Annotated in this window: 45 protein-coding genes (2 of these 45 cut by a window edge); 16 read left to right on the forward strand and 29 right to left on the reverse strand. The window is 61.3% G+C overall.

All coding sequences use genetic code 11. The features are described from left to right. The 6 genes in view from HMPREF1531_RS11830 to HMPREF1531_RS11855 are tightly spaced (at most 42 nt apart) and all read right to left on the reverse strand, a layout consistent with a single transcriptional unit that may run on beyond the window. Positions 1–330: the beginning of a SufS family cysteine desulfurase gene (locus HMPREF1531_RS11830; protein ID WP_036899451.1), read on the reverse strand. Its footprint begins 924 nt before the window's first position; only the first 330 of its 1,254 coding nucleotides appear in the window; it begins with the start codon at positions 328–330; its stop codon lies off the left edge, out of view. Then, complete coding sequence (sufC, locus tag HMPREF1531_RS11835; protein WP_016670194.1) at positions 327–1,088, reverse strand: Fe-S cluster assembly ATPase SufC; 762 nt, start codon at positions 1,086–1,088, stop codon at positions 327–329. The genes HMPREF1531_RS11830 and sufC overlap by 4 nt, the downstream gene beginning before the upstream one ends. Before the next feature lie 6 nt (positions 1,089–1,094). Continuing rightward, on the reverse strand, positions 1,095–1,439 hold the full coding sequence (locus HMPREF1531_RS11840) for a non-heme iron oxygenase ferredoxin subunit (RefSeq protein ID WP_016670195.1): 345 nt from the start codon (positions 1,437–1,439) through the stop codon (positions 1,095–1,097). Beyond that, the gene (locus HMPREF1531_RS11845; protein ID WP_016670196.1) at positions 1,439–2,596 is read right to left on the reverse strand and encodes a SufB/SufD family protein; all 1,158 of its coding nucleotides are present in this window, start codon (positions 2,594–2,596) and stop codon (positions 1,439–1,441) included. Before HMPREF1531_RS11845 ends, HMPREF1531_RS11840 begins: the two co-directional genes overlap by 1 nt. Before the next feature lie 42 nt (positions 2,597–2,638). After that, the gene (sufB, locus tag HMPREF1531_RS11850) at positions 2,639–4,069 is read right to left on the reverse strand and encodes a Fe-S cluster assembly protein SufB (RefSeq protein WP_016670197.1); all 1,431 of its coding nucleotides are present in this window, start codon (positions 4,067–4,069) and stop codon (positions 2,639–2,641) included. Continuing rightward, positions 4,066–4,782 carry a helix-turn-helix transcriptional regulator gene (locus tag HMPREF1531_RS11855; RefSeq protein WP_036899453.1) on the reverse strand — a complete coding sequence of 239 codons (717 nt, stop codon included), beginning with the start codon at positions 4,780–4,782 and terminating at the stop codon, positions 4,066–4,068. Before HMPREF1531_RS11855 ends, sufB begins: the two co-directional genes overlap by 4 nt. 227 nt (positions 4,783–5,009) lie before the next feature. On the opposite strand from HMPREF1531_RS11855, the gene HMPREF1531_RS13115 reads away from it, so the two are divergent. Genes HMPREF1531_RS13115 through pgl form a run of 6 tightly spaced genes read left to right on the forward strand, consistent with a single transcriptional unit; the run spans position 5,010 to position 10,857 of the window. Continuing rightward, positions 5,010–5,213 carry a hypothetical protein gene (locus HMPREF1531_RS13115; RefSeq protein ID WP_016670199.1) on the forward strand — a complete coding sequence of 68 codons (204 nt, stop codon included), beginning with the start codon at positions 5,010–5,012 and terminating at the stop codon, positions 5,211–5,213. Positions 5,214–5,239: 26 nt separating this feature from the next. Then, positions 5,240–6,508, forward strand: coding sequence for an FGGY family carbohydrate kinase (locus HMPREF1531_RS11860; RefSeq protein ID WP_232210285.1), 1,269 nt, complete (start codon positions 5,240–5,242; stop codon positions 6,506–6,508). 39 nt (positions 6,509–6,547) lie between these two features. Continuing rightward, entirely contained in the window at positions 6,548–7,645 is a 1,098-nt protein-coding gene (tal, locus tag HMPREF1531_RS11865; protein ID WP_016670201.1) for a transaldolase, read from the forward strand. A gap of 31 nt (positions 7,646–7,676) precedes the next feature. Beyond that, positions 7,677–9,206 (forward strand): glucose-6-phosphate dehydrogenase, encoded by a 1,530-nt coding sequence (zwf, locus tag HMPREF1531_RS11870; protein ID WP_016670202.1) that lies wholly within the window; start codon positions 7,677–7,679, stop codon positions 9,204–9,206. Between the two features lie 9 nt (positions 9,207–9,215). Then, complete coding sequence (locus HMPREF1531_RS11875; RefSeq protein ID WP_016670203.1) at positions 9,216–10,112, forward strand: glucose-6-phosphate dehydrogenase assembly protein OpcA; 897 nt, start codon at positions 9,216–9,218, stop codon at positions 10,110–10,112. Positions 10,113–10,116: 4 nt separating this feature from the next. Beyond that, the gene (gene pgl / locus HMPREF1531_RS11880; RefSeq protein ID WP_016670204.1) at positions 10,117–10,857 is read left to right on the forward strand and encodes a 6-phosphogluconolactonase; all 741 of its coding nucleotides are present in this window, start codon (positions 10,117–10,119) and stop codon (positions 10,855–10,857) included. 35 nt (positions 10,858–10,892) lie between these two features. Here the strand turns inward: pgl and HMPREF1531_RS11885 are convergent, their stop codons facing one another. From HMPREF1531_RS11885 to HMPREF1531_RS11930, 10 genes are all read right to left on the reverse strand, one after another. Beyond that, entirely contained in the window at positions 10,893–11,249 is a 357-nt protein-coding gene (locus tag HMPREF1531_RS11885; protein ID WP_036899567.1) for an RNA polymerase-binding protein RbpA, read from the reverse strand. Between the two features lie 31 nt (positions 11,250–11,280). After that, positions 11,281–11,556, reverse strand: a complete 276-nt coding sequence (gene secG / locus HMPREF1531_RS11890; RefSeq protein WP_016670206.1) for a preprotein translocase subunit SecG — start codon at positions 11,554–11,556, stop codon at positions 11,281–11,283. A gap of 151 nt (positions 11,557–11,707) precedes the next feature. Next, positions 11,708–12,487, reverse strand: coding sequence for a triose-phosphate isomerase (gene tpiA, locus HMPREF1531_RS11895; RefSeq protein WP_016670207.1), 780 nt, complete (start codon positions 12,485–12,487; stop codon positions 11,708–11,710). 2 nt (positions 12,488–12,489) lie between these two features. Further along, positions 12,490–13,701 carry a phosphoglycerate kinase gene (locus tag HMPREF1531_RS11900; RefSeq protein WP_036899457.1) on the reverse strand — a complete coding sequence of 404 codons (1,212 nt, stop codon included), beginning with the start codon at positions 13,699–13,701 and terminating at the stop codon, positions 12,490–12,492. An 89-nt stretch (positions 13,702–13,790) separates the two neighbouring features. Further along, positions 13,791–14,795, reverse strand: coding sequence for a type I glyceraldehyde-3-phosphate dehydrogenase (gene gap, locus HMPREF1531_RS11905; RefSeq protein ID WP_016670209.1), 1,005 nt, complete (start codon positions 14,793–14,795; stop codon positions 13,791–13,793). Positions 14,796–14,955: 160 nt separating this feature from the next. Next, the gene (whiA, locus tag HMPREF1531_RS11910; protein WP_036899573.1) at positions 14,956–15,933 is read right to left on the reverse strand and encodes a DNA-binding protein WhiA; all 978 of its coding nucleotides are present in this window, start codon (positions 15,931–15,933) and stop codon (positions 14,956–14,958) included. A gap of 118 nt (positions 15,934–16,051) precedes the next feature. Further along, positions 16,052–16,990, reverse strand: a complete 939-nt coding sequence (locus tag HMPREF1531_RS11915) for a gluconeogenesis factor YvcK family protein (protein WP_016670211.1) — start codon at positions 16,988–16,990, stop codon at positions 16,052–16,054. Positions 16,991–16,995: 5 nt separating this feature from the next. Then, on the reverse strand, positions 16,996–17,835 hold the full coding sequence (gene rapZ / locus HMPREF1531_RS11920; protein ID WP_016670212.1) for an RNase adapter RapZ: 840 nt from the start codon (positions 17,833–17,835) through the stop codon (positions 16,996–16,998). A 96-nt stretch (positions 17,836–17,931) separates the two neighbouring features. After that, positions 17,932–19,911 carry an excinuclease ABC subunit UvrC gene (gene uvrC, locus HMPREF1531_RS11925; RefSeq protein WP_036899580.1) on the reverse strand — a complete coding sequence of 660 codons (1,980 nt, stop codon included), beginning with the start codon at positions 19,909–19,911 and terminating at the stop codon, positions 17,932–17,934. Positions 19,912–20,113: 202 nt separating this feature from the next. Continuing rightward, entirely contained in the window at positions 20,114–21,529 is a 1,416-nt protein-coding gene (locus HMPREF1531_RS11930) for an APC family permease (RefSeq protein WP_016670214.1), read from the reverse strand. A gap of 175 nt (positions 21,530–21,704) precedes the next feature. Here HMPREF1531_RS11930 and HMPREF1531_RS11935 point away from each other — a divergent pair, with 175 nt between their 5' ends. Next, positions 21,705–22,982 carry a M16 family metallopeptidase gene (locus HMPREF1531_RS11935; protein ID WP_016670215.1) on the forward strand — a complete coding sequence of 426 codons (1,278 nt, stop codon included), beginning with the start codon at positions 21,705–21,707 and terminating at the stop codon, positions 22,980–22,982. Between the two features lie 2 nt (positions 22,983–22,984). Then, a complete protein-coding gene (locus HMPREF1531_RS11940) occupies positions 22,985–24,346 on the forward strand; it encodes a M16 family metallopeptidase (protein ID WP_016670216.1) in 1,362 nt (453 codons plus the stop codon). A gap of 59 nt (positions 24,347–24,405) precedes the next feature. On the opposite strand, the gene HMPREF1531_RS11945 is transcribed toward HMPREF1531_RS11940, so the two are convergent. From HMPREF1531_RS11945 to HMPREF1531_RS11955, 3 genes are read right to left on the reverse strand one after another with little or no spacing between them, the layout of a single operon-like run. Continuing rightward, positions 24,406–27,297 (reverse strand): UPF0182 family membrane protein, encoded by a 2,892-nt coding sequence (locus HMPREF1531_RS11945; protein ID WP_016670217.1) that lies wholly within the window; start codon positions 27,295–27,297, stop codon positions 24,406–24,408. A gap of 23 nt (positions 27,298–27,320) precedes the next feature. Next, the gene (locus HMPREF1531_RS11950; RefSeq protein ID WP_016670218.1) at positions 27,321–27,869 is read right to left on the reverse strand and encodes a PPA1309 family protein; all 549 of its coding nucleotides are present in this window, start codon (positions 27,867–27,869) and stop codon (positions 27,321–27,323) included. Continuing rightward, positions 27,863–28,897 (reverse strand): PDZ domain-containing protein, encoded by a 1,035-nt coding sequence (locus HMPREF1531_RS11955; RefSeq protein ID WP_016670219.1) that lies wholly within the window; start codon positions 28,895–28,897, stop codon positions 27,863–27,865. The genes HMPREF1531_RS11950 and HMPREF1531_RS11955 overlap by 7 nt, the downstream gene beginning before the upstream one ends. A gap of 266 nt (positions 28,898–29,163) precedes the next feature. On the opposite strand from HMPREF1531_RS11955, the gene HMPREF1531_RS11960 reads away from it, so the two are divergent. Then, complete coding sequence (locus tag HMPREF1531_RS11960) at positions 29,164–30,510, forward strand: zinc-dependent metalloprotease (protein WP_016670221.1); 1,347 nt, start codon at positions 29,164–29,166, stop codon at positions 30,508–30,510. 5 nt (positions 30,511–30,515) lie between these two features. Here the strand turns inward: HMPREF1531_RS11960 and HMPREF1531_RS14215 are convergent, their stop codons facing one another. After that, complete coding sequence (locus HMPREF1531_RS14215) at positions 30,516–30,758, reverse strand: M48 metallopeptidase family protein (protein ID WP_232210277.1); 243 nt, start codon at positions 30,756–30,758, stop codon at positions 30,516–30,518. Then, a complete protein-coding gene (locus HMPREF1531_RS14220; RefSeq protein ID WP_016670222.1) occupies positions 30,652–31,107 on the reverse strand; it encodes a hypothetical protein in 456 nt (151 codons plus the stop codon). Before HMPREF1531_RS14220 ends, HMPREF1531_RS14215 begins: the two co-directional genes overlap by 107 nt. A gap of 361 nt (positions 31,108–31,468) precedes the next feature. On the opposite strand from HMPREF1531_RS14220, the gene HMPREF1531_RS11970 reads away from it, so the two are divergent. After that, positions 31,469–31,630: a DUF5679 domain-containing protein gene (locus HMPREF1531_RS11970; RefSeq protein ID WP_232210286.1), complete on the forward strand. Its 162-nt coding sequence runs from the start codon at positions 31,469–31,471 to the stop codon at positions 31,628–31,630. A 166-nt stretch (positions 31,631–31,796) separates the two neighbouring features. Here the strand turns inward: HMPREF1531_RS11970 and HMPREF1531_RS11975 are convergent, their stop codons facing one another. Continuing rightward, positions 31,797–33,593 carry an ATP-dependent DNA helicase UvrD2 gene (locus HMPREF1531_RS11975; protein WP_232210278.1) on the reverse strand — a complete coding sequence of 599 codons (1,797 nt, stop codon included), beginning with the start codon at positions 33,591–33,593 and terminating at the stop codon, positions 31,797–31,799. Positions 33,594–33,698: 105 nt separating this feature from the next. On the opposite strand from HMPREF1531_RS11975, the gene HMPREF1531_RS11980 reads away from it, so the two are divergent. Genes HMPREF1531_RS11980 through recD form a run of 3 tightly spaced genes read left to right on the forward strand, consistent with a single transcriptional unit; the run spans position 33,699 to position 41,940 of the window. Further along, complete coding sequence (locus tag HMPREF1531_RS11980; protein ID WP_016670225.1) at positions 33,699–36,860, forward strand: exodeoxyribonuclease V subunit gamma; 3,162 nt, start codon at positions 33,699–33,701, stop codon at positions 36,858–36,860. Beyond that, positions 36,857–40,135 (forward strand): UvrD-helicase domain-containing protein, encoded by a 3,279-nt coding sequence (locus HMPREF1531_RS11985; RefSeq protein ID WP_036899466.1) that lies wholly within the window; start codon positions 36,857–36,859, stop codon positions 40,133–40,135. The genes HMPREF1531_RS11980 and HMPREF1531_RS11985 overlap by 4 nt, the downstream gene beginning before the upstream one ends. Continuing rightward, a complete protein-coding gene (gene recD, locus HMPREF1531_RS11990) occupies positions 40,132–41,940 on the forward strand; it encodes an exodeoxyribonuclease V subunit alpha (RefSeq protein ID WP_016670227.1) in 1,809 nt (602 codons plus the stop codon). The genes HMPREF1531_RS11985 and recD overlap by 4 nt, the downstream gene beginning before the upstream one ends. Positions 41,941–41,950: 10 nt before the next feature. Here recD and nudC read toward each other — a convergent pair whose 3' ends face one another. The 3 genes from nudC to HMPREF1531_RS12005 are packed head-to-tail and all read right to left on the reverse strand — an operon-like array spanning position 41,951 to position 49,256. Further along, positions 41,951–42,874 (reverse strand): NAD(+) diphosphatase, encoded by a 924-nt coding sequence (gene nudC / locus HMPREF1531_RS11995; RefSeq protein WP_016670228.1) that lies wholly within the window; start codon positions 42,872–42,874, stop codon positions 41,951–41,953. Continuing rightward, positions 42,871–46,167, reverse strand: coding sequence for an ATP-dependent DNA helicase (locus HMPREF1531_RS12000; RefSeq protein ID WP_016670229.1), 3,297 nt, complete (start codon positions 46,165–46,167; stop codon positions 42,871–42,873). The genes nudC and HMPREF1531_RS12000 overlap by 4 nt, the downstream gene beginning before the upstream one ends. Then, positions 46,164–49,256 (reverse strand): ATP-dependent DNA helicase, encoded by a 3,093-nt coding sequence (locus HMPREF1531_RS12005; protein WP_016670230.1) that lies wholly within the window; start codon positions 49,254–49,256, stop codon positions 46,164–46,166. Before HMPREF1531_RS12005 ends, HMPREF1531_RS12000 begins: the two co-directional genes overlap by 4 nt. Positions 49,257–49,470: 214 nt before the next feature. Between HMPREF1531_RS12005 and HMPREF1531_RS12010 the strand changes: the two genes are divergently transcribed. Together HMPREF1531_RS12010 and HMPREF1531_RS12015 are read left to right on the forward strand one after the other, a co-directional pair. Continuing rightward, on the forward strand, positions 49,471–49,677 hold the full coding sequence (locus HMPREF1531_RS12010; protein ID WP_016670231.1) for a cold-shock protein: 207 nt from the start codon (positions 49,471–49,473) through the stop codon (positions 49,675–49,677). Positions 49,678–49,820: 143 nt separating this feature from the next. Continuing rightward, complete coding sequence (locus HMPREF1531_RS12015; RefSeq protein ID WP_016670232.1) at positions 49,821–50,060, forward strand: DUF3107 domain-containing protein; 240 nt, start codon at positions 49,821–49,823, stop codon at positions 50,058–50,060. On the opposite strand, the gene HMPREF1531_RS12020 is transcribed toward HMPREF1531_RS12015, so the two are convergent. Then, positions 50,052–50,705, reverse strand: a complete 654-nt coding sequence (locus HMPREF1531_RS12020; RefSeq protein WP_016670233.1) for a ferritin-like fold-containing protein — start codon at positions 50,703–50,705, stop codon at positions 50,052–50,054. The genes HMPREF1531_RS12015 and HMPREF1531_RS12020 overlap by 9 nt on opposite strands. 177 nt (positions 50,706–50,882) lie before the next feature. Between HMPREF1531_RS12020 and HMPREF1531_RS12025 the strand changes: the two genes are divergently transcribed. Next, the gene (locus HMPREF1531_RS12025) at positions 50,883–52,331 is read left to right on the forward strand and encodes a DEAD/DEAH box helicase (RefSeq protein ID WP_016670235.1); all 1,449 of its coding nucleotides are present in this window, start codon (positions 50,883–50,885) and stop codon (positions 52,329–52,331) included. A 523-nt stretch (positions 52,332–52,854) separates the two neighbouring features. Here HMPREF1531_RS12025 and trpS read toward each other — a convergent pair. From trpS to HMPREF1531_RS12040, 3 genes are all read right to left on the reverse strand, one after another. Then, entirely contained in the window at positions 52,855–53,964 is a 1,110-nt protein-coding gene (gene trpS / locus HMPREF1531_RS12030) for a tryptophan--tRNA ligase (RefSeq protein WP_016670236.1), read from the reverse strand. Positions 53,965–54,037: 73 nt separating this feature from the next. Then, entirely contained in the window at positions 54,038–54,880 is an 843-nt protein-coding gene (locus tag HMPREF1531_RS12035) for a PHP domain-containing protein (protein WP_016670237.1), read from the reverse strand. 1 nt (position 54,881) lies between these two features. Continuing rightward, positions 54,882–57,671: the 3' portion of an NAD-glutamate dehydrogenase gene (locus HMPREF1531_RS12040; protein WP_016670238.1), read on the reverse strand. Its footprint extends 1,713 nt past the window's final position; the window shows 2,790 of its 4,503 coding nt (coding positions 1,714–4,503); its start codon lies off the right edge, out of view; the stop codon is at positions 54,882–54,884.

Genomic DNA, 57,671 nt, shown 5'->3' on the forward strand with positions numbered 1-57,671 from the left:
AGCAAGGCGTGCACCTAAGGTGTTGGCAGCCAGGTTGAGTGCCTCAGAAGCGTTCTTGGTGAACACGATCTCCTCGGCACCCGCGGCATTAATGAAGCCCGCGACCTTCCCTCGGGCTTCTTCGAAGGCCTCAGTGGCCTCGGCTCCCAAGGTATGCATGGCCCTGGCAACATTCGCATTGTGGTGAAGGTAGTGCTCCTCGACGGCGCCGACCACGCAACGGGGCTTCTGCGAGGTATTCGCCGAGTCGAGGTACACCAACCGGTGTCCACTGACTTCCCGGTCAAGGACCGGGAAGTCGGCACGCACCATGTTGACGTCATACATCAGGAACGCGCTGCCTTCAGGTACTTGTCGTAGCCATCGATCTCGAGTTCCTCGGAAAGTTCCTTGCCCCCGGAAGCAACCACATGTCCATCGACGAAGACGTGAACGTGGGTCGGCTCGGTGTAGCGCAGGATACGGGTGTAATGGGTGATCAGCAGCACACCGCGATCGCCTTGAGCCGCGTAGCGATTGATGCCCTCGGCAACCATCCGCACCGCGTCGATGTCGAGACCAGAATCGATCTCATCGAGGATCGCAACCTTCGGGTTCAGCACATCAAGCTGGACGATTTCACCACGCTTCTTCTCACCACCAGAAAAGCCCTCGTTGACCGAACGACCGGAGAAGCTGGGGTCGAGTTCCATCGTTTCCAAGGCCGAGGCGATCACCTTGGGCCAGGTGCGCACCTTGGGCGCCTCACCGTCCAGCGCGGTCTTGGCGGTGCGCAAGAAATTTGAGGTGGACACACCCGGCACCTCAACTGGATACTGCATAGCCAGGAATAGACCAGCTTTCGCTCGCTCGTCGACGCTCAACTCAGTGAGCTCCACGCCGTCGATCATCACTGAACCGGAGGTGATCATGTACTTGGGGTGCCCAGCAACGGCATAGGCCAGTGTCGACTTGCCCGACCCATTGGGGCCCATGATGGCATGGATCTCACCGGTCCTTATGGTGAGGTTGACACCCTTGAGAATCTCTTTGGGGCCGTGTTCGGTTTCGACATCGACGTGTAGGCCGGTGATGACGAGTTCTGCCATGGTGGTTCAGTTCTCCTGGTTGTTGATCGGGTTGTCGATGTCGACGAGGATTCGCTCGCCGTCGATGACTGTGGGATAAACGGGAACCGGCTCGGTGGCCGGGAGATTCAAGGCCTGACCGGTGCGTAGGTCGAAGCGGGATCCGTGCAGGTGACACTCGATGCGGCACTGTTCTACCTCGACGTCCCCCTCGGACAACCGCACCTTGCCGTGTGAGCACTCGTCGGTAATGGCGAAGACCTCCTCGCCGATGCGCACCAAAGCCACCTCAATTTCAGATCCGGGTATCTCGATACCCAACGCCTCGCCCTCGACCAGTTCGTCCAAGGTTGCGACCTCGACGGCTGTCATCAGGACTCCTCACTCAGCAGTGATTCGCGGGCCACGCCCTCAATGGATTCGAGCTGGTGGTTCAAGGCCTCGACGAGCCGGGCCTCAATCTCGGGGACTTGGATGCGTCCGATGATGTCGAGGAAGAATCCCTCGACGATCAACCGACGCGCCTGCTCCTCGGGCACCCCACGGGAACGCAGATAGAACAGCTGCTCGTCATCGAAACGCCCGGTTGACGAGGAGTGCCCTGCGCCGCGAATCTCCCCGGTCTCGATCTCCAGATTCGGCACCGAATCGGCTTGACAACCCTCGGTGAGTACCAAGTTCCGGTTGGTCTCATAGGTCTCGATGTCAAGGGCGGTCTTGCGGATCAGCACATCACCAATCCACACCGAGTGTGCTCCTTTGCCCTGCAGCGCACCCCGGTAGTCAACATGGGAGACAGTGTGCGGATCAACATGGTCGACGAACAGCCGGTGTTCGACGTGTTGGCCGGCACGCACGAAGTACATGCCCAGTTGGTTCAACTCGCCACCTGGCCCGTCATACTCGGCGCGCTCCACCAGACGTACATCGCCCTGGCCGACGGTGGCCTGGATGGTGCGCACTTGGGCATCCTTGCCGACCTTCACCGAAACCTGACCGCCATGCACGGACCCGGCATCCCAGTCCTGGACGCTGACCAGGTCGACTCGGCTGGCCTGGGCGGCAGCAAGTTCCACCTTTGTGGCGATCCGGCCCGAACCAGTGTGCCGCAGGATGATCTTGGCCACGGCCTGTTCCCCCACCGACACCAGCAAATGCCCGCGAGCCAGCGAACCGTCGCCGGTCATCTCAATGGTGATCGGCTCAATGAGCTCGGCTTTCCGGGGAACCTCAACAACCGTCACCGCCTCGGGCTCGAGTGCGGCCCACGCGGCAACTCGGTCCACCGGCGGGTCGAAGGCCAACTCGACGGCCTCGGCGGGATTCACCTGCCGCACCACCACCTCGGTGGGTGCGGTGACCCTCACAGGCAACGTAACCGCCCCGCCAGTGGTAATCAGGTCACGGAACCTCTTGACGGGACTGAACCGCCAAACCTCTTCGCGGCCGGTGGGCTCAGCGTGGTCGGCCAATTCCCAGGACGGCACCGGGTGCAAATGGGAGTTAAACTTCTGATCGTTGGTGCTCAACGTATCTCCTGAATTCTCGTTGGTGACAGGGGACGGTCGGGATCAGCCGACCGCGCCCTCCATCTGCAGTTCGATCAGTCGGTTGAGCTCCAAGGCATATTCCATTGGCAGCTCACGGGCGATTGGTTCAACGAATCCACGCACCACCATGGCAGCGGCCTCGTCCTCGGACAAGCCACGCTGCATGAGATAGAACAGCTGGTCCTCAGAGATCTTCGATACGGTGGCCTCATGGGCCATCGACACGTCCTCCTCCCTGACATCGACATAGGGGTATGTGTCGGTGCGGGAGATGTTGTCGACGAGCAGGGCGTCACACTTTACCGAGGAAGCCGAGTGGAAAGCTCCCGGCTGAACCTCGACCAAGCCACGGTAGGCTGAACGCCCACCCGAGCGCGACACCGACTTCGACACGATGGTTGAGGAAGTATGGGGAGCACAGTGCACCATCTTCGAGCCGGTGTCCTGGTGTTGTCCCTCACCAGCAAAGGCTACCGATAAGGTCTCCCCCTTGGCTCGCTCACCCATGAGCCATACCCCTGGGTATTTCATGGTGGCCTTGGCGCCGATGTTGCCGTCAACCCATTCCATGGTCCCCCCGGCCTCGACGATCGCCCGTTTGGTGACCAAGTTATACACATTGGTCGACCAGTTCTGGATAGTCGAGTAACGCACCCGGGCGTTCTTCTTCACCACGATCTCGACAACCGCAGCGTGCAGCGAATCTGATTTGTAAATCGGGGCAGTGCAGCCCTCGACGTAGTGGACGTAGGAACCCTCGTCGGCGATGATCAGCGTCCGCTCGAACTGGCCCATGTTCTCGGTATTGATCCGGAAGTAGGCTTGCAGCGGGATCGAAACCTGGGCGCCCTTGGGTACGTAGATGAACGACCCACCCGACCATACCGCCGAGTTCAGTGCGGCGAATTTGTTGTCCCCGGATGGGACGACGGTGCCGTAGTACTCGCGGAACAGCTCAGGGTACTGCTTTAACGCGGTGTCGGTGTCCAAGAAGATAACCCCTTGACGCTCCAACTCCTCGTTGATCTTGTGATAGACCACCTCAGACTCGTACTGGGCGGCAACCCCGGAAATCAGGCGGGCTTTCTCGGCCTCTGGGATGCCGAGCCGGTCGTAGGTGTCGCGGATCTCTTGCGGCACGTCGTCCCAATCGGCTGCGGGCTTGTCGGTGGGACGCACGTAGTACTTGATCTGATCGAAATCGATGTCAGACAGATCGGCACCCCACGTGGGCATCGGTTTGCGTTCGAAGAGTCCGAGGGCCTTGAGCCGGTGCTCCAGCATCCACTCGGGTTCATTCTTGATAGCGGAGATGTCGCGCACGACATCCTCGTCAAGGCCACGGCGGGCCGAGGCGCCTGCCACGTCCTCGTCATGCCACCCGTAGCGGTACTGAGACAAAGCTTCGATTTGCTCTTCCTGGGTGGGTTGGTTCTCGACCATCGAGGTCATGCGCTCACCTTTCGATCTGCGCCTACAGTTATCGGGTCGCCCACCACGGTGGTGCCACCCAGATGTACACGGCAGGCCACATCGCCCGAAGCGATGGTGGCCAACCGGGACACGTCGATGCCGAGAAGTCTGGAAAAAACATGAGTCTCGGCCTCGCACAGTTGAGGAAATTGCTCAGCGACATTGGCCACCGGGCAATGGTGCTGGCATAGCTCCCCACCCTCGTCGGTGGATGCGAAATAGCCAGCTGCGTTGAGGGCATCGGCCAGCAATTGGGCCGGGTCGGCGCCGGGGTCCTCGGCCCGACGACGCCGGAAGTCGGCTTCAAGAGCGGCGAACCGCTTGTTGGCCAGCCGATCAAGGGCTTCGGGCCCGGCGGCAGCGACGAGCTCAGAAATCGCGCTGAGGGCAAGGTCGTCATAGGCCTGACCAAAGGAACGGCGTCCCTCGCTGGTCAGCAGATAGTGTCGCGCGGGCCGCCCACGCCCACGAGGACCACCCTCCTCGCGGGAGGTGATCTGGTTCGATTCGTCAAGAATAGCGAGGTGACGACGCACCCCGGCTGTGGTAAGACCAAGTTCGGAAGCTAACTGGGCGGCCGTCATTGAGCCGTGCTCCAGCAACAGATCGAGAACCTTCTGCCGCGTGGAGGCATCGGTCGCGACGGCCTCGGCACCAGAGCTCCGCGCGTTCGAACGACCTGAAGAATTCACAACACCAATGTTGTCTAATTCTGTCGACGTTGCCAAGCGGCAAGCCCTGAGGAGACCCTAACAATGTGGCACCTCGGTGGTCTGACCATAGAGTACACGGGGACCGCCCCGTACCGGACATCAATCAGCATGGCCATCAATCAACCGCACACCATCTCACCACGGCGCACGAACCGAGCACGCCCCAGATCAGAAGCCGGAAGGACGATGACCGATAGGATCGGACCATGCCAACCGACTACGAGATTCCTGTTGGCCGGGCTCACACTCCCTTGGTGCTGGGTCTCGATGTGGGCTCCACGGCATCGCGCGGAATGCTGTTCGACATCACCGGTCACCCGCTTCGCCCCCGGATCAAGGTTCCGCATCGCTTCACCACTGCTCCCGATGGCACACGGTCATTGATCCCGACCAGATCGTCGCCGAACTGACCTCGATCATCGATCAACTGGTTACCATCGCCGGAGGCCTGGAAATCATCGGTGTAGCCATGGATACCTTCGCGTCATCGTTGGTGGGCGTCTCCGTGACCGGCCGTGCAATCACCACCTGCTACAACTACAATGACAACCGCTGCGTAGGTGAGGTGGCCGAACTACGGGCCACACACGACGAGGATGACATTCAAGATCGCACCGGATGCCGGTTCCACGCATCCTATCTGCCCGCCCGGCTGCGCTGGCTGGCCCGCACCGAACCGAAGACCTTCAGACAGGTTGCACGCTGGATGTCTCTCGGCGAGTACGTACACCTGCATTTGCTCGGCCATTCCTGTGTCGGCACATCCACTGCCGCCTGGTCAGGGCTGTTGAACCGCCGCCTCGGAGTCTGGGATGAGGTGGCGCTCGGACTCGCCGGGATCGATGACGACGTCCTTTCACCAATCGCTAGTCCGGGCGTTGCCTTGCACCCGCTGAAGAAGTCCCGGGCCCACCGAATGTTCCCAGCCCTGCGCAAGGCCCACTGGTTCGCCCCCATCGGTGACGGTTATGCAGCAACCCGGGGAATCGGAGAAGGCACGAATTCACTGGTGATCTCCTTGGCTACTTCCGGTGCGATGAGGCTGCTGGTCCCCGATCCGGTGGGAGCTGCTGCTGTCGACCTGCCCCGGGGGCTGTGGGCCTATCGGGTGGATGACAACTACAGCCTCGTCGGTGGCGCGGTCAATGACGTCGGACGGGCCACCGAGTGGATGAACCGGGAGCTCAGGCTGCCGGAGTCCAATGTCGTCGCGGCCACCTTGCTGGAACCACCCTCCATGATCACTCCCTTGGTGCTCCCGTTTTTCACCGGGGAGCGCTCGGTGGGTTGGCGCGGAGATTTACGCGCCACCCTGCACCACCTCGATTTCTCCACCTCCAGCATTGAGCTCTACCGCGGTGTGCTGGAGGGGATTGTATGGAGCTTCCAGCGCATCACCGACCAGATGTCCACCATCACCGAGGTCTCCTCGGCACGCGTCGGCGGACGGGTAATGGTCGAGGCCCCGGGCATCCTCACGGTGCTCGCCGACGGGCTGACCCTGGATGTCACCCCGGTGGACATCAAACGTTCCACCCTGCAAGGGCTGGCCTTCATCGCCTTGGACGTATTATCTCCCGGCACCGAGCGGGTCACCGTTCCCAGCGGCGAGATGCTGCACCATGACCCGCAGCGGGCAGCCTTCTACGATCAGCGTCAAATGCTGCTGGACGATCTGTATCGGCAAGTCGTCGGGTCTGGATAAAGTGGAGTGATCAGGATTCAACAACAGGAGCTTCCCGCCATGAACCCGAATCTGAAGGCACTTCACGACGCCAACGTGTCCATCTGGTTGGACGATCTATCGCGCGAACGCATCCGCAGCGGTGAGTTGGCGGAGTTCATCACCAAGAAGTCGGTCACCGGTGTCACCACCAACCCAACCATCTTCGCTGCCGCCTTCCAGGATCTATCTCAGTACGGCACTGAGCTCGCTGCGTTGAAGGGATCCTCGATCGAGACCGCAATTGCCAAGCTGATGAGCCACGACGTCGCGCAAGCCTGCCGCGTCCTCCGAGAGATCTATGACACCTCCAACGGCTACGACGGCCGAGTCTCGATCGAGGTCTCCCCCATGCTGGCCAATGAGACCCAAGCCACCATTGAGCAGGCGGCCCAACTGGTCACCCAAGTCAGTGAGCCCAATGTGCTCATCAAAATTCCGGCAACCAAGGCGGGTCTGCCCGCCATCACGGCAACCATCGGAGTCGGCATCTCGGTCAACGTGACCCTCATCTTCTCCGTCAAACGTTACCGGGAGGTGATGGATGCCTACCTGAGCGGTCTCGAACAGGCAGATGCCGCTGGAATCGATCTGTCCACCATCCATTCGGTCGCATCCTTCTTCGTCTCCCGGGTCGACTCCGAGATAGACTCCCGGCTCACCACGATCGGTACTCCCGAGGCGCTGAGGATGTGCGGGAAGGCTGCCGTCGCCAATGCACGGCTGGCATACGCGGCCTTTCGGGAAGTCTTCTCCTGCGAACGGTTCAAGACCTTGGAGGTCAAGGGCGCCAACCTGCAACGCCCGCTGTGGGCATCCACCGGGGTCAAGAATCCCAACTATTCCGACACCCTGTACGTCGCCGAGTTGATCGCCGACCACTGTGTCAACACGATGCCTGCCAAAACCCTTGATGCCTTTGCCGATCATGGCGTGGTGGATGGCGATACCATCACCGGCAATCTCGACGATGCACGCGCGGTGATCGCTGCCATTGAGGCCCAGGGAATAGCTCTAGAACCAGTGTACGAGAAGCTCGAGGCCGAGGGCGTCGACAAATTCATCGCATCGTGGGAGGAACTCGTCGCCGGGGTTACCTCCGCCCTGGCCAGAGCCTGACCACGAGATCCGGAAGGGTGAGTATCTCACAGTGAACGATGCCTCATGGAACAATCCACTGCGTGACGACGGTGATCGCCGATTGCCCCGGATCGCAGGCCCCAGCGTGCTGGTGCTCTTCGGAGTGACCGGCGACCTGTCGCGAAAGAAACTTCTGCCTGCCATCTATGACCTGGCCAACCATGGGGCTCTTCCCCCGGGATTCGGACTAATCGGTTTCGGTCGTCGTGACTGGTCCACCGAACAGTTCATCGCCGAGATCGCCCCCTCGATACGGGAGAACGCCCGGACCCCCTTCCGAGAAGAGGTCTGGAGACAGCTCACCAACGGGGTGCGTTTCGTCCAAGGCGCCTTCGACGACACCGATTCTTTCCGTCGGCTGCGGGAAACCCTTGATGACTTCGATGCCGAACACGGCATTGGGGGCAATCATGCCTTCTATCTGTCGATCCCGCCGAAGAATTTTGAGCAGGTCATCGGTCAACTCAACACACATGGGATGACTGACCAGTCCCGAGGATGGAAGCGGGCAATCATTGAGAAACCCTTCGGCCACGATCTTGCCTCTTCCCAAGTGCTCAACGACGTGGTTTCCGCTGCCTTCCCGGCAGAATCGGTGTTCCGCATCGACCATTATCTGGGCAAGGAGACCGTGCAGAACATGCTGGCCTTCCGATTCGCCAACATGATGTATGAGCCCATCTGGAACCGGAACTTCGTCTCCGATGTGCAGATCACTATGGCCGAGGACATCGGCATCGGTGGACGTGCCGGTTACTACGATGGTGTCGGCGCTGCGCGCGATGTCATCCAGAACCACTTATTCCAACTGATGGCCCTGGCCGCCATGGAAGAACCTAACTCCTTCTCTCCCACCGACCTGCGCCGGGAGAAGGAGAAGGTGCTCGAAGCCTCCGCGGTTGTCGGCGACCTACGGAGCCACTCCGCCAATGGTCAGTACGCCGCCGGGTACCAAGGCGGACGCGAAGTCATCGGTTTCCTCCAGGAGGAGGGCATCAATCCCACCTCGGTCACTGAGACTTATGCGGCCATCAGGGTGGATATCGATTCCCGGCGCTGGGCCGGAGTTCCGTTCTTCCTACGCACCGCGAAAAGGGCACCGCGCCGTATCACCGAGATCGCACTCAACTTCCACCGCACCCCGCACATGCCGTTCTCCCAGCCCGATATCGAGCAGCTCGGGGTCAACTCACTGGTGCTGCGCATCCAACCTAACGAGGGTATCCAGATGGTCTTCGGCGCCAAGGTGCCCGGAACCCAGATGGAAATCCGTCAGGTGGGGATGGACTTCTCCTACACTGGTTCTTTCACCGAATCCTCCCCGGAGGCCTACGAAAGACTCATCCTCGACGTCCTGCTGGGCGATCCTCCGTTGTTCCCCCAGCAGCGCGAGGTGGAATTATCCTGGCAGATCCTTGATCCGGTGCTCGATTTATGGGCCTGCTCTGGCACTCCAGAACAGTATCCTGCCGGCACTTGGGGTCCCGCCAACTCCGATGCCATGTTGGCTCGCGACGGATATGCCTGGCGTCGTCCCTGAGGAGTGTGCATGATGAGACTCGAAAACACCGATGCCCGGCAGATCAATCAGGCCCTCAACGAGATGCGTGACCAAGGACGCGGGGCAAGCGGCCAAGTGCTGACCCTAGTGATCAACATTGATGCCTATGACACCGATGAGGCAATGCATATGGCTGAACAGGCCGCCGAGCAGCATCCTTCGCGTATCCTCGTGGCCCGTCGTGGCGGAACCAATACCCATCCGCTGAACGCAGCCATCAAGGCGACCTCCTCCACTGAGGTGATCACCTTGGATTTCTCGGGACAAATGGACCGACACGTATCTTCAGTGTTGCTCCCGCTGCTGCTGCCCGAGCTACCCGTCGTCGTATGGTGGCCGACCAGAGCTCCCAACGAACTGTATGCCGACGAACTATGCACCCTGACCAACCGCCTGATCGTAGACTCGGCACGGGCAACCCATCCCACCACGATGCTGGCAAATTTGGCACGGGACCACCGACCGTGCACCACTGACCTCGCATGGGCTCGACTGACCCGGTGGCGTGCCTTGCTCGTCGCAGCACTCGATCAGGCCCGCTCGAAGGTCCTATCGGCCTCAGTGACGGCACCCGCCGATTCGACCCCCTCAGATCTAATGGCGGCCTGGTTAGAACTCAAACTAAGCATCGCCGTCGAACGTCCCGAGCCCGATTCAGGGTATCCCGGTCTGCAATCGGTAGAACTGCTAACCGAGGCCGGGCCCGTCGTGGTGCGCAGGATCTCACGCACCGATGCGGTACTGTCGTTGCCCGGGCAACCCGAGCGCGAAGTGGCGCTGGCCCGCCGCACAATGAAAGCGCTGATCACCGAGGAACTGACCCGGTTGTCTGGGGACACAGCCTTCGATGAGCTGATGGACCACATCGCCAAACGAGAAGGGTGAAACCATGGCCCTGCAACGGATCCACAGATACCGGGACCTCGGCGAGCTGGCCACCGGAATGGCCGGACGTCTCGCCCGCAGGATCGTCGAGTTGCAGGCGATCAAGGACCGGGTGCACATCGCCTTGCCCGGGGGAACCACAGCTCACGCCGTCTTCGAAGCCCTAGCCGGGCTGGCACCAGCCGTCCAACTCGATCCTTCCAAGCTGGAGCTCTGGTGGACCTCAGAACGCTACGTTCCGACCACCGATTTGAATCGCAATTCAACCCAAGCCCTGGCGATCCTGGCCAGAACAATCCAACTTGTCTCGGCCCAAGTACATCCGATGCCCTCCACCAAGGGAACCACCGATCCCAGCGAGGCAGCCTGGGCCTATGCCAAAGATCTCGGCGAGGTTGACTTCGACATCTGTTTGCTGGGGCTCGGCGTCGATGGCCACGTCGCATCTATCTATCCCGGCCATCCATCCATGCGTTCCCAAGCCGAGAAAGGGATGCGGGTCATCGGGGTGAGCGAGGCACCGCTACCACCTGCCGAACGGATCTCGGTCACCCTAAGTACAATCAACCGTTCGGACGAGGTCTGGCTGATGGCCGCAGGCCCTTCCAAGGCCGCCGCCGCAGCCCGAGGAATCAACCATGATGACCGAATCCCTGCAGGCTTGGTACACGGATTGAGCGCCACCTACTGGTTCCTGGACAGAGCCGCAGCGGCTGAGCTTCCTTATCACCACTGTGAATTCTGATTCGGGCCGACACATTCTGCCAAACGCATGAAGCGTCAGTAGATGACCTCTCCCGTCGCTCGCCTATGACGCAACTGGTTGAGTGCCTCGTCGAGGATGGCAACAGCTTCGTCGTCGCTACGGCGTTCCTTCACATAGGCCAAGTGGGTCTTGTACGGGATGTTCTTGGGAGGTGGCGGCGGATTGTGCTGATCGGTGTTGGCCGGAAGCCCGCACCTGGTGCATTCCCACTCCTCGGGAATATCAGCATCCGCTGCGAAGGCCGGACGCGTTTCGTGACCATTGGCGCACCAAAAACTAATGCGCAGACGAGGCGCGGAATCGCCACGCTCAGCCTCACCCATGGGGCCCGCACCGACGCGGCTACCCCTGATGGCATTGCCACCAACCATAGTCATGCTCTCTTCTCGACCAAACGATGAATCAGGCCTGGATCCGGAACAGGAACAGCAAACCGATGATGGTGGCCAACCACAGGACCCCGACCACGATGGTGATCCGGTCAAGATTCCGCTCAGCAACCGACGTACCGCTCATGCCCGTGGTCATGCCCCCACCGAAGAGATCAGACAGCCCACCGCCGCGTCCCTTGTGCAACAGGATGAACCCGATGAGGATCACATTGAGAAAGACCAAGATGACCGACAAGGTCATCGCGGGCCAGGCAAGCAGCGGTACGAAAGTCACGCCCCGAAGCATAACCCACGCACTCACCTGCCCAAAGATGAACAGTTCTGTTGCCGAAACGGTACTGACCGCTTCCCCAGGAACGCCGCGGAGGTGGTGTCCCGAGCGAGGAAACACCACCTCCGTGAGGAACCCAGCCAGCGGCTCGTTCCTGTGCAGGATGTCAGTTCTTGTAGAACAGGGCAATCCGTGCGAATTCCTCGGCTTTCAGCGAGGCTCCCCCAACCAAGGCACCGTCAACATCGGGCTGAGCCATGATGTCGGTGACATTGCCAGACTTCACTGAACCACCGTACTGGATGCGCACCACATCGGCGATCTTTTCATCGTACAGTTCAGCAACGGCAGCGCGGATGGCCCCACAAACTTCCTGAGCATCTGCCGGAGTAGCCACCTCACCGGTGCCGATTGCCCAGACCGGCTCGTAGGCGATGACCAAGGACGCCACCTGCTCGGCAGAAATCCCGGCCAGAGCACCACGGACTTGAGCTACGGTGAAAGCGACTTGCTCGCCAGCCTTGCGCACGTCGAGCCCCTCGCCCACGCAGATGATCGGGGTTAGCCCGGCTTCCAGAGCCTTTCTAGCCTTGGCATTGACGATCTCGTCCGTCTCACCGTGGTACTGGCGACGTTCGGAGTGGCCAACGACCACATAGCTAACGCCCAGCTTGATGAGCATCGCTGCGGAGATGTCACCGGTGAATGCCCCATTGCTGTGCTGGGAAAGATCCTGAGCACCGTAAGCGAGCTTGAGCCTGTCCCCCTCAATGAGGGTTTGCACCGAGCGCAGATCGGTGAAGGGAGGGATGACGACGACCTCGCAGGCCGATGCATCGTGCTTTTCATCGGTCAGGGTCCAAGCTAGCTTCTGGACCAGGCCGACTGCCTCAATGTGGTCCAGATTCATTTTCCAGTTACCAGCCATGATGGGAGTGCGTGCCATGATCAGTTCTCCTCTTCCAAGACGGCCAGACCCGGCAGTTGCTTGCCCTCCAGGTATTCCAGCGATGCGCCACCGCCGGTGGAGATCCAACCGAACTGGGAGTCTGCGTATCCCAAGTCCCGCACGACGGCAGCAGAGTCACCACCACCGATGACGGTCAGTCCGGGCACCTCGGTAAGTGCCTTAGCGACCGCGGCGGTCCCATTCGCGAAGGCCGGGATCTCGGCTACGCCCATCGGGCCGTTCCAGAAGACGGTCCGGGCGTTGCGAATAGTCTCGGCATAGAGCTTCTCGGTCTCAGGGCCGATATCCAGACCCTCTTTGTCAGCAGGGATGGCATCGGCCGCGACGGTCTCGACCTCCCCGACGACGGTGCGGGCCTCGAAATCCATGCCGGCCGCGATGCGAACATCGACCGGAAGCAGAATCTTCTTGCCGGCAGCCTCGGCGTCGGCAAGATATTTGGCGCACACATCCACTTGGGATGCATCGAGGATTGATTTGCCCACCCCGTAGCCCTTCGATTGCAGGAAGGTATAGGCCATTCCCCCACCGATGATCAGCGTGTCGGCCACCTTCAGTAGGTTGTCGATGACGGCCAGTTTGTCGGCTACCTTCGCTCCACCAAGGACCACGACGAAGGGACGCTCCGGATCAGTAGTGATCTTGGAGAGCACTTCGACTTCCTTGGCTACCAGCTCACCCGCGGCAGAGGGTAACTTCTGCGCAATATCGTAGACCGAGGCCTGCTTGCGGTGCACCACGCCGAACCCGTCGGAGACGTAGATATCACCGAGTTCGGCGTACTTGGCCGCAAGCGCCTCACGCTCGGCGGCATCCTTCGACTCCTCGGCAGGCTCATACCGCACGTTCTCCACCAAGGCGATCTGTCCGTCGGTCAGGGAACGAGAGACTTCGATGGCAGAAGGACCAACGACATCGGTGGCGAGCTTGACCTCGGTGCCGAGCAACTCGCCGAGCCGTTTGGCCACCGGAGCCAAAGAATACTTGGGGTTGACCTGGCCCTTGGGACGCCCGAGGTGAGCTAGCACGGTGATGCGGGCACCGGCCTCACGCAGCTTTCCCAAGGTGGGCAGGGCGGCCTTGATGCGGCCGTCGTCGGTGATGGTGTCGCCGTCGAGCGGGACATTGAAATCGCAGCGGATGACCACGCGCTTGCCGCGCAAGCTAATGAGGTCGTTCATGGAACGCACTGTTGTGCCTTTCTGGTTTCAGGGTACGGTGAAGGGCACGCCAGTCTCGACCGACGTGCCCTTTCGTACTGCATGTGTTGCCCGACAGATCAGAGCTTAGAGCCGACCATGCCAGCCAGGTCGACCAAGCGGTTGGAGTAGCCCCACTCGTTGTCATACCAAGACAGGATCTTGACCAAATTGCCGATGACCTTGGTGTAAGAGGCATCGAAGATTGAGGAGTGCGGATCGCCCTGGATGTCGGAGACGACAATCGGATCCTCGGTGTAGGCCAGAACACCCTTGAGCTCACCCTCGGCGGCCTCCTTGACGGCTGCATTGATCGCCTCAACGGTGACCTCCTTGGTGGCAACGAAGGAGAGGTCAGTGACCGAGCCGGTGGGAACCGGGACGCGCAACGCGAAACCGTCAAACTTTCCCTTCAACTCTGGCAAGACCAAGGCCACGGCTTGGGCAGCACCGGTCTTGGTCGGGATGATGTTGAGGGCCGCGGAACGTGCGCGACGCAGATCAGAGTGCGGACCATCCATCAGGTTCTGGTCTGCGGTGTAAGCATGAACGGTAGTCATCAGACCACGATCAATGCCGAAATTGTCTTGCAAGACCTTGGCCACCGGGGCCAGGCAGTTGGTGGTGCAGGAAGCATTGGAGATGATGTTGTGCTTGGCCGGATCGTAGTCACCCTCGTTGACGCCCATGACGACGGTGATGTCCTCGTTCTTGGCGGGAGCCGAGATGATGACCTTCTTGGCGCCGGCCTTGATGTGGGCAGAGGCCGCCTCGGCATTGGTGAAGCGACCGGTCGATTCGATGACGATGTCGACACCCAGCTCACCCCACGGCAAGGCTGCAGGATCGCGCTCGGCAAGAACCTTGATCTTGTGACCGTCGGCGGTGATCGACTCGTCGTCGTAGGTCACCTCACCCGGGAAACGACCCAGCACGGAGTCGTACTTCATCAGGGTGGCAAGGGTCTTGTTGTCGGTGAGGTCATTGGCGGCGACGATTTCAATGTCCGCGCCCTGCTCCTTGGCAGCGCGGAAGAAGTTGCGGCCGATACGGCCGAAACCGTTGATACCAACCTTGACGGTCATATGGTGTGCCTCCTTGGCGGACCCGCTGCGCTTCCGATAACGCAGCTCGTGACTTTCGGGCGCTAGTAATTCTACTAGGCTGCGGGACGCGGGTCCATGAATCGTCCGGTCGTGCTTCACCCAGGGCAACTGTTGCCGCAGCAGACGGGAAAGCGGTTACTCAGTCGAGCATGTCGGGGGTAAGCACCGATTCAGTGCCGTTAATTCCCCGCTCCGCAGCGACCTTATCGGCCATGGCCAGCAGGCGACGGATACGCCCGGCGATGGCGTCCTTGGTGAGCGGCGGGACATGAAGCTGGCCAAGTTCTTCCAAAGAGGCTTGCTTGTTCTCCAGGCGTAGTACCCCGGCCGAGCGCAAATGGTCAGGAACCTCCTCGCCGAGAATCTCCAGAGCTTTCTCCACCCGGGCTCCGGCCGCCACTGCAGCGCGCGCAGAGCGACGCAGATTCGCATCGTCGAAATTGGCCAGCCGGTTCGCCGATGCACGCACTTCACGGCGCATCCGGCGGTCTTCCCAGACCAGCACCGATTCGTGGGCACCCATCCGGGTCAGCATCGCGGAGATCGCATCGCCATCCCGCACGACCACACGATCGGCCTGCCGTACCTCACGCGCCTTTGCCTGCACATCAAGGCGACGGGCCGCGCCGACAAGAGCCAAGGCAGCTTCCGAAGATGGGCAGGTAACCTCCAAGGCCATCGAACGCCCGGGTTCGGTCAGCGAGCCACGAGCCAGGAAGGCCCCACGCCACACGGCCACCTGTTCAGCGGTCCCGGCCCCCACTACTTGAGGAGGAAGACCTCGCGCAGGGCGTCCGTGAGTGTCAATCAGCCCGGTGCGCCGGGCCAACGCCTGACCGTGCCGCACCATGCGTAGCAGGTAGGTCGTAGCACGCCGGATACCGGATCCGTTAACCACGATAAGTTCGGACTCGTAACCGTAGAGATCGGTGATTGTCTGACGCAGCCGACGTGCGGCTGCCCCAGTATCGAGTTCGGCTTCAATGACGATCTTCCCCCCGATGAGGTGAAGTCCCCCACAAAACTTCAGCATGGCGGCGATCTCCACTGCCCGGGTTTCCGGTTTCACAACCCGAACAGTGGCTAGCTCCGCCTTGACCTGTTGTGTCAGTGCCACCCAGGAATCATCGCACATCCCGCGGGGTGCTTCGCGAATCGTGGTCACGACACCTTGTCACAGCCAGGGTAGCTATTCACACCCCGGCATCATTCCACCTGATGGTCGCCGGATCGATTCACGCAGCTCCGACAATGAGGTCGTCGTAGACGGCTGCGAGTCGCAGGGGATCGTGGCGGGCACTACCATCCCTGTGGCGCACAGCGGTCACCAGCAGTTCGGCGCCCAGCATCTGGGCATAGCGCGCCAGGATCGGGTCGCCTGCAGCGAAGGATGCATCGGCGATGATCACATCCAGCCGCAAGCCGGGTGCATGGTCGGCGAGAATTTCCAGATGACGCGACGGCGACACACCGGCGGTCTCATGGGAGGCATCGACATTCATGGTGAGTACCCGGCGCCCGGGAGATGTGATGATCGCCTCGGCCAGTTCAGGAACCAGCAGGTGCGGCAGCACCGAGGTGAACCAGGACCCCGGCCCCAACACGATGTAGTCCGAGGTCATCACCGATTCAATGGCCTCGGCGCAGGCGATCGGGTGGGAGGGAACGAGCCTGATGCCGGTGACCAGGCCCTGCGACACGGCCACAGCATGCTGACCCGCGATGATGATCGACTCGTCCGGGGTTACCGGATCGACGCCCACGACATCGGCCTCGATGGTCAGCGGCACCAGCGACATCGGCAGCACCCGCCCCCTGGCATGGAGCAACTGGCCGACCATGTCCAGACCCGGGACCGTCCCGTGGGATTGCCAGACCCCTTCGATGAGCAGATTCCCTATGGCATGGCCGTCAAGCGGGCCGTTGGAGTCGAAGCGGGACTGCAGAATAGAGGCCCAGGTGCGTCCCGTGGTGTCGTCGCCGCAAAGTGCCGCCAAGGCCATCCGCAAATCACCGGGAGGGATCCCGCCGAGTTCCCTGCGCAGCCGCCCGGATGATCCCCCGTCATCAGCCACGGTGACGACTGCGGTCAGCCGGTCGGTGACCCTGCGCAGTGCCTGGAGGGAGGTGAACAATCCGTGTCCCCCACCCAAGGCAGTCACCGCGGGCAGCATCTCACTCACTCCTTGCCGAGATCCCGGTGCAATATGGACACTTGAAAACCGTTTTCCCTCAGGATGCGGGTCATGGCTTCGGTCATCGCCGTGGAACGGTGTTTGCCACCAGTGCACCCGATCGCGATGGTTGCATTGCGCTTGCCTTCCCGAGCGTAGCCGACTGCAACGACCTCAAGCAGGGATTCAAGCCCACTAAGGAATTCTGCCGCCCCCGGCTGGGATAGCACATAAGAGCTAACCGCCTCCGAGAGTCCTGTCTGAGGACGAAGTGCCGGAACCCAGTACGGGTTGGGCAGGAAGCGGACGTCGAAGACCATGTCAGCATCCAGCGGCACCCCGTTCTTGAAACCAAAACTCATCAGCTGGAAGCGGGTGGAAGTGAAATCACCGACCCCGTAGACATGATCAATGCGTGCCTTGAGTTGGTGCACATTGAGATTCGAGGTGTCGATCACCAGGTCAGCGTAGGCACGCAACACGCTCATCATACGCCGTTCCTTGTCGATCGCCTCGACGATGGACCCGTCCCCCTGCAGCGGCAAGGGGCGTCTGGTTGATTCCTGGCGACGGACGATGGCCTCGTCGGAGGCTTCGAGGAAACAGATTTCCCAGGCAATGCCGTGGGATTCCAGTTGCGCCTGGACCCGGGGCCACTGATCGAACATTTCCCGGGTGCGCACATCAAGGCCGACTGCCAGCAGGTACTGACCGTTTCTCCTGGTGGTCTCTACCAAATCCAGCAGCATCGACGGGGGTAGATTGTCGACGACAAACCACCCCAAATCCTCCATGGCATGCATTGCGGTCCGGCGCCCGGCACCAGACATGCCGGAAATGATCACCACACGCTCAGGGCGGGTTTGCGACGGAAGGTCAGTGTGTGTTGCAGGCACGCATCCATCATCACACGTCACCGCGCTGCCCATCGGAGGCGCGCGTTACAGTTCGGTGATCTCGCCGGTGGCCACATTGACCGCCACCTGGCCACTGTCGCTGGATAGTGCCCGCACCACAGCGGTGGCAGTCGTCGTCCCAAATCCGGGAAGTGCCGCGATCTCCTCGACTGTTGCGGCCCGCAATTTGCGCAACGAGCCAAAGGCCTTGACCAAGGTCTTACGCCGCACCTCACCTAGCCCGGGCACATCGTCGAGCACCGATTCGAGCATAGCCTTCGACCGCCGCGAGCGATGGTGGGTGATGGCGAAGCGATGCGACTCATCACGCACCCGCTGCAGCAGGTAGAGCCCCTCGGATGCGCGAGGCAGGATCACCGGGTAATCCTGATCGGGTATCCACAGCTCTTCCAGACGTTTGGCCAGCCCGACGAGGGTGATTTCAGAATCCAAACCCATCTCCACCAGCACCTGTTGGGCCGCGTTGACCTGGGGCAGCCCGCCGTCAACGACGATAAGCGCCGGCGCATAGGCGAACTTCCGGGGTGCTCCCGTGGTGGGGTCGATGAGCGGGGGCCCATCCTCCTCTTGTTCGGCATTCATCGATTCCCGGTCATCAACCAGTCGCCGAAGACGGCGACGCAGCACCTCGTCCATGGCTGCAGTATCGTTTGATCCTTCAAAGGATTTGATGACAAATTTCCGATACTCGGATTTGCGGGCCATCCCATCCTCGAAGACGACCATTGCTCCCACCACCTGGGTTCCTTGCAGGTGCGAGATGTCATATCCCTCAATGCGCAGCGGGGCGCTCGGCAGTTCGAGGGCTTCCTGTAGTTCTTCGAGAGCGCGGGAACGGGTGCCGAGATCAGCGGCCCGTTTCGTCTTGTGCAGAGCCAAGGACTGAGCCGCGTTAGCCGCGGCCGTGGCGAGCAAAGTATGTTTATCGCCTCGTTGGGGAACGTGAATGTTCACTCGTCCACCACGCTGCTCGGCCAGCAGTTGGGCCAAAGTATCCCCCGAAGCAGGCGCCACCTCGACGAGGATTTCGGGGGGAACGGTACTTCCCGCGTCCGTGGTAAAACCCAGTTCGTCGGAGTAGAGGGAGAACAGGAAATCCTCGATGAGTTCGCCGACCCCTGACTCGTCGGCCCGATCAGCGACCCATCCCCGCTCGCCGACGACACGCCCGCCCCGGACGTGGAATATCTGGAAGGCCACCTCTAGCGGATCAAGAGCCGCAGCCAGCACATCGGCGTCCACCCCACCGGACAGCACGACGGCATTCTTCTCGGTGGCTAGCTTCAAGGCTTCCAAGGAGTCCCGCAATACCGCAGCCTTCTCATAGTGCTGACCAGCAGCCGCGGCCAGCATCTGGTCGGTGAGTTTGCGTTCCAAGCCCTTGGTGCGTCCCGCCCAGAAGCTGACGAAGTCGTCCACGATCTCACGGTGTTCCGTGGCGCTGACCCATCCCACGCACGGAGCACTGCATTTGCCGATGTGACCCAGCAGACAGGGCCGTCCGGAAGATGTGGCGTTGCGGAAAACCCCGTCAGAGCAGGATCGCATGGGGAAGATTCTCAGCAGGGAATCGACCGATTCACGTACTGCCCACGCCTGACCGAAGGGTCCGAAATACTTGTTGTGCCTGTGCTTGCGCCCTCGCCCGACGAAGACCCGCGGGAACTCGTCGCCATACGTGATGCACAGCCACGGATAGGACTTGTCATCCCGGTATTTGATGTTGAACCGCGGATCGAATTGCTTGATCCATGTGTACTCGAGCTGCAGCGCCTCAGCCTCAGTGCGCACCACCGTCCACTCGACCTTCACCGCGGTGCGCAGCATCGTCTGGGTGCGAAAGTGCAGGGAGGAAGGATCAGCGAAATAGGAGTTCAGTCGGTTGCGCAGGTTCTTCGCCTTACCGACGTAAATGACGTGGCCGAACTGGTCGGAGTACCGGTAGACCCCCGGATTGGTGGGAACCGATCCGGGTGCGGGGCGGTATGAGGCGGGATCGGCCATGGCACCAAGACTATCGTGAGGATCCTCCAGCACCGCTGCACAGGTTGCCGTGATCCCCAACCCGGGCGCCATCCACCAGGAGTTCACCACGGCCTTGCTTGTCTATCCCAACGCCCACGACGTTCCATTCCTTGATCCAGTGCGGAAGGCGGAAAGAGACCCACTGAACGAGTCTTCAGAAGGTCCGTCCGAACTCTCCGGCTCAGTGGATCGGTGGCTCCAGCCCGTCCTCCATATGTTCCACGTCATCGAAGTGCATCTCAAGACCGCGGCGAGCGCCGAAGGCCTTCTCGACGATCCACAGCACGAAACCGATGCCAATGAGCACCAACGCGACGACAAACTGCTCCACATCGCGACCGGTCCACGGCCCCACCAGGTAACCGGTCAGTACAGCCGAAATGCACGGAAGGAAGCCGGGTGCCTTGAAGTGTTCGTGATTTACCTTGTCCTTGCGCAGCACGAGCACCGAGATGTTGACGACAGTGAACACGATGAGTAATAGCAGCGCGGTGGTACCACCCAGCGAAGAAACCTGACCGACGAAAGAGATGAGTATCCCAGCAAGGATCGTGGTGAGGATGATCGCGGTCCACGGGGTGCGACGCACCGGATGTACCTTGCCGAACCAGGCCGGAAGAACCTTCTCGCGGGCCATTCCATAGAGCAACCGGGATGCCATCATCATGTTCAGCAGGGCCGTGTTGGCCACCGCGAACATCGAGATGAACGGGAACACCACATCGAAAGGCAGATCAGGTGCGCCCACCTTGATCACTTGGAGTAGCGGAACTGCTCCTTGAGCGGCAAGTTCGCCCGGGGGCACCAGGGCCACGGCAGTGAGCGACACCAGCATGTAGATCAACCCCGCAATCCCCATGCCAGTCAGCATCATCTTCGGGAACACCCGAGTTGGATCGCGGGTTTCTTCGGCCATGTTCACCGAATCCTCGAAACCGACCATCGCAAAGAAGGCCACCGAAGTTGCCGCAGTCACCGCCAAGAAAACCGACTTGTCTCCCCCAGTCTCAAAAACCGTCACCCGGGAGAAATCCGCCAGTCCCTTGGTCATGGCGATCGCCCCAACCAAGATAACGATGAGCAGACCAGAGAGCTCGATGAGGGTGAGCACCACGTTGGTCTTCACACTGTGGCCCACACCCCACAGATTCACGATCATCACCAAAATGATGAAACCGATTGCCACCAACGTAGTGAGCAGCTCATTCGACTCGATGTGGAAACCCTTCATCAGGTTCGCCGCGAAGGCCCGCGAGGCCGTGGAAGCCGAGGTGATGCCCGATGCCATCACGATGAAGGTCACCATGAAGGTGAGCAGGTGAATGCCGAACCCCTTGTGCGTGTACAGTGCGGCGCCCGCGGCCCTCGGATATTTCGTCACCAACTCCAGATAGGAGAAAGCCGTCATGAAGGCCACGACGAAAGCAATGAGGAAGGGCAACCAGACCACCCCGCCTACCTGGCGGGCAATGGTGCCGGTGAGCGCATAGATGCCGGTGCCCAAGATGTCTCCCATAATGAACAACAGGAGCACACCGGGGCTCATGACCCTGGCAAGGGAAGACTCCGAAGTCTCGTGATCAGCAGTTTGACTCATTGACTCTCCTGGGGCAGATGGCATCAGCGTCTGGCTTGTTTTGACCTCGAGAATCATCACACACCCAAGGACGAGATCGGTCCGAGTCCATCCATTCGGTACCCCGGCCGATGGCACTCGGCGCGCCCCGAGGCACCACGAGCACCGCAAGGTTCATCTGAGTACCATTCCCCTCATGCCCTTCGATGACCAGGACGTCCACTACGAGGTCTTCGACCAACGTCTGCCCAACGGATTGCGCGTGGTAGTCAATCCCGACCCGATCGCGCCGGGAGTCGCGGTCAACTTATGGTATCGCGTAGGTTCCTCTGAAGAACCACTCGGCGCGACGGGGTTCGCTCACCTATTCGAACACCTGATGTTCGCCGGCTCCGCCAACGTTGCCTCCGGAGAGCACTTGGCAGCTATCCAGGCAGTCGGAGGATCAGCCAACGCCACCACATCCTTTGACCGGACCAACTACTTCGAAACCGTCGGCCCGCACGCTCTGGAACTGGCCCTATGGCTGGAGGCCGATAGGATGTCCACTTTAACCGTCGATGCCGCGAATTTGGAGACCCAGCGCGACGTAGTCAAAGAGGAAAAACGCCAGCGCTACGACAACATCCCCTATGGTGACCAATTCGAACTGCTGCTCGACCTCAACTTCGGCGCTGATCACCCCTACGGTCACCCGGCGATCGGGTCAATGACCGATCTGGATGCCGCCACCCTGAACGACGTGCAAAACTTCTACCGCCGCTGGTACCAGCCCTCGGGGGCAGTACTCACTCTGTCGGGGCCGATCACTATCAGCCAAGCCATGGAACTCGCCGAGCGCTACTTCGGTTCCCTACCCAATACGCCGGTGCCCGAGTCGGCCCAAGCCCCACCTCTGACCCCGCACACCGGCCATCCAGAGCTGGTGGTACACCGTGAGGTACCACGCCCGATGCTTCACCTGTGCTGGCGCACCCCAGCACTCACGCACCCCGACCGGCTGGCCGTCGATCTGTTGTTGTCGGTACTCGGCGAAGGGCAAGCCTCCCGGCTGCACCGCACGATGGTCCGTGACCAAGAACTCGCCGAAGGCCTCGGCACCTACGATCTGGGCCTGGCCAAACAGGCATCACTCGCGATGATCACATCCCGCCCCCGGGAGGACGTCAACCTCGACCAACTCATCCCACCGGTGTTCGAGACCCTCGCCGCGATCGCCGACGGCAACCTTGATGACCGGGAACTGGAACGCGCCAAGGCTGGTTACGAGCGGGAATGGCTGGCCGGGCTGGCCCCCGTCGAGGAACGAGCCGACCAACTTGGCTTCTACACCACCCATTTCGACGACCCCACACGGATCAACTCCGAATTTGCTGAGATCCAGGCGGTGACCGCCGACGACATCAGCGCTGTCGCCCGCCGCTGGTTCGACCCCGCAGCCGCCGCTACACTGCGCTACGAGATCCAGGAGTGACAATGGGAAACACACCCCGACCCGGAATCGGTACCCCGCATGGCTGGTTTTTCCCTGATGCCCACGAATTTCCGCTCGACAACGGTGCTCATGTATGGATCCATGATCTACCCGGCCAGCACGTAGTGTCGGTAGCGGTGGTTCTCGACTTGCCTGCCAGTTGCGAACCGTCACGAATGGAGGGGCTGGGCATGATCGTTGCCCGTACCTCTGATGAAGGAACCCTCCAGTATCCCGGGCATCAGCTGGCCGAAGCGGTCGAATCCTTGGGCGCAGTCTACGGAGCCAGCGCCCGGATGTCGTCCACCATCGTTCAGATGGAGGTGCCCTCGGCCAAGCTGGCACCAGCGCTGGATCTGCTCGCCGAGATCATCTGGAACCCCGCCCACGAAGCCTGCGACATCGAACGTCACCTGGCATTGCGGACAGCCGAAATCGACCAAGCCCGGATTCACCCCGGCTCACTGGTTCAGCTGGGATTACAGCGTGCGCTGCTCGCCTCGGCCACACGCATCGGTCGCCCCCTAGGCGGGCTGCCGGAAACCGTCAGGGCAATCACCCGCGAGGAGGTCATTCGTTACCACCAGCGATGGTGGCGACCAGATGGGGCGACGATCATCGTCGCAGGAAGCCTGCCACCCAACATCGACGACCTTGTGGCCGCATCCTTTGCTGGATGGGAACCGGGCGGACGGCGGGCGTTGCACCAGTTGACCCAGCCTGCCACGCCCCGACCCCACGCGATCGTCATTGACCGGCCAGAAGCCGTCCAAGCAGACATCCGCATCGGGGCTCCCGGGCCCGACCGTCACGACCCGGACTGGGCCGCCCTAGAAGTCGCGGCCTGTGCCATGGGCGGCTCCTTCTCCTCCCGGCTCAACACCGTACTGCGCGAGGAGAAGGGCTACACCTACGGCGCCCATGCCTCCTTTCACCCCTACCGGAACCGCGGCTCCTTCGTCATACAGACCTCCTGCCGCACTGAGGTCACCGCTGACGTCGTCACCGAGGCACTACGGATCGCCGATCTCACAGCGGCTCCACTCACCAGTACGGAGATCATCGACGCCCGTAACTATCTTTTGGGGATCGCCCCACTGCACTTCGCGACCGCAGGCGCTATCGCCGGTCAATCTGCAGACATGGCCTCGGCGGGCTTACCGACGCTGTGGCTCAACTCGCACCAGCAGCGGGTGGCCGCTGTGGATGCTGATGCGGCCACCGAGTCATTCACCAAGATAATCGACTCGGGCCAATTGACCACGGTGATCTGCGGGGACGCCGAGCAACTCGTACCCGCACTCACTGCCAAAGGGTTGGCTCCGGTGGTGTGGTCCTCGGAAAAGCTATTCGAGCTTCCCTGAACCCGGGTGTCTCTGCCGGAACCAAGCAAGCCAACCATGTCACCGAGCGCATCCGGGAATCAGCCGTTGCGCAGTGCCTTGTCCGCATCGTCCAGGTGATGACGTGCGGTTTCCACTTGAGCTTGATAGCCGGCCAGGTCACCATTACGCAGCGCTTCATCGGCGGCTCGAAAAGCATCTCCCGCCTTAGCCAAAGACAGTTTCGCGGCTTCCTCGCCGGTGGCTGGTGGAGCGTCGGGAGTTGTCGTACCGTCAATCTCCTGCTCGCCGGTTGTCGCCCCAGCATTGCCGCCGAAGACCATGTCCAGCGCCTCCTGCAGGGTCCCCCCGATGCCGATCTTGTCACCAAAGCGCACCACGATGAATCGCAACACCGGATAGGAGCCTTGGGTCTCGCCCTGAGTGTAGATGGGCTCCACATAAATCAGACCGCCACCCAACGGCAAAGTGAGCAGATTGCCATAGACCGGTTTCGCAGCCCCTTGGGAAGTGAACGGCAGTAGCGACTGCTGCACCAAGTTGTCGGTCTGGATTGCGTTGAAGGTCTGGTTTGGTCCTGGCACCTGGTGGGTGTCTGAGAGTCTCAGCACCCGGATCTTCCCGTAGTCTTCCGAGGATGCGTCGGCCACCACCGACATGTAGGCACCAAGATTCTCCCGCTCGTTCGGGACAAACACCGCAGTCTGGGAGAAGACCGGCTGCTCGTCACCAGGCCACTTGATCGACAGGTAATAGGCAGGTTCCTTGGTGGACTTGAAACGCGGGTCCATCGGAACGTTCCACAGATCCGACTGCTGGTACCAGGCGTCCGGGTTCGTCATGTGATAGCGCCCCAGGATCTGACGCTGCACCTTGAACAGATCTTGGGGATAGCGCAGATGCTGCATCAAATCTGCACTGATCTCGTCGACAGAATGCAGCATCCCCGGGTATACCTTCTGCCAAGTCTGCAGGATTGGGTCCTCGGTGTCCCACGCATACATGGTCACCGAACCATCGTAGGCATCAACTACCGCCTTCACCGAGTTGCGCATGTAGTTGACTTGAGAACTCTCCTGACCGACCTGTGTCCAAGTCGAGGTGGAGTCCCCGGTGGCCGAGGCCAGGTCAATGCGCTGCGAATTTGGGTAGGAGTTCGATGTGGTATAGCCGTCGATGATCCACACCACCCGGCCGTCGACGACCGCAGGATAAGGCTCCTTGTCGGTGGTCAGCCACGGGGCAACCTTGGCCACTCGATCCATCGGGGTGCGCTCGTAGAGAATGCGGGACTGAGAGTTCACCCGGTTCGACAAGAGCAGGTTCACGTCCCCGTAGCGGGCGGCGAACATGGCGCGAACCAATGGATTCGACACTGCAACCCCGCCATTGCCGGTATAGGTGGTGTAAGTTTCTCCCCCGCCATCCTCATTACCACCAGGGGTGTCCAATTCGATCGGGTTGGCCCCATCCTCGTTGCCGACGATGGCATAGTCCGAGGTTTTCTCCCCGAAATAGACCCGGGCCTCAGTCTGGTTGATCGCGCCACGCGGAGGAATATCTGAAACGATCCACTCCGGCTCTCCCGAACCCTGGCGACGGTTTCCATAGGCCCCAACCATCGCATAACCGTGGGTGTAGACGGTGTGTACGTTGTTCCAGGTCCGGTTCTCCTCGGGTAATCCCTCAGTGGCGATCTCACGGACCGCAACGATGGCGTCGGTCTCCTGACCCCCGATGGTGTATCGGTCGACATCAAGCACATCGGGGAAAGAATAATAGCCACGCACCTGCTGCAGTTGCTCAAAAGTTGGGGAGATTACCTGTGGATCCATCAACCGGATACCCGGCAACGCTTCGGCATCGGCAACCAACTGCCCGGAGGTAGCCGTCGTGGTCGCTTCATAGTCGGAGATTTCGACATTCTCCACATCGTAGGCTGCACGGGTGGCTGCGATCTGATTGCGGATGTACTCACGTTCCCGGTCCGGCTCGTTGGGACGTACGTCGAACTGCTGCACCACGCCCGGATAACCAACCTGGATAATGAGCGCGGTAGCCACAGCCAGCGCCACTGTGACGACCGGGATTCGCCACACCTGGATACGGGCATTGAGGAAGAAACCCAAGGCACACAGCAGGCAGACCACCGACATGATGATGCCCGCGGTGATTCTCGACCTGGCGTCGGTGTAGCCGATACCAGTGAACAGAGAGTCGTTGTCAGAGAACGAATAGGCGTAGCGGTTGAGCCACACATTTGCCGCGAGCACGAGGAGGATGAACCCGATCAGCACCGATATGTGAGCTTGGGCGCGCCGGGTGAAGGGATTAGACAGCTTAACCTCCGGAGCCTGCCCTTCACTTGTGGGTGTCACCTGCACCACCGAAGTCCGCATCGAGCCCATGATGAAGTGCACGGCAGCGGCGACGATCAAAGCCACCACCGAAATGAACTGCAGCAGGCCCGCCACCATCCGCCACCAAGGCAACTCGAAGACGAAGAAGGAGGCATCGAACCCGAACTGAGCATCACTGACACCGAAAGAAGTGGCATTCGACCAAGCTAAAAAGGTATCGACCGCAGGCAGGGCGTTGACTCCGCCAATCACCGCCAGCACCAATGTGGGGACAGCGATCGTCAACCGGGAACCGGAATCCATCACCTTGCGGTAACGATCCAAGGTGCTGGAGCCACTGCGGGTGATTCCCCTGGGCCGGGCCCGGAAAGCAAGCCACATATTCAGCCACACGACCACTCCAGTCAGCAGAGCCGCAGCGCAGAAAATGCCCACTTGGGCGGTGAGTCTGATGGTGAACACCTGCTGAGCCTCCACCGAGCGATACCACAGCAGATCTGTCCAGATCGCGGAAAAACCGAAGAAGGCGACAATCGCGACCGCAAGTACCGCGACCGTGGGCGCCAAGGCACCACGTCGACGTTGTGTGGTCGCAGAATCCGATGTACTCATCTGATCCTCCCGGTCAGCTTTGATCAATAGGATGCGGTGGCCAAGGTCTGGCTCAACACATGGGTGAGAGTCGGCACCATCTCGGCACCGACCAGCAAGTCGCTGGGCTCGGAACGCAGCCGGGCCACAGAATGAATCGTCGTCGTACCGTCGGCCAACCGCAGGCACCCGGCAACCACCCGGACATCCACCCGCTCGGGATGATGCGCCACGAAATCGGCTGCCTTGTCTGGGAAAGTGGGGATCTCCGATTCGAAACGCGGCGGCAGGAAGGATCTCTCGGTGACCAGCGCGCACCCCGGGACGCTCCACGGCCAGACGATGTGGTTGAGAGCGGTCAGCAGGTCAGTCCCTGGATGGAAATCCTCTTGCTCTACCGAGGATAACGCATCGGGAACGGTGATCGTCAGTTGCTCGGCCAAGGATGGCTCCGCGGCTATCAACTCTGCAGTCGGCACCAAACCGAATAGTCGCGCCGGTTGGTCCCATCCCGATCGGGAGACGAAACTCTCGATCTCCACAAGGGCTGCCAACAGCGCATCATTCCCGTCATGCTCATTGTCACTCAGCATCGCGGCACCTGGTCACTCGTCGGATCCTTGGCAATCAGAGCCATAACCTCAGTCGCCTCTGACACAGTGGACACCTTGACCACCGGAACCTTGACGTTCAGCCCTCCGAGATCGCCACAATTCCCGACAGGCACCAGCACCGCCTGAGCCCCGGCCCTAGCAGAGGCGACCACCACCTGTCGCACATTGGTCACCTGTCCCACCTCGCCGGATGGCTGTACGGTGCCGATGGCCGCAACCCGGCGGTCCCCAGCCAAGGTGCCGTCGGTCACCTTGTCGTAGACAGCGAGGGCTACCGGAAGCCCCGCCGAGGCCCCAGCAAGTGCCGGGTCCAGGTTGACCTCCACCTCCAGGTCATACTGGTAGGAATTGCCCACCTCGACGCCGAGCCTTGACTGGGCCGGGTCATCTTGGGCGGCGACCGTGACCACCTGTACCTCCAGGGGAACCCCCGCCCGGAGCAGGTTAATCCGCAGCGTGGTACCGGGGGACATCTGGGATATGATCGTCATGACGTCGTTGCGAGTGGCCACCACCGAGGAGTTGATCGCGGTGATCAGGTCTCCGGTCTGCAGTTTTCCGTAGGCCGGTCCAGAGCTTGCCACCGAGGTGACTGCGGGCAAAGGCCGCACATCACGACCCGCAGCCACCAGCCCGGCGACAATGGCATTGCCCTGAGCACCTTCCAGACCGGTAGTGATATTCGCTTGCTGGCCAGACGTGGGACGACTGAAGGCGTAGACCGATTCACGCACCACCACCGTCGAACTCGGATCGAGCAGCGCACCCAAGCCATGGAACAGGTTCACGTTCCTGTCCTGGGGGCTCACCTCGGCCAGCGGCAGGTCGATGCTGCCAGTGGTCGTGACCGCTGGCGCGCCGGTGATCCTAATCCTGGGGGTTGACTCTGAGTAGCCGAGCATGTCAACGGTTGACCCGGGCGAGATGGTCACATAGGGAACCGGCATCACGGCAAGACAGATCAGCCCAAACAGCAGCGCACCCGCTGAGACCACGAAGGAACGCATGGTTTGCGAGGCGGGTATGAGGTTTCGTGTCCGGGGGATGGTGGACCCCAATGACTGGCTGCCTGCCCGTAATCGCACAGACGAACGAGACCCCTGCCCCGCTTCGCTATGGGCGGCCGAGGGGTTGTTCGTTCCGACAGGTCTATCCATCGTCACCAACACTAGCGGCTACCCGGACTCGAACCGCCCGAGTTAGGTGGCGTCGTGCACGAAACTTGCATTGCTGGGCAACAATGGAAAGGCAACGATGGAATTGGTGGTGCGAGATGAACGATGAGCGGGACCCCAACGACCCGATGGCCCGTTGGTTCGCCCAGTTCGGGGGCGACGGTAAAAACTTCGACCTGCAGCAGATGCTGGACCAGTTACGCAGCGCCTTGGGGTCGGTTGGTGCCACACAACTGCCCACCGTCGACTGGTCCCAGACCACTTCTTTGGCTCACGCAGCCCTACTGGCCAAGGCATCCGACCCCGATCCAACGATTGCGGACGATCGCGCAGTGGCCGACGCACACCGTCTGGCCTCTGCATGGCTCGACGAATTCGTCGCCTTCGAACCGCTCTCCACCCCGCCTGCCGCTTGGTCTCGGTCGACATGGATAGAACAAACTTCCGCCGGGTGGCAGTCAATCGCCGAGCCCATCGTCAACCGTATCGCCGACGCCATGGCCGATTCCTTCGGCGCTCAGTTCCAGATGGGTGAAGGAACCCCGGTGGAATTCGAGCAGTTCGGTTCGATGCTCACCCCGATTCTCCGGGCCTCTGCCGCCCAGATGTACTCCGTTCAGGTGTCCAAGGCGATCAGCATCATCGCCACCCAATTGCTTTCCGGGGCTGAGTTAGGGCTGCAATTACTGTCGAAGCCTCAAGTCGTCATGCTGCCCGCTAACATTGCAGCCTTTGGCGAGGATCTCGGGGTCAGCGAGCAAGAGTTGCTGCTCTACCTGACCTTGCGTGAGGAAGCACGCCAGCGGCTCTTCGCTCAGGTGCCGTGGCTAGGCCCACAACTGATCTCCCTGCTGGCGCAGTACACCAGTCAGATCACCATCGATCTGTCAGACATCACCGATTCGGTGGATGTCGACGACCTCCAAGGCTTGGAGCCAGAGCAACTATCGGCTCTCAGCGAGGATCTCCAGGAGCAGCTCTTCGCTCCCGCATGCACCGCTCAACAGGCCGACGTTCTCATCCGGATGGAGACCCTTTTGGATCTCATTGAGGGCTGGGTAGATGCGACAGCAGGAGCCGCAGCCACCAAGTGGCTGCCCCATGTAGCGACCATGTTGGATGAGACGATCAGACGTCGCCGGGTCACCTCCTACCCGGCAGATGCTTTCCTGTCTGCCATGCTGGGCCTCGACATGCGCCCAGAACGTTTCCGTGAGGCGACAGCTCTGTGGCGCATGCTGGAGGCCGAACGAGGAATCGAGGCCCGCGATAAGTTGTGGTCACATCCGGATCTTCTTCCGGGCAGCGCAGAACTCGAGGATCCCAGTGAGTTACTGGGGACCGCCCCCGGGGGTGGCGTGGAACCTGACGAGATCGACATCGCATTGGAGAAGCTGCTCGCCGAAGAGGATCGTCACAACGAGGAGGGCCCTAAACCCGACTGAACGGATCAACCCATCCGATCGATCCACTGGTTGCCCGCCGACCATCCGGCAAGGTAGGCCTCTGCTCGTTGCCGGTTCGGATCCGCATCAAGCAGCCGCTGGAATTCTGGGCCGTGACAAGATTCGTGCAGGTGCACCAGTTCATGCAGTAGGACGTGGTCGACCACCCACGATGGCATCGACTGCAGTCGATGCGACAGCCTGATCTCCCCGGTGTCGGTGGAGCATGAGGCCCATCTGCGATTCATATTGGTTACCCAACGCACCGAAGTCGGACGAAGTCGGACGCAGTTGGGTTCCGGTGGCCCCGTCGAGATGGATGGCGGCCAGTTGCCCAGCACGTTCCAGTAGGTCAGGGGCGGATGCCCGAGTATTTTTACGAGCCAGTTTGCGCACCATCCGCTCCACCCAGTCGCGTTCCTCACGAACGTTTAGGCCAGCAGGAACAAACACGACGATGCGCCCCTGCTCGATCCGTGCCGAGACACTGCGCCGACGGCCTGTCGATCGTCGCACCTCAATTCCGTCCATCCCCGCGCGAAAATTGCCCGCCACGATGTTCTCGCTGGTCCGATGGCCATGACGACGCCCCGCCACGCCTGATCCACCTCCAATCCACACGAACCCTACCCGGCGGCCACGCCGGAATCCTTGACTCACCCGCAGGCGCAGAGCTAAGTTTCCTGGTGTCCCCCGGTCGAGGCAAGCACGCAGGGGAAGGCGTTGCCAGGCATCGACCGGGGGATTCCATGGGAGCAAACCCCACGGATGTCAACAAGAATGCGGGTCGAAAGGTCGGGCGTACACGTCTCGATCCGGGGTTTTTCGTCGCGACACGGGGAAATACATCGTCAACGTCACCGGATTTCTGGGTCCCGATGGGTAGAGTTCGACCGTGCTCGGTACCAACGCAGCGGTCCCGGCACAGACCCACTTGGTCTACGACAAGGAGAAGACTGTGGCTGAGGAAACCTATGAAGGTGAGTTCTACTGCGTGAAGTGCAAGGACAAGCGCTCCGCCAAGGGAAATATCGTCGTGAACGACCGCGGCACCAAGATGGCCAAAGCGAAGTGCCCCAAGTGCGGCACCAACCTGAACCGCATTCTCGGCAAGGCCTGATCTGGCCGGAGTCTCCACCAATGGTGGATGGGGTGACCAGTTCCTTGGTCACCCCATTGTGTTTTTCTAGTTCATCGGATCCTCTCCGGAGCAACCCACCCCGGGAGTCAATCTCATTGTTCGAAGAGCCGGGGAACCCGGGAACAAGCCTCATTCTTGTTCCGGCTCATTGTTCGATGCTGAGCAACCTCAACAGCTCATCTCCGTAACGTTCGAGTTTAGCCACCCCAATCCCAGGGACCTTGAGAAACTCTGCCCGGGATGCGGGTCGTTGTTCTGCGATGGCTCGCAGGGTTGAATCAGTGAATACCACGAAAGCAGGCATCGAAGCGGCCGCCGCCGTACGGGAACGCCAGGCACGCAATTGCTCGAAAAGCTGCTCATCAGCACTCACCTCACAACCCAAATGGCGCCCGAGTTTGATCTCCTCGGCCAGCGACAGATGCTCACCGCATACCCGGCAGCCGGGGCTCCTGCGCTTCGACGGGCGCATCGGGCGTTCTCGTCTGCTCTCTCCCCCGCATCCGACCCCAACCAGACCGGCCCGTCGCAGGTATCGCGACGGTGTCCTGTTCCCTCGCCCATGGGCCCCGCCTGTCGCCCAGGAGATCCTGAGCGTGGTTCTTGCCCTGGTGAGTGCCACATACAACAGACGTCGTTCCTCGGCCAGCTCGGCGGGAGTGGTAGCTGCCATGAAGGGCACTAGCCCCTCGCTCACCCCGATGACAGCCACCGCCTCCCACTCCAGGCCCTTGGCCGCATGCATGGTGGACAGCGTCACCCCGGTCTTCGCAAATCCCTGGTCTCCTAGCGAACGGGTCTGGTCAATCGCCGGAGCTCGTACCCGGTGAGGGATGTTCGTGGAATCCAAGGCTTCGATGATGGCTTCGGCCTGGGAGTTAATCCGGTAAAGGACACCTATCTGCTCCCAGTCGTACTCCTCGTGCGCCATCTTGAGCCAGCCCACTAGTTCTTTGATCTCAGCGGCCTCATCGATTGCTGGGACCACCGCGACCCGTGGGCCCTGTTCCCTGGTGGGCACCAAGGCCGAACGTGCTGGAACGAGCCCGTTAGCTACTGCCAGGATCTGCGGGGTCGAACGATAGTTGTGGTTCATGCGCAGGACGAGGGCACCGGGATGTTCCCGCTCGAAATCCAGCAGATAGGCAGGTTGGGCCCCAGCGAAAGTGTGGATCGCCTGGTTCACGTCACCGACCACGCAGACATCGCGGCAAGGCCCCATCCACAGCTCAAGCAGGCTGCGTTGCACCGGGGAGACATCCTGGTATTCGTCCACGGTGAAGTGCTGGTACTGACCGCGCACCTGAGACAACACATCGGGGTGGGCCCGCAACATGCCGATAGCGCACAGCAGGATATCGTCGAAGTCAATCACCCCACGACGCCGCTTTACCTGCTCGTAGCGGGCAAGTACCGGTGCCACGCTATCAAGCTCCAATCCGTTAACCTCCCGGTGGGCATCGGCGGCGACCTCCAGATAGTTCTCCGGGGAGACATTCGACACCTTCGCCCAGGAGATCTCCTGGGCCAGTTCACGCAACAAGGATGTGTCCAGCACCGGAACGACTCCGCGGGCGGCCTCGGCAATCATGGATAAATTGCCGCTGGCCACCTCGGGCAGTGGGCTGCCTTCAACCGTGGACCAGAAGTAGCGGAGCTGGCGCAGGGCTGCTGCATGGAAGGTACGCGCCTGCACCCCGGGAATACCGAGCCGACGCAGCCGATGAGCCAACTCAGTGGCCGCCTTGTTGGTGAAGGTCACCGCCAAGGTCTGGTTGGCTGCGATCTGCTTGGTCGCCACCCGGTAAGCGATACGGTGGGTGATCGCCCTGGTCTTGCCGGTGCCCGCACCGGCAAGCACGGCTAACGGCCCGCTCGGCGCCATAACAACGGCCCGCTGCTGATCGTCCAACCCGGCTAAGATTCGGTCCACATCACTCACGGCCATCACTGTAGGGGGCGGCCCCGACGGATCTCACACGGCCACGACGGGTAGCTGTGTCGGTCCCGCTCGATAAGGTGGTATCCACGAGTGAGGGAGGCTGCCGTGCGCGCGACAACGAGGACCACCTGCGTGGCGGTGCGTGCCTGTTCGTCGTGGTATTCACTCACCACCGGGGTTGCCGAGTTGCTCCATAGTAATCCCCCGCCAGTCTTCGAATCTGATTTGGTGATAGTGCCCTCCGGTGCCCATCAGCGACATCTCACCCAGTTTCTGGCCGCGGCCACAAACGGGCCGGGCATCTGCACCGGCGTCGATTTTTGCGTCTGGGCAGGGCTTCGAGCCCGGCTGCTGGATGCCTGCGGTCTCAGCGAACCATGGGCCGGTAAGGGGCTAGATGTCGCGATTCTTGAGGCCATCACCAGCAGCGACGACAAAACAACCGAGATCCTGCGTCGGCACTTGGGCCACAACCGTCCTGGAAGGGCCGGTCAACTCGGTCACCGCATCGCCCGGCTGTTCAATGACTACATCCGTCATGCCCCCGCAATGGTTGCTGCTTGGTCCAGAGGCGAGGAGACCGGACCCAAGAACACCGCGCTAGACAGCCGCGATCTGTGGCAACCGACCCTGTGGCGCCAACTCGTCGCCACGAGCGGAACAGACCTCGTGCAGTTGAACAACCATCTGCTGACTATGGTGTATGAAGGCCTAGCGACCGGGATTCCCGCCCGTGTGGTGGCGGTCGCCATCGACGATCCCCTGCCCAGCGACTTGGAACTGCTCGACGCCTTGGCCGCTCACCACGAGGTGCATCTGTTCGTCCACCGCCCCATCATGCACGGTTCTGGTTCTCACTTGGTCAACCAGCTGAATCACCGGACGCTGTCCTCAGATCCACTTGCCACGCCATTTCCCGAATCCTCCGGCACATGGTTGAACCGGGTACAGTCGGCAATCCGTGCCAACACCACGCCACTCCAGATCACACACGACACCACCATCCAGATCCACGCCTGCCACGGACCAAATCGCCAGGTCGAGGTACTGCGCGAGATCCTGTGTACCTTATTCAGTGATGATCCGAGTCTGCAGCCGCGTGACGTGGTCGTTCTGTGCCCAGATCCGGTGACCTTCGCCCCCTTAGTTGCGGCATGTTTCCAACTCGACTCCGACTCCGGTGCCATGCACCCGGCTGCCCGCTTGCGAGTACAGTTGTCCGCAGGATCACTGAGCCGATTTAACCCCGTTCTCGGATTACTCATCACGCTGTTCTCCCTGCTTGATGGGCGTGCCACCGCGGATGAATTGCTTGCCTTGTGCCAGTCAGCCCCAGTAGCCAAGGCATTCGGTTTCGGGGCCGAGGAGCTCGATTCGCTGTCCCATCTGATCGCAGATGCCCAGATCCGGTGGGGTGTAGACCCGGCCCACCGACACCGCAACGGAGTCGAGGTACTGTCATCGACATGGCTGGCCGGGGTAGAGCGGATGCTGGTGTCCATTGCCCTGGATCCGCTGCCACCGGTTTCCCTGCGCACCGTCACCCCACTAACTCATTTCGACGAACCCGATACCGCCTTGGTTGGGCGTCTCGCCGAATTGGTCTCCCGCATCCGCAAGATCCTGGGTGGATTCGCCATCCCCGCAACCGCCCCAGTATGGGCTGATCGGTTAGGCGAAGCGATCGACCTGCTCGCCGCTACCGACTTCGATGACCGCTGGCAAGTACAGGAAGTGCTAAATCATCTGGCGGATCTTCGCCATCAGACCCAGAACTCCTCCGCCATACTGACTGCCCGTGACGTCGTTGGTTGGTGCGAACAGTGGCAGGAATCTGGGCGGGGACGCCCCAACCATGCCAACGGTTCGCTGCTCGTCACTTCCCTAGACGATTTGGCCTGCGTGGAGCACCGAGTGGTGTGTGTTCTCGGCCTAGAAGACACCACCTTCCCTGGCAGCGACCCAGTGGATGGCGACGACCTGCTGGCTCGTGGGGCCGACCACCGTCACTGGACGAAAGTGACTCGTTCCCGCCACCAGCAACGATTGCTCGATGCCCTATTGGCGGCCCAGGATCGTTTCATTATCATCACCCAAGGTGCCGACGAGTTGACTGGTCGACGGCTGCCGATGCCCGTATGCCTGGCCGAGTTGCTGGACGCCATCTCCCCCGCAGTCAGCATCCGTTCATGGGAGCCCGCGGCCGATGAATTCGTTCGCTGGCACCCGCTGCACTCACATAACTGCAACAATTTCCTCATCGACTCCCCATTCAGCCACGATCTCCAGGCTCTCGACGGGGCCAAGGCATTACAGCTTCCCGCGGTGGCCGACGAACCCCGGTGGCGTCTGCTCCACTGCAGGGCAACCGAGGAAAGTACCTCTCGCCAGGTGACCCTTGATGAGCTAATCACTTTCTTCATCGACCCAGCGAGAGAACTACTGCGCACTGCTTGCGGCACCACTTGGTCGGGTTTCGACGACAGCCTTCCTGAGAACCTGCCAATTGCCTTGGATCAGCGGCAGGCTTGGTCTGTCGGGGAGGAGATCTTCCGCATGGTTCTCCAGGGAGCCGACCCCGCCTGCGCAGCCCAAGTGGCTTGGCTTAGTGGTCGAGTGCTTCCCGGGCCATTGGGTCAGCAAGTGGTCTCCGAGCAGTTGGAGGTCGCGACCCGGGTGGCTGCCACGGTGCGTGCCGGTCTGGGTGAGTTGACGATGATCGACTGCTCGCTGGATCTGGGCCAGGTCGTCCTGACCGGTTCGGTGCCTGTTCATGGAGGCCGGGTAGTCGTGTCGCGGTTCGGTCATCTCAAGCCAGATGACGCGCTACGGGCTTGGCTGAAGCTGTGTCTGGTGAATGCCTGTCACGGGGTGCAAACAATCGATGGCGCGCTATTGCTGGGCAAGCGCTCCAAGTCGTTGCGTTGTCCCGATCCGGACCAAGCCACAACGATCCTGCGCGGGCTGGTCCGGTTGCGCGCCGAGGGACTGACTCGGGTGCTACCCCTGCCACTGCGAACGGCCGCTGCCTACTGCAATGTGCTGACCTTCGAACGTGGCCAGCATAGTGATCGGGCCCGGGCAGCCTTCGCCAAGGAGAACGAGAACTGGGCATATTTCTTCTCCACCTACTCCGAATTGGTGGCATCACGCCCGGTGCCCCACGATCCGGCACCCCCAGGCGGGGCGCTGGGGTCTCGCTTCGAGACCTTGGCCGCTTGGCTGTTCGTCCCGATCAACATCAACCTCCGCGAGTGGAGGCCATGATGACCGGCATCTGGCATCGCGCATTGCCCGCCCCGGGTACCACAATGGTCCTTGAGGCCAGCGCGGGCACCGGGAAGTCATTCACCATCGCTGGCATGATCGCCCGCCACGTCGCGCAAGGTACGCCTATCGAATCGGTCTTAGCGGTCACCTTCTCGCGTCGGGCCACCGCAGAACTGCGGGAGTCGATCCGTCATCGCATCGTGGTGGTGCGCGATGCGCTTACCCTCGCCGCCTCCGGCCGACAGGTTCCCGATCCTGATGTCGTTACCTCTCTACTCATAACCGGCCCACCCCAAGATGTGGAACTGCGTAGGCAGCGTCTGGTCCAAGCGGTGAACCACATGGATTCCGCGGCGATGGTGACGATCCACACCTTCGCAGCCCGGATGCTCAACGAACTCGGTATTCTCGCCGATCATGATCCAGGGATCAGGCTGGCCACCGACACCGATACCTTCATCTCCCGAGTCGTCGCCGACACTTATCTAAGCGCACCACACTGGCAGGAACTCGACTGGCAACTGGCCAATGCTATAGGCACGAAAGCCTGCCTCAACCCCAGCGACCCGCTATTCACCGGAGTTAAAACCGGGACGCTGCGCGGTGGTTTCGCTGAAGCAGTTCGTGAGCGTTTCGAGGCTCGCAAGCGAAACTCCGGCCTGCTCACTTACGATGACCTGCTCCGCAGGTTGGCCGACGCCCTGGAAGATCCGGTGAGCGGCGCCACTGCCTGTGCGGTGCTTTCCTCCCGCTTTCCCGTGATTCTGGTCGACGAATTCCAAGACACCGACCCCCAGCAGTGGAGCATTCTGGAAACCGCATTTCGAGGTCGGTCGACGATGGTTCTCATCGGCGATCCGAAGCAGGCCATCTACCGCTTCCGGGGTGGGGACATCGAAACCTATGCCAAGGCGCTGGCCGCCACCGATGTTACCGAGACCCTCAGGGTGAATCACCGATCAGACCCCGGGGTAGTGCTGGGTATCGAGTCGCTTTTCGGCCAGGTCGACCTGGGCACTCCGCAGGCCCGAGCGGTGATTCACCCGGTGGAGATCAAGCGCACCGAGCCACGTATCCGAACAACAGGCCAACTGTCCCAGGTGCAGTTGCGTGCCCTAGCTCCGGATCGCCCAATGGCAGCTGCGGACGCACGCCTGGCCATCACCAATGACCTGCTGCAGGTGGTTGACGAATTGTTGGACGGCAGCCACGAGTTACTGGATCATGGCATCTGGCGTCCGCTCGAGGCCTCGGACATCACTGCTCTGGTCACCCGCAATGAGACCGGACGTCAACTGGCCGCAGATCTTACTGCCCACGGCCACCAGGCAGTCTTCATCGGCGAGACAAACGTGCACGACACCCGGGCGGCCCGACAATGGCTAATATGGCTGGAGGCCATGGAAACCCCGGACCGGTGGCATTTGCGTCGCGCGATGCTCACCGATTTGGTCGGCTGGACCAGCGCGGACATTGCCAGCGGCGATGAGGCGGCACTGGTCGAGATGACTGCCTTGCTCACCACCTGTGCCAGATTGATGACCCAGCAAGGGGTGGTAGCTGCCTACGAGCACCTCGCCGCGCACCGCAATCTCACCGCGCGACTGCTCGCCCGCCCCGATGGTGAGGAATTGCTCAGCGACATCCGGCAGCTGACAGAGTTGCTGAACACCGCCCAACGCACTGAACGATTGACCATCTCCGGGCTGGTTGCCCATCTGAGAGCACAGATAGAACAAGGCGGCGTCGCCAGCAGAGAGAAAACCAGGCGGCTGCCCACCGATCATTCCGCGATCAGCGTGATGACCGTCCACCAGGCCAAAGGGCTCCAATTTCCAGTTGTCCTGCTGCCCTCAGCATCCGACCGCTGGGTGGGTTCCCCGAATAGGGATGAACCGCTGATCGGACATGTGGATGGCAAGCGGGTACTCGATCTGGCATCCCCAACCGAACGTAAGCAGATACAAGAGACCCACCGCAAAGAGGAGGACGCAGAATCCCTCAGGCTGTTCTATGTGGCCTGCACCCGGGCCCAGTCACTGCTCATCGCCTGGTGGGCTCCGACGAAGGCGAACACATCAGCCTCCGCCCTGCACCGACTGCTGATGAATCAGCGCACCCCAGCCCGGGTTGTTACCACCCCGGCGCCCACCCATCCAGTCGTCGAGGCCCGCGACCTGCCGGCCCTCGACCATGTGACCACCACGCTGGTCCCTCCACGCTCTGCCGCCCCCCGGCACCGGATAACCAACGACACCCGGCAGCCACCACAGCCCTTGACTGCCCGGATCTTCCGGGATTCCATTAACCAGGATTGGGCCCGCACTTCCTATTCCTCATTGATCGCCGAATCCCATGCCCATTACCTGCTCAGTGACGCGGATGCCAGCGATGAACCAGATCTGGTCGGCGACCTGACCCCCGAGGAAACAGCCCTGGGCACCGATCTCGGTGCTTGCTCTGCGCTGGCGGAACTCCCCGGCGGAGTCGGTTTCGGTTCCCTGGTCCACTCGGTGCTCGAAGCCGTCGATCCCGCCTCGCCACAGTTGCACACGGATCTCGTCACGGTCGTGGCCGACCAGATGACCCGTTGGGCGGTGCATGACACCGATCCGGCTCTGGTTGTCGCCGGTTTAGAACAGACCGTGCACACCAGCTTGGGTGAACTCACCAGTTTTGCGAGCCTCGCCGATCTCGGCGCATCGAATAGGCTCACCGAATTGGAGTTCGAGATGCCACTCGGCGGCATTCACCGCAACCAGCTGGGGCAGCTGGCGGCCCTAATGGAGACCCATCTGAGTCCCGGCGATCCGCTGCATGCCTACCCGCGAGTGCTCGCGGATTCCCCAGCAGCCGACAAGATGCTTGAGGGTTTCCTCACTGGCTCCATCGATGCGATACTGCGCGTTCCCGGCCCCACACAGAGGTTCGTCGTCGTTGACTACAAGACGAACCGGGCCCTCACCCCACCTGGTGCCCCGCTAATGGCAGCAGCCTACAACCCCTCGACGATGGCCCGGATGATGATCAACGCCCACTACCCCTTGCAAGCTCTGCTCTACTGCGTGGCCCTGCACCGCTACCTGTCGTGGCGGCTGCCCAGCTACGATCCCACGCGTCACCTGGGTGGGGTCGGCTATCTTTTCATCAGAGGCATGACCGGCCCGGAGAACCAGATGATCGATTCCATGCCCACCGGGGTTTTCACCTGGTACCCTCCCGCCGGGCTAGTGGTCTCCGCATCCGGTCTTCTCGCCGGGGATATCGCATGATTATCTCAGCAACAGGCCTATTGGCGGACTTTTCCGAGGCCGGGATCATTGATGCAGCCGGGGTGCACTTGGGACGAACCTTGGCCAGACTCTGCGGGGAACGGCGCCCGGAAGCGATGCTCGCGGCAGCGCTGTGCGTCGCGGCCCAGCAATCCGGATCGGTGTGTTTATCGATCGACGAGCAGATACCCATCCATTTCCCGAGGCTCACCCCAGGCAGCCGGTTGAACTGGCCCAAAACCTCCACCTGGCTGGATATCCTATCCTCCTCGCCGATGGTGAGTGTTGGGGCCGATGATCTGGATGCAGCACGCCCGTTGCGTCTAGTTGGTCCCCTGCTCTACCTAGAACGGGCCTGGGTCGCGGAATCCATGATGACCAAAGTACTCACCGAACGCTGGAATTCGCCACGCACATCTCCACCGCCCACTGATCCAGTGATGCTCACCGAGCGGGTTGCCGACCGTTTCCTTCCCGGGCGTACCTCCCTCACCCAACGTCGAGCGGTGGTCACCGCTGTGTCGGCAGCCACCTCGGTAATCTCTGGGGGCCCGGGCACCGGCAAGACGACGACCATCGCTCTTTTGCTAAAGGTGCTCGATGAGCTGGGGCCCCACGACGTGCCGTTGACGGTTTCGCTGGCCTCGTTCACCGGCAAGGCCGCGGCCCGGATGCAAGAATCCCTCGACCAAGCCACCGCAGGATTCGGGGAACCGACATGGCGACGACTGCGGATCGGGCGTGCCACCACCCTGCACTCGCTGCTGGGTTCCCTCCCCCATCGCGGATTCCGGCACGGACCGGATAACCCGCTGTCTTGCGACCTGCTGGTCATCGACGAAACATCCATGGTCTCCCTACAGTTGATGACCACGGTACTCACATCCCTGTTACCAACCACCAGGTTGGTGATGGTTGGTGATGCTGGGCAGTTGTCCTCGGTGGATGCTGGAGCCGTACTGGCCGATCTGGTGAGCACCGGGATGAGCATTAGTGCCGTCGACGCCCGTCCCGCAGTCGTCGAGTTGACCGAATCCCACCGATTCACCGGTTCGATCGCCGATCTGGCGACCAGCGTCCGCAACGGCGACGTGGTCCAGACCCTGGATATCCTGGAATCCGAGGCCACCGGGGTCGAATGGCTGGAGATGGATCCGAATCCATCGGAGATCACCAGTTCCCTGCCCGGATTGCGTGACGAAATCCTCGACCAGGCATCCGAGGTACTCAATGCAGCACAACGGGGTGATGCCTCAGCCGGGATCACCGCACTCGATAGGCATCGGCTGCTGTGCGCCCACCGGCACGGACGCTACGGGGCGATGATGTGGTCAGCGGCAATTGAGGAGATGCTGCGCGTCAGTATGGATGATTATGCTCTAGGGGCCACCTGGTATCCCGGACGGCCGGTCCTGGTCACCAGGAATGTGCCCGAGCTGGGGATCGCCAACGGTGACACCGGGGTGGTAGTGCGGCAAGGCAGCAAATTGCAGGTGGGGTTGGCCGGCGGAGCTGGTGTCCAGTTGTTGTCACCGATGGTGCTGGAGGCGGTGGAGACCCTCCACGCGATGACCATCCACAAATCCCAGGGTTCGGAGTACGATGCAGTGTCGGTGATTCTTCCTTCAGCGGATTCCCCCATGCTGGTCAGGGAACTTATCTACACCGCGATCACCAGAGCACGTCACCAGGTGCGGATCATCGGTACCCGTGAGGCCATCACCAAGGCCGTGTCCACCCCGGCACGTCGCGCATCAGGACTCGCCGACCGACTACGACTTCGCCCAGAATCATCGGCCGGGTGAACGGGACCACTCAAAACCTCTCACCGGTGCGGACAACAAGTTCAGCATCGATATCGGCCCAGTAGTTCTCCTCCGGTACTGGGAGTCGGCCGATGCGCCAAGCATCGATGATCCGGGCAGCCACCGAGCCGATGCCGGGCAGGACGAGGGTGCCTTCGGCGGTTCGGGCCTCGACTTCTTCACGGGTGAACCAGCCACCCCACTGAAGTTCTGCGTGATCCACCTCATGGCCGCCGTAGCCGCGGGCAACGAAGGCAAGCATCAGCGATCTGGGGAAGGGCCACGGCTGGGACCCCAGGTAACGCACCGCGCTGAGACGCACCCCTGCCTCCTCACTGACCTCCCGGTGAAGAGCATTCTCGGCTGATTCCCCGGCCTCGACGAAACCTGCCAGCACCGAGGCACGCCACTGGGCCCAACTGGTTTGGTGAGCCAGGAAGAGCCGGTCGTCATCGTCAAGAACCCCGACGATCACGGCGGGATCGGTACGCGGGAAATGTTCCCTGTTGCACTCCCGGCAAAGTGCGGAGAATCCACCGGAGGCCAGCCGAACCGTCCCGCCACAGACCGGGCAGTGAGTCATCGACTCATGCCAGGCCAAGACCGCAAGGGCCGCCATTACCAGCTGTGTATTGGCGGCATCCGGGGGTTCGTCTCGAATCATGCGACCGGTGGGCAGCTCATCGACCCTGCGTGCAAACCAGCACGTGCCATCGACACGCCCCAAATAAGCGGTGTGCTCGTCGTATTCACCCTGGGTGGGAATCCCGAACGGAGCAATCCCGAATCGCGAGGAACGATCAACCAACAGCACCCGGGATCTTTCATCTCCCCAAGCCGCAGCGATCGATTCAGGGTCACGGTGTGCCCCATCGCGGTCAAGCAACGGGACTTGGTCCCAGGGGTGCATGTTGACGAACGGCGTGCCAGTCATGTCTCCACGCTAGTTACCCCAGAGACTTTGGCCCGCATCGTGGCCAACAAGGATGCCAGCTGCTCGACATCCAGCAAATTTCTGGGACGTTCATCGCGGTGGGATCGCACATGGTGGAAGACGGCATCCACCCTGGCGGGATCGATTCCCTTCGCTTGGGCCCAAGCCAGTCGATAGATGGACAGCTGAAGTGGATCGGAACGCGCCTCGGAGGTCTTCCAGTCAACAACCCGGTAGTCGTGCTCGGTCTCTTCCGAGGTAGCGAAGACGGCATCAATCCGGCCACGGATCTGCTGACCGGCGACCGACAGGATGAAAGGTTTCTCGATCTCCTCGGGAACCATCTCGGCATAAGGTCCGGTCTCGAAGCTCTCTTGGAGACGTCGCAACGCCATATCGGCAGGACCAGGAGGGTCTTGCTCCTCGGGTTCCTCAAAGTCGAGGTCCAGCAGAACGCTGCGACCAAAGCGTTTCTCTAGCCAAGCGTGGAACAGAGTTCCCACCGTGGCCGCATTGGAGAGCAGGCGTGGCATGGGGCGGACCAATTGGTTGCGAAGTTCTGCCGGATCCCGGTTTCCCAGCAGCACAGCCGATGCAGCGAGTGAACGAGGCACTTCGATGCCGGTGGTTTCCCAGCCCGTCAGACGATCTTCAACGAGCTGGTTGGCCAGGTGTTGCCACAGGGAGACTTGTTCGTTGATGTCGGGATCGGTGGAATCGATCTGCCCTTCAATGAGCAGTGACAAGGATCTTTGCATGCGGGTACGGCGTGTTTCGTCCATCACGACGGGCCATGCTGCGGTCGGGAGAAGGGCATCCATCGGGTTGTCCGCGGATGGTTCGGCGATCCTCTCGACAATGATTTGGCCGGTGGTCCGGGTGACCGTTCCATCCGGGGCGCACCATAAGTGGGGATCTGTGCTGTTCGCCGCCCGAAGCAGAGCATCGAAGTAGGCCGAAGCGTTGCGCCGAGTACTTCGGCCCGTAATCCAGTGGTGGTGGGTCAACACGAGTTCCTGGCGTGCTCTGGTAAGCGCCACATAGGCGAGCCGATCCTCTGCCTCGCGTGCTTTGGCGGCCAGCACCTGCGGATACTCGGTTTTCAGTTGCTTGGAACTCAGCTCACCTTCCAGTTGGGGGATCCATGCGGCGTCGCCACGTAGTTCTGCGGGGATGATCGCAGGGTCCTTGGTCCAGTTCTCCGGCGGACGCGTCGCGGGAAACACGCCGTCAGCCAGCCCGGGCAACAATACGACATCCCATTCCAGACCCTTGGCACGGTGTACGCTCATCACCTTCACCGTCTCGGAGGAGGCATCGACGGGTTGTTCCAGACCTTCCGCCCAGTCCCGCTCAGCATTGAGCCAAGCCACCAATCCGCTCAGCGAGCCGCCCCCGTCGATGTCCACGTAACCAGCTACGGCATTGATGAAGGCATCGATTTGCCGGGTCACGGAAACCGCATGGGCGCCCGGAGTGGACAGGAGCTCCAACCGCACCCCACTAACCCGCATGATCCGGGACACGAGTTCTGTCACAGGTTCATCGCGATGGCGACGCAGGACGGCCATCTCGTGGGCGAAGTCAGCGATCCGAGCTCGAGCCGCCTGGCTCAGCGGTGCCCGCCCGGGGTCGGCAACCGCTTCAAGCAAGCACGGGATATCCTCAGCGGTCGGCAGCATGTCCGCAGCCTCTGCCGGTTTTTTCCCTGCCTCTGCAGTGCCGGGCTGCCCCACCTGCTCGATCACGCCATTGTCAAGCCGATCGACCCGTTTGGCTTCGCAGTGAGCTGAACGTGCGATATCCCGGGCACGAGCACCCAACACCGCCAGGTCCCGCGGCGAGATTTTCCACCTGCGCCCGCTGAGTAATCGGACGACCTCCGGATTCGCGGTAACGTCATTCAGCAGCATCAGGGTGGAGACGACCTGGGCGATCTCCTCCACCTCCAGCAGCCCCCCGAGTCCAACGATCTCATAGGGAATCTCGCGGTCGTCGAGGGCCGCGCAGATCTTGCCCATCGGGGAATTGGTACGCGACAAGACAGCGATGCCGGACCATGCCACACCATCAGCATCGTGGGCGGTGAGTACCCGGTCAGCGATCCAGTTCACTTCCTCGTCCCAGGTATCGAAGGAGGCAAGGCGGATCGTCCCGTCGCGGTTCCCATCGGGGCTGCGCAGTTCCCGATCGCCCACCCTGCCACTCAACCCAGGATCGGTGAGCAACGGCACGGAGACCTGGTTGGCGGCATCAAGAACCAGCCCTCGACTACGTCGGTTTATGGTCAGTGATTGGACGATAGCCGGGCTTCCATCGCTGTTGGGGAAAGCTGTCGGGAACTCAAGGATGTTCGACGGTGCAGCCCCACGCCATCCATAGATGGCCTGGAAGGGGTCGCCAACCGCGGTGACCGGGTGTCCCCTGCCCTGCTGTGGGCCGGGACCGGAAAACAGGTCGGTAAGCAATTGGGCTTGGGCCGCGGAGGTGTCTTGGTATTCATCGAGCAAGACCACACGGTATCTATCGCGCATTTGGACGGAAATCTGTGGGAAAGATTCCGCCAACCGGGCGGCGTCGACCATCTGGTCGGCGAATTCAGTCAGGTGCAGGCGCTTCTTGAGGTTACGGTACTCATCCACCAGCTCGAGCAGTTCAGCGCGTTCAACGAGCGTAGCCCGTGCATCGGTGACAACCTTCGTCGGTTTGCCCCGCCACAGCGGAACCTCCTGGAGTGTCAGGTCAAAACTGCGGTCGACTTCACGCACTTGGTGCGGAGTAACCAGATGAGAGCCGAGTTGTGAGTCGAGGTTGAGCATCCGTTGGACGATGCTCGCCGGTTGCAGCCGGGACAGCACATCCAAAGGGCGCTCGGTCGTCTCCAGGACTCTCGCCCCCAACCGGAATCTAGTGGCGCCGGTGATCATCCGCTGATCGGGTTCCACACCGATGCGCAACCCGTGCTCGCTGACCATAGCTGTGGCGAAGGAGTCGTAGGTCTGCACGCAAAACTGGGCATCCGTGTCGATTCCAGCCCTGGTGAGCGCAACAAATACCCGGTTAGCGAGTTCCCCAGCCGCCTTGCGAGTAAAGGTGAGGCCGAGCACCTGTGCCGGGTGCACCTGCCCGGTTCCGACGAGCCAGGCAACCCGGGCGGCCATGACAGTGGTCTTCCCCGTGCCTGCCCCCGCAATGATCACTCCAGGGGCGAGCGGGGCGGTGATCGCTTCAAGTTGTTCGTCGCTGAACCGGATGTCCAGCAAATCGCAAAGTTCGCCGATGGTGGTGATCATCGTGACTCCGTCCACAATGGGCAGCCGATGCGGTGGACGCAGTTGCCGCAGCCAGAATTGGCCCGGGCCTCGAAGTTCTCGGTGCGCAGAATCCGGGCTGCTTCTCCTAGGTGCTCAACGACCCAGGTTTCCTCTTCCGCTAGCGGTTCTTGACGCCTAGTGAGCGGGCCATCGCCGCGAGGCAACCGCAGATGAACGATCTCGGCCCCAGCGCTGGTGCGCTGGGATGGTGCTTGTTGTTCGAAGGCCCCCTGCGCCACGGCGAATTGATAGATACCCAGCTGATCCATGGCATCGACATCAGCCTGCGTGGGGGCACTGCGTCCGGTCTTGAAGTCAACGACCCGCAGGGCCCCGTTCTCATCGGCCTCGAGCCTGTCGACCGTCCCGGTAATCCGCACCCATTCGGCGCCGACGATGGTGGTGAAGTTGAATGGAATCTCGACACCGATCACCCGGGAATGTTCTGGCATGGCGGCCCACACGTCGTAACGAGTCATGGCATCACGTAAGGCCTTCGCTTCCGCATCGCGCCGCCATGGTGGGCCATCGACCAAGTTCTCCAGCCAGTGAGGTTCCTCCTGCAGCAAGGTCTCGGCCGAGGTATGGCTGAGCGCCGAGCGTTCTACGAGCCGGTGTGCTGTGTTGCCGAAATTGATGGCCGCAGTTCCGGCCATGGCGCCGCCTGCTCTGCGGTCGCAGAACCATGCCCGGGGGCAGCGCAGCAGGCGACCCACCGCGCTGGGAGTGAGAGTAACCGGGTCGTCGTCAGCGACAATCGGTACCGGGTTGTCGGTGCTCTCCCGAACGTCCCACCAAGTGCGCGGATCGGCCCCGGGCACCAGTTGGTTTCCTTTGGCATCGGTGCAAGCGGCTAACCAAGCGAGTTGGTGACCCGCTGCGGCTCCCAGAACGGGCGATGATTCATCGACCAGTGCCCTGCGCAGCTGGGCCACCAACCCATCGAGATCCGCCGGGGTACTGATGGGGTGCACTGGCGTGGGTTCCACCGGCAGGTCCAGGACAAATCTGGATGGGCCACCGGTCTCGGCTCCTGCAGCGACGACAGGGATGATGAGTCGTCGGCGGGCTCGGGATATGGCCAGCAGAAAGGATCGGCGTTCTCTGGCCAGATGCGTCTGCATGATAGCGACCTGGTCGGTAATCAATTCGTTGCCGTCTCGGGCAGTCATCAGGTCGTCGATGCGCAGCAGCCCGGCTGGCGGAGAGGTCATCGGCCACTGCCCTTCCTGGGCTCCCAGGACAACGACCATTTCGAACTCAAGGCCCTTGGCCCGGTGAACGGTCATCACCTGCACGCCAAGACGCCGAGGGTCGTTCTCACGTGCGGTGTCCGCAGCTATCTGCTGTGATCCGAGGGCCATCACAAGCCGGTGAACCCCGGAAAGACCTTGCAGATCGGGTTGCTTCTGGGCGAGATCGAATAGAGCGATAACCGCGTCCAGATCTTGGCTGGCACGCACGGCATCTGGACCCGAGGCCATCGCCCGGCGCCGCAGATCATCCTTCCAATCGGTGGCGGACCACACCCGCCACATGAGGGTGGCCACATCCGTTTCTGCATCAATATCGGAACGCAACCGGGACAGGATCGAGGCCATAGTGTCAATTCGGCCCAGGCGTTCGCTGCCTTCCATGGCGCCTCGTGCGAGTTCCCTGGCCAACAACATTTTGCCAGGAAGATGTCCGAGTCCCTCGGTTGCTGCGCTCACCCGTAGTTCGCTGCACAACTTCCTGAGCTGCACCGCATCTAAGCCCCCTATCGGGCCCAACAGCAACGACTCGGCGATCGTTGGCTCAATCCCGTCACCCTCAGCGAGCCCTACCCCGGCTTGCAGCACAGCGATAATGTGCCGTACCGCAGGCTCATTGATGAGGGCCAGTTCATCACCACCCACTTGCACCGGAATCCCGGCTTCGCTGAGCCGCCGGGCGACGGCCGCCACATTGGCGTGCCCGGAGCGGGTGATGACCGCCATCTGCGACCAGTCGACACCTTCTTCGAGATGGGCCAGGTGCAGACTCCGTGCGGTCTGCTCGTGGACAGCCGATTCGTCGGTGCACAACGGCACCAAAACACCGGCGGTATCTCCGATGAGGGTAGACCCGCTCCGGGTTACCGGGCCTCGCACCGGCAGCCGGGTGGCGACGGCGTTCAGACAGCCAGCAATCGAGGGAGTGAATCGAAGATCGTCGGTCAGGCGGAAGATTTCGACGGATTCACCGGGGGTCTCGAAGCGAGTGGCGAATGAGGTTACCGCGGCTGGATCGGTACCGCGGAAGTCGAAAACTGCAGTGTCAGGATCGGCAGCAGCCAAGACCCGTAGCCCAGATCGATGGGCATCTGCAATCACATTGATCATCGAGGGGTCCATCTCGGCGAGTTCGTCGACCACCACAAGGTCGTACCGCTGACCCAACCGACCCCTCTGAGCGGGGTCGGTGAGCTCCAAGCGCGTACGGTGCACCAGTTCTGCGTAGTCGATGGCCTGTTCTGCGTCGAGAACATCCAGATAATCAGCCAGGAAACCTGCGGCCGACACCCATTCATCCACCCCATTGGTACGGCCAAGGTCGGCCAGTTCCTCGGGATCCATGCCTAACTGGCGTACCCGGGCCAAGAAGACCCGCAGCTGAGCGACGAAACCATCGGTTCCCAGTGCGCCCCGCAAGCATGACGGCCACAGTTCATCGACAGTGGCCGACAGCAGTTCGCGCAGCTGAGCATCCTGCTCAGGGGCGGTAAGCAGCCGGGGCATATTTTCTGGATTGACAAGGTCGGATAGCAGATGCTGACACCAGCCATGGACGGTGGTGATCGTCGTCGCCAAATGAGAGGTGCCGAGTTCGGCAATGATGGCCCGGCGCATGTCCTGGGCAGCGACACGGGATGCGGTCAGCACGACGATACGTTCCAGTGGGGTACCCGCCCGCACCGCACCCACCACCGCACGACGCAGACAGATCGTTTTACCAGTGCCCGGCCCACCGACCACCAGCGTCAGCGGCGACCCACCGACGACGGCATCCACCACCGCATCAAGCAGGGAGGACCTTGCGCTGGTCATCGGCCGGTTCATGCCATCATCAAAGCACCAGCCACTGACAAAACTCGATCTCGATGCCGTTGCTCGCCCATCGCTGTGCCAAAGTAAGAGGGTGCCATGCAAGGCCGGGCAGCGGCTCTTCCTGCCGTCGCGCCGCGTTCTTGCTCCAACCCTAAGGGCTGGAATGGCTGGGGTGGCGACTGCTTCCCCAACACATTTGCAATAGGAGAAGTTGATGGCGCAAGGCACCGTCAAATGGTTCAACGCGGAGAAGGGCTTCGGCTTCATTGCCGTGACCGGCTCGAATGAAGACATCTTCGTCCACTACAGCGCGATCGATTCCACTGGTTTTCGTTCCCTCGACGAGGGGCAGCAGGTGGAGTTCACCATCACCCAGGGTCCCAAAGGCCAGCAGGCTGATGGGGTTCGTGTGATCGGCTGACCGGACACAATCAAGCAGGAGGGCTGCGACCGTCTGGCCGCGGCCCTTTTGCCGTTAGAGACACAGGAACCAGGTGCCCGGCAGATCGGCACCACCCGTGTACCAGCCGGTCCACTCTTCCCGCGTCGGGTAGCTTAGGTCGGGTGGAAATCAAGATTGGCGTCCGCCACATCGGACGAGAACTGAATGTTGAGACCGAGGAATCGGCCGAGGAGATCGAAGGCTCCCTGCGCGATGCCTTATGCACCGAGGGAGGCATAGTGGTGATCAACGCCACGAAAGGACGCCGCATCCTGTTGCCCGCAGCACAGATCGCCTACTTGGAACTTGCCACCAAGCATCCCCGAACCGTTGGTTTCGGGTTCAGCGGCGGATCAGACTGACAGTCCCAAGGCACCGACCCGAGTGGCCACTGCGGCCAGCAAACCATCCACAACGACAGTGCTCACCTGAAGCTCCGGGTCCAGCCCGCCGGTCAACGCCAAGCGCATTCCCTCGCGTCGTACGACGATCCCCTGCACCAGCACGGCGGCCTCACCGATAACCCGGCGCGCGTAGAGCGAAAGGCTGTCACGTCGATCGGGGTTGGTCTTCAGTTCTTGGACGACTGCGCGCGACGACAGATCGACAATCCGCCATGCCGAGGTGGTGTCGGACGCTGCCTCCACTGTGGATGCGTCGAGACGAGGAGCCATCCGTTCCACGAGTTCCAGTTCCAAGGCTGCAGCCACAAGAATGCGCAGCCGTTGCTCGACGCGATCCTTGGGTCGGGTCATCGCCCAGAACTCGTCGATCGGGATGCGCAGGGTTTCCATCTCTGCCACCGCGCAAGCCTGCCCTCCGGCGAAACCGTCACACAGCTGGGAAACCCTCAGCAACAGACCAGCCACCAACCTAGAGACATCGACCCGCTCCCCCAACCCGATTGCCTCAAAGGTCGGGGCGAAACCGATCTCCGCCATCGTTAGGTCGAGATGAGCCATCATGGCCAAGGCGGTGTCGTCGGCAGGGCGTCGTTCCTCACTCACCTGATCAGATTATCCGCCCTGGATGCGCCTCGCCGGGTACCACGCCAACTGGGTCAACTCAGCAGCTGCGGCTAGGATGTCCGGGACACAACACATGTGGTGTGCCCTGTGCAGCGGTGGGAAAACCGCATACGCGGCGCGAATCGCGCTGGCCCACATGACGATCCGAGAGCAGACATGACACGATCCGACAACACCGCGAGCATCCAGGACTTCACCGGACTCGGCGTGATCGCCCCGATCACCCAGGCACTGGAGGCCGCCGGAATCACCCATCCGTTTCCTATCCAGGAGTTGGCCATCCCGATCGCGGTGAGCGGGGCCGACATGATCGGCCAAGCGCGCACGGGCACTGGCAAGACCTTGGCCTTCGGCGTTGCCGTGCTGCAACGCCTAGTGTTGCCTACCTCCAAGAATTTCAGCAGTTTCGACGGTTATGGCAAACCGCAAGCGTTGATCATGGCCCCCACCCGGGAACTGGCTCTCCAGGTCGGCTCGGATCTCGAGATCGCCTCCACCATGCTGAGCGCCCGGATCGTGACGATCTACGGCGGGGTCTCCTACGATGACCAGTTGGCCTCCCTAGACAAGGGTGTGGATGTCGTCGTCGGTACTCCCGGGCGGCTCCTCGACCTGGTGCAGCGCCGTTGCCTTGACTTGTCCCGCGTCGCGACCGTCGTACTGGACGAGGCCGACGAGATGCTCAACCTGGGTTTCCTGCCTGATGTGGAGAAGTTGATCTCCAAGACTCCCACCTCGCGACAGACCCTATTCTTCTCGGCAACAATGCCCGCCCAGATTGTCGCCTTGGCTCGCGGGCATCTGAATCAGCCGGTACACATCCGTGCCGAGGGACAGGATGCCCAAGCCACCGTCCCAGACACCACTCAGTTCGTCTACCAGGCACATGACTTGGACAAGCCCGAGATCATCGGCAAGATGCTCCAAGCCGAGGGTGTTGGCAAGATGATGATCTTCGCCCGCACCAAGCGGGCTGCCCAAAGGCTGGCCGATGAGCTCACCGACCGTGGTTTCGACGCCGGGTCGATCCATGGTGATCTCAACCAGCAGCAGCGTGAGCGTACCCTCAAGAAGTTCCGTGACGGACGAACCAGGGTACTGGTAGCCACCGACGTAGCCGCCCGTGGCCTTGACGTCGACGACGTCACCCATGTGGTGAATTTCGAGGTACCTGATGATCCGCAGCAGTACGTACACCGCATCGGGCGCACTGGCCGGGCCGGCAACAAGGGTGTGGCGGTGACCTTGGTCGACTGGGCCGACGTCACCCGCTGGAAGGTGATTAACAAGGCTCTGGACCTGCCATTCCACGAGCCGGCAGAATCCTATTCAACCACTCCCCAGCTTCTCGAAGATCTGCGGATTCCCGAGGGCACCAAGGGACGCATCGTTGATGCGAAGCTCAGGGAGGGCCGGAGAGAACACCGCTCCGGATCTCGTCACCGACGCGACCACGGGCATGGCGGTTCCCGCCCCGAAAATGCAAACGAGTTCAAGAACGAGAAGAAACATTCAGATCGTCCCAAGCGCAAACGAATCCGACGCCGCAACGGCAAGGTTGTCAGAGGTGGCGGGGACCCGTCACAGGTTTCGGAGAGCGAATGAGACTCGGTACAGCTAGAAGGTTGCCCGGCCGCTTTATCCTCGGTGATACTATGGAATTATACTAGGCTTTCTAGACCATGGTTCAGTCCTAGTCTTTTCGCAGTTCCTCCGAGAATTACCCGGTCTGCCTACCTCAAACATGCCAGATATGCCGAGGTCTCGGCGGCACTGTTGCTTCTTTTCATGCACTAACCGGCGATTCTGGTTTCGATCAATATCCTAGCCAGACGGCTTTTCCGCGAGCGTGCGTCGGGTTCGGTAAAAGGGAACAACCATAACAACCGCCATGAATTGGATCGAGGCATCCAAGGTGACCGATGTCACCAGAAAATTAACGCGACAGAATGTCAGCAGGATCAACGCAGTCCTGGCCATCCGGCCCATAGAGGAACAGAACACTCGTGCAGTCAATGCACCGTGAGATGGATCATGACCGCCCGGGAATCTGGGAGCACCTCAAATTGTGGGCGCAGGTAATCCGCTCACTTCCATTTTCATCCACCATTCTTCATGCACTCAATGATCAATGATGATCATGGCCCCAATACTCCATCTGCATGGCAGCGCGAACCTCAAGCAAGGTCTGATCAGCGACCTCATTGGCCTTCTCGCAACCGTCACGCAGGACCTGCCACAAGTGATCGGGAGAAGCCAGCAGATCAGCACGACGCGCCCGGATGGGCGCGAAGTACTCATTGAGGGATTCTGTGACCATCTTCTTGAGAGTCCCGGACCCACCATCGCCGATCTCCTCCGCAATATCCTGCGGGTTTCGTCCAGTGACCAAAGAAACGAGCATCACCAGATTGGACACCTCCGGCCGACTGACGGGGTCATAAGTGATATGTCGCTCGGAATCGGTTTTCGCCTTCTTGACCAGCTTGGCGGTCTCATCGGCACTCATGCCAATCTCGATGACATTCTGCCGTGATTTCGACATCTTCGTGCCGTCCAATCCAAGGATATGCGGAGCAGCCGATAGCAGGGCATCAGCCTGCGGAAAGACCGGCGTGGTCGCATCAGCCCGCCCGTAACGCTCGTCGAAACGACGCGCGATGAGCCTGGCGACCTCGATATGGGGCAGTTGGTCCTTGCCAACGGGCACCAAATTCGCCTTGCAGAACAAGATGTCAGCCGCCTGGTGCACCGGGAAGGTGAGCATCAACCCAGACATCGGCCGACCGGAATTGGCGAGTTCGTCCTTGACCGTCGGATTGCGACGCAACTCGGAATCGGTGACCAGCGACAAGAAGGGAAGTAGCAGCTGATTGAGGGCCGGGATCTGGGAATGAGCGAAGATCGTCGACTGGGCTGGATCAATACCACTGGCCAAATAATCGGCCACCTCGGACAGCACATTATCCCTGATCTCTCCTACCCCGTCGCGGTCATAGATGACCTGATAGTCCGCGATGAGCACCCATGTGTCCAGGCCCAGATTCTGTAGCCGAACCCGGTTGGCCAGCGACCCGAAGTAGTGACCGATGTGCAGCTTGCCGGTAGGCCGGTCACCGGTGAGCATCCGGTAACGTCCCGGATTGACGATGAGGTCCTTTTCGATGGCATCGCTGCGGGCCTGGCTGGCGCGTAGGGTTCCCTCGGCATTGGCGCTAAGTACCTCGGGGTCGGACATCTGTTCTCCTTGGCTCCCGGTCGCCGGGCGACGACCGCGGCCAAGTTTAGCCGTAGCTGCCGGGCAGCCGGACTCAGACGGCACCGCCACGTGCTGAGATGATCCTGAGCAATTCCCCGGTGACCCCATCCGGGGTGGTGACCGATCCCAATTCATGCCCGATCTTGCCCGTCCCGTGGCAGTCGCTGGAACCGGTCGCAATGACCCCCAGCAACTCGGCCAGAGCGTACAGCTGAGCACGAGTGGCAGCATCGTGCATCGGATGGCCGGCCTCAATGCCATCAAGACCATGCTCGGTGACCAGGTCGGCCAGCACCTCGTCGGTGAGCACCTTGGCGGCCCCACGGATACGGGGGTGAGCAATCACCACGGCTGCCCCAGCCTGGTGCAGCAGATCGATCCCCTGTACGAGGTCCACCGTCGGTTTGGGCACATAGGCAGGACGGCCAGCGGCCAGCCAGCGAGCGAAGGCTTCGTCGCGGTGAGCAACAATCCCCTTGGCAACCAGGGCATCAGCGACGTGCGGGCGGCCCACCGAGCCGCCACTGACCTGGGCCATGACCTCCTCCAAGGTGAGGGGTACCCCTAATTCGTCCATCTGCTGAATCATCCGGGGGATCCGGTCCAGCCGCCCACGACGCAAACCAGCGAGCACCTTGTCCAGTTCCGGGGTCGGATTTATACCGTAGCCCAACACGTGGATATCAACCCCGGCATATTTCGCGGACAGCTCAATGCCCGCGATCACCCGTACTCCCAGCCGCTCACCCGCATTCCGGGCCTCGGTGATACCGTCGAGGATGTCGTGGTCACACAGAGCGAAACCGGTCAGCCCCAGCTCGGCAGCCTGTTCGGCAAGTTCGGTGGGGGTGTCAGTTCCATCGGAAACCACCGAATGGGTGTGCAGGTCGTACATCTCATCCCTCCAGTTCGAGCCAAACCGCTGCCACCTCCATCCGGTCGGCGCCGAGACGGTCGGCGATGTGCACAATAGGCAACACCAGTTGGGTGTAGGAGGCAGAAGCGAGCTTCACCGCGACCTGCTCATCGACACCGGCCGCTACCAAGTGCTGCAATTGCTCCCGGTGTTCGGTCCCCTGCTGGGCGGGAAGCACCTCCGGCAATTCCCCGATGGCCGCCATGAGACCGGGCTTGAGGTGATCGACAATAGCTGTCACGTCGATCCTGGGCTGAGTGCGCAACAGCCACCGGGCAATCTGGTGCACCATTGAGCGTACCTGCACCCGCAGGCGTACCTGCTCGGCCTTGGGTAAATCGGAACGCGACAACCGGATCTCCAACAAACCGGCGTCAAGCAGATTACGAGCGGCTAACTGGGCGCGGAATACCTCAGGCAATCCACGTCCGGTCTCATCCATCAGCTGGTTGGCTACCCCGATCCCTTGAGAGTCCACAAAACGATTCGCGGCGACGGTTGAGATGATTTCCCGGGCCAGCGGATGCGCGGCCAACTCATCGGCGAAGCGTTGTTGGAGCACTGCAGGGAAGTAGCTCACCAGCCGATGGACCAAGTAGGGATCATCAGGAAGGCCGGTAGCCAACAGTTCCTCGGCCAGGTGGTTCTTCTCCAAGGCCATGAGCATGCCGAGCTCCGGGCACACGAGCCCTTCCCCGTTCGCCTCCATCGCCTGCAACTCTTGATCGCTGGGGATGTCGTCCTCACCACGGTGCAGCACCCCATCGGCTTCCAGACGGGTGATCAACTCCCGGTGGACGGCTATCTGGGCGGGAGCGTCATGGCAGGCATCCGCCAGGCCCTGGTTCTGAGTCCGGCTGATGTCCAGGACGAGTTCAGCCACCTCCTCACTCACCGAAGCGAGCAGTTCGTTGCGGGCATCTACATCAAGTTGCCCGCGGCGCACGATGCGATCGAGCAGAATCTTGATGTTCACCTCCCGGTCTGAGGTGGCGACCCCCGCCAGATTGTCGAGGAAATCGGAATTGATGAGTCCACCTGCGCGGGCGTATTCGATCCTGGCGGCCTGGGTCCATCCCAAGTTGCCGCCCTCTCCCACAACTCGGGCCCGGATCTGGTTCGCGTCAACGCGCACGGCATCGTTTGCCCGATCCCCGGCAGCAGAATGGTTCTGCCAAGATGCCTTCACCCAAGTTCCGATGCCGCCGTTCCACAATAGGTCCACCGGGGCAGTGAGAATGGCACGGATCAGATCATTGGGGGGCATAGTGCAGGCCCCATTCCCGATGCCAAGCACCTCGGCGACTTCGGATGAAACCGGTATCGACTTGGCCCGCCTGTCATAGACTCCCCCACCAGCCGAGATCAGGGTTGGGTCATAGTCGCTCCAATTCGAGCCGGGGGTCTCGAAGAGGCGGCGGCGCTCGGCGAGACTGCGTACCGGATCGGGATACGGATCGAGGAAGATGTGCTTGTGGTTGAATGCCGCCACGAGCAGGGTATGGCCGCTGAGTAGCATCCCGTTTCCGAACACGTCACCAGACATGTCACCGATACCCACACAGGTGAAGTCCTGGACACGCGGATCGATCCCAAGCCTTGCCAAATGGTGTTCCACCGATACCCAAGCACCCCGGGCGGTGATTCCCATCGCTTTGTGGTCGAATCCCCGGGAACCTCCGGATGCGAAGGCATCCCCCAGCCAGAATCCTCGCTCGCAGGAGATCTCATTGGCGATGTCAGAGAACCGGGCGGTTCCCTTGTCGGCTGCGACCACCAGGTATGGGTCCGGCTCGTCCCAGGCCACCACGTCCTCGGGGCCGACAACCTGCCCATTGGTCCAGTTATCGGTAAGCGATAGCAAGGCGGTGACGAAGCGTCGGTAGGCCCGTTTACCGGCCTCGGTTCTTTCCACCGGGTCCAACCCGTCGAGGTTCTTGGCCAGGAAGCCTCCTTTCGCTCCCATCGGAACGATAACCGAATTCTTGACCGTCTGGGCCTTGACCAGGCCCATCACCTCGGTACGATAGTCCTCCGCGCGATCCGACCAGCGCAACCCGCCTCGGGCCACCTTCCCGAAACGCAGGTGGACTCCTTCGACGTCGGGGGCGAAGACGAAGATCTCGGACAACGGCTGAGTACCGTTGAGGAAATCGAGTTCGCGCGGGCAGATCTTGAAGGCAAGAGCCCCACGGTTTGCCTGCTGTGCCCGTTCGTCGAGTTCGGAGGTGAAGTGGTTAGTGCGTACCATCGCCTTCATCACCGCTAGGTACTGACGCAGGATGCGATCCTCGTCGAGGGTGGAGACCTCATCGATCCAAGCGAGGATACGCTGGGCGATCTCTTCACATTTAGCCCGGCGATCCCCCGGCTCATCAGCCAGCGGATCAAATTTCGCCTCGAAATACCTGATGAGGTCGACGGCAATGTGCCGGTGCCGGGTGAGAGTGGCTGCGAAATAGGAGATGGAAAAGGTAGTGCCGAGTTGGCGCAGGTATCTGGCGATGGCGCGCAGCACAGCAACCTGCCGCCAACTGAGAATAGTCTCGGTGACCAACCGGTTGAAGCCGTCAGCCATTGTCTGCCTGGTATATGAGGCGGCCACCGCGTCTGTGAACCGGTCGCGGGCGGCCTGTGACCAGCCTTCTAGGCGTTCCACTCCACCAGGCAGCCGCAGGCCGAAATCGTAGACATGAGCCTTGACCCCGCGCAGGTCGAGATCGTGGGGACGTTCGTCGATGACGTCGACCCCGAGACTGGCCAAGTGCGG

This window comes from Propionibacterium sp. oral taxon 192 str. F0372 (assembly GCF_000413315.1).
In the GTDB taxonomy this organism is placed as follows: domain Bacteria; phylum Actinomycetota; class Actinomycetes; order Propionibacteriales; family Propionibacteriaceae; genus Brooklawnia.

What these genes read in the sequence shown, in the direction of transcription:
- sufC (WP_016670194.1), bottom strand. Translation starts at nt 1,088, where the DNA reads ATGGCAGAACTCGTCATCACCGGCCTACACGTCGATGTCGAAACCGAA.
- HMPREF1531_RS11840 (WP_016670195.1), bottom strand. Translation starts at nt 1,439, where the DNA reads ATGACAGCCGTCGAGGTCGCAACCTTGGACGAACTGGTCGAGGGCGAG.
- sufB (WP_016670197.1), bottom strand. Translation starts at nt 4,069, where the DNA reads ATGACCTCGATGGTCGAGAACCAACCCACCCAGGAAGAGCAAATCGAA.
- HMPREF1531_RS13115 (WP_016670199.1), top strand. Translation starts at nt 5,010, where the DNA reads ATGCCAACCGACTACGAGATTCCTGTTGGCCGGGCTCACACTCCCTTG.
- tal (WP_016670201.1), top strand. Translation starts at nt 6,548, where the DNA reads ATGAACCCGAATCTGAAGGCACTTCACGACGCCAACGTGTCCATCTGG.
- HMPREF1531_RS11875 (WP_016670203.1), top strand. Translation starts at nt 9,216, where the DNA reads ATGATGAGACTCGAAAACACCGATGCCCGGCAGATCAATCAGGCCCTC.
- pgl (WP_016670204.1), top strand. Translation starts at nt 10,117, where the DNA reads ATGGCCCTGCAACGGATCCACAGATACCGGGACCTCGGCGAGCTGGCC.
- HMPREF1531_RS11885 (WP_036899567.1), bottom strand. Translation starts at nt 11,249, where the DNA reads ATGGTTGGTGGCAATGCCATCAGGGGTAGCCGCGTCGGTGCGGGCCCC.
- secG (WP_016670206.1), bottom strand. Translation starts at nt 11,556, where the DNA reads ATGCTTCGGGGCGTGACTTTCGTACCGCTGCTTGCCTGGCCCGCGATG.
- tpiA (WP_016670207.1), bottom strand. Translation starts at nt 12,487, where the DNA reads ATGGCACGCACTCCCATCATGGCTGGTAACTGGAAAATGAATCTGGAC.
- gap (WP_016670209.1), bottom strand. Translation starts at nt 14,795, where the DNA reads ATGACCGTCAAGGTTGGTATCAACGGTTTCGGCCGTATCGGCCGCAAC.
- HMPREF1531_RS11915 (WP_016670211.1), bottom strand. Translation starts at nt 16,990, where the DNA reads ATGCTGCCCGCGGTGACTGCCTTGGGTGGGGGACACGGATTGTTCACC.
- uvrC (WP_036899580.1), bottom strand. Translation starts at nt 19,911, where the DNA reads ATGGCCGATCCCGCCTCATACCGCCCCGCACCCGGATCGGTTCCCACC.
- HMPREF1531_RS11930 (WP_016670214.1), bottom strand. Translation starts at nt 21,529, where the DNA reads ATGAGTCAAACTGCTGATCACGAGACTTCGGAGTCTTCCCTTGCCAGG.
- HMPREF1531_RS11935 (WP_016670215.1), top strand. Translation starts at nt 21,705, where the DNA reads ATGCCCTTCGATGACCAGGACGTCCACTACGAGGTCTTCGACCAACGT.
- HMPREF1531_RS11940 (WP_016670216.1), top strand. Translation starts at nt 22,985, where the DNA reads ATGGGAAACACACCCCGACCCGGAATCGGTACCCCGCATGGCTGGTTT.
- HMPREF1531_RS11945 (WP_016670217.1), bottom strand. Translation starts at nt 27,297, where the DNA reads ATGAGTACATCGGATTCTGCGACCACACAACGTCGACGTGGTGCCTTG.
- HMPREF1531_RS11950 (WP_016670218.1), bottom strand. Translation starts at nt 27,869, where the DNA reads ATGCTGAGTGACAATGAGCATGACGGGAATGATGCGCTGTTGGCAGCC.
- HMPREF1531_RS11955 (WP_016670219.1), bottom strand. Translation starts at nt 28,897, where the DNA reads ATGCGTTCCTTCGTGGTCTCAGCGGGTGCGCTGCTGTTTGGGCTGATC.
- HMPREF1531_RS11960 (WP_016670221.1), top strand. Translation starts at nt 29,164, where the DNA reads ATGAACGATGAGCGGGACCCCAACGACCCGATGGCCCGTTGGTTCGCC.
- HMPREF1531_RS14215 (WP_232210277.1), bottom strand. Translation starts at nt 30,758, where the DNA reads ATGAATCGCAGATGGGCCTCATGCTCCACCGACACCGGGGAGATCAGG.
- HMPREF1531_RS11985 (WP_036899466.1), top strand. Translation starts at nt 36,857, where the DNA reads ATGATGACCGGCATCTGGCATCGCGCATTGCCCGCCCCGGGTACCACA.
- recD (WP_016670227.1), top strand. Translation starts at nt 40,132, where the DNA reads ATGATTATCTCAGCAACAGGCCTATTGGCGGACTTTTCCGAGGCCGGG.
- nudC (WP_016670228.1), bottom strand. Translation starts at nt 42,874, where the DNA reads ATGACTGGCACGCCGTTCGTCAACATGCACCCCTGGGACCAAGTCCCG.
- HMPREF1531_RS12000 (WP_016670229.1), bottom strand. Translation starts at nt 46,167, where the DNA reads ATGATCACCACCATCGGCGAACTTTGCGATTTGCTGGACATCCGGTTC.
- HMPREF1531_RS12005 (WP_016670230.1), bottom strand. Translation starts at nt 49,256, where the DNA reads ATGACCAGCGCAAGGTCCTCCCTGCTTGATGCGGTGGTGGATGCCGTC.
- HMPREF1531_RS12010 (WP_016670231.1), top strand. Translation starts at nt 49,471, where the DNA reads ATGGCGCAAGGCACCGTCAAATGGTTCAACGCGGAGAAGGGCTTCGGC.
- HMPREF1531_RS12025 (WP_016670235.1), top strand. Translation starts at nt 50,883, where the DNA reads ATGACACGATCCGACAACACCGCGAGCATCCAGGACTTCACCGGACTC.
- trpS (WP_016670236.1), bottom strand. Translation starts at nt 53,964, where the DNA reads ATGTCCGACCCCGAGGTACTTAGCGCCAATGCCGAGGGAACCCTACGC.
- HMPREF1531_RS12035 (WP_016670237.1), bottom strand. Translation starts at nt 54,880, where the DNA reads ATGTACGACCTGCACACCCATTCGGTGGTTTCCGATGGAACTGACACC.